At 43.9% G+C, this 57,671-nt stretch carries 48 protein-coding genes (2 of these 48 cut by a window edge); 40 read left to right on the top strand and 8 right to left on the bottom strand.

Features of this window, described 5'->3' with window-relative positions; genetic code table 11:
- The 15 genes from GTH32_RS08810 to rmf all read left to right on the top strand — a co-directional run.
- A protein-coding gene (locus GTH32_RS08810; RefSeq protein ID WP_163084865.1) for a sodium-dependent transporter crosses the window boundary here: on the top strand, positions 1 to 214 show its end. It extends 1,121 nt beyond the left edge of the window; 214 of the gene's 1,335 nt are visible here — the last part of the coding sequence; its start codon lies beyond the left edge, outside the window; the stop codon is at positions 212 to 214.
- A gap of 21 nt (positions 215 to 235) precedes the next feature.
- A complete protein-coding gene (nhaC, locus tag GTH32_RS08805; protein ID WP_163084864.1) occupies positions 236 to 1,711 on the top strand; it encodes a Na+/H+ antiporter NhaC in 1,476 nt (491 codons plus the stop codon).
- Positions 1,712 to 1,744: 33 nt separating this feature from the next.
- The gene (gene pepN, locus GTH32_RS08800) at positions 1,745 to 4,339 is read left to right on the top strand and encodes an aminopeptidase N (protein ID WP_163084863.1); all 2,595 of its coding nucleotides are present in this window, start codon (positions 1,745 to 1,747) and stop codon (positions 4,337 to 4,339) included.
- A complete protein-coding gene (locus GTH32_RS08795; RefSeq protein WP_163084862.1) occupies positions 4,320 to 4,565 on the top strand; it encodes a DUF2835 family protein in 246 nt (81 codons plus the stop codon). Before pepN ends, GTH32_RS08795 begins: the two co-directional genes overlap by 20 nt.
- A gap of 289 nt (positions 4,566 to 4,854) precedes the next feature.
- The gene (locus GTH32_RS08790) at positions 4,855 to 6,930 is read left to right on the top strand and encodes a DUF1302 domain-containing protein (RefSeq protein ID WP_163084861.1); all 2,076 of its coding nucleotides are present in this window, start codon (positions 4,855 to 4,857) and stop codon (positions 6,928 to 6,930) included.
- Positions 6,931 to 6,942: 12 nt separating this feature from the next.
- Complete coding sequence (locus tag GTH32_RS08785; RefSeq protein ID WP_163084860.1) at positions 6,943 to 8,310, top strand: DUF1329 domain-containing protein; 1,368 nt, start codon at positions 6,943 to 6,945, stop codon at positions 8,308 to 8,310.
- Between the two features lie 75 nt (positions 8,311 to 8,385).
- Positions 8,386 to 9,432, top strand: a complete 1,047-nt coding sequence (locus tag GTH32_RS08780) for a WD40/YVTN/BNR-like repeat-containing protein (protein WP_163084859.1) — start codon at positions 8,386 to 8,388, stop codon at positions 9,430 to 9,432.
- A gap of 15 nt (positions 9,433 to 9,447) precedes the next feature.
- A complete protein-coding gene (locus GTH32_RS08775; RefSeq protein ID WP_163084858.1) occupies positions 9,448 to 11,766 on the top strand; it encodes an efflux RND transporter permease subunit in 2,319 nt (772 codons plus the stop codon).
- 174 nt (positions 11,767 to 11,940) lie between these two features.
- Positions 11,941 to 16,779: an NAD-glutamate dehydrogenase gene (locus GTH32_RS08770; RefSeq protein WP_163084857.1), complete on the top strand. Its 4,839-nt coding sequence runs from the start codon at positions 11,941 to 11,943 to the stop codon at positions 16,777 to 16,779.
- A 75-nt stretch (positions 16,780 to 16,854) separates the two neighbouring features.
- Entirely contained in the window at positions 16,855 to 17,862 is a 1,008-nt protein-coding gene (pyrD, locus tag GTH32_RS08765) for a quinone-dependent dihydroorotate dehydrogenase (protein ID WP_163084856.1), read from the top strand.
- 69 nt (positions 17,863 to 17,931) lie between these two features.
- Positions 17,932 to 20,028 (top strand): bifunctional 23S rRNA (guanine(2069)-N(7))-methyltransferase RlmK/23S rRNA (guanine(2445)-N(2))-methyltransferase RlmL, encoded by a 2,097-nt coding sequence (gene rlmKL / locus GTH32_RS08760; RefSeq protein ID WP_163084855.1) that lies wholly within the window; start codon positions 17,932 to 17,934, stop codon positions 20,026 to 20,028.
- A complete protein-coding gene (locus GTH32_RS08755; protein WP_163084854.1) occupies positions 20,025 to 20,258 on the top strand; it encodes a glutaredoxin family protein in 234 nt (77 codons plus the stop codon). Before rlmKL ends, GTH32_RS08755 begins: the two co-directional genes overlap by 4 nt.
- Complete coding sequence (gene uup, locus GTH32_RS08750) at positions 20,255 to 22,195, top strand: ATP-binding cassette ATPase Uup (RefSeq protein WP_163084853.1); 1,941 nt, start codon at positions 20,255 to 20,257, stop codon at positions 22,193 to 22,195. Before GTH32_RS08755 ends, uup begins: the two co-directional genes overlap by 4 nt.
- A gap of 12 nt (positions 22,196 to 22,207) precedes the next feature.
- Positions 22,208 to 23,962, top strand: a complete 1,755-nt coding sequence (locus GTH32_RS08745; protein ID WP_163084852.1) for a DUF3466 family protein — start codon at positions 22,208 to 22,210, stop codon at positions 23,960 to 23,962.
- Positions 23,963 to 24,275: 313 nt separating this feature from the next.
- The gene (gene rmf, locus GTH32_RS08740) at positions 24,276 to 24,452 is read left to right on the top strand and encodes a ribosome modulation factor (protein WP_163084851.1); all 177 of its coding nucleotides are present in this window, start codon (positions 24,276 to 24,278) and stop codon (positions 24,450 to 24,452) included.
- A 108-nt stretch (positions 24,453 to 24,560) separates the two neighbouring features.
- On the opposite strand, the gene fabA is transcribed toward rmf, so the two are convergent.
- Positions 24,561 to 25,079 (bottom strand): bifunctional 3-hydroxydecanoyl-ACP dehydratase/trans-2-decenoyl-ACP isomerase, encoded by a 519-nt coding sequence (fabA, locus tag GTH32_RS08735; RefSeq protein ID WP_163084850.1) that lies wholly within the window; start codon positions 25,077 to 25,079, stop codon positions 24,561 to 24,563.
- 131 nt (positions 25,080 to 25,210) lie between these two features.
- Here fabA and GTH32_RS08730 point away from each other — a divergent pair, with 131 nt between their 5' ends.
- The 3 genes from GTH32_RS08730 to GTH32_RS08720 all read left to right on the top strand — a co-directional run bounded on the left by GTH32_RS08730 (position 25,211) and on the right by GTH32_RS08720 (position 29,200).
- Complete coding sequence (locus tag GTH32_RS08730) at positions 25,211 to 25,486, top strand: hypothetical protein (protein ID WP_163084849.1); 276 nt, start codon at positions 25,211 to 25,213, stop codon at positions 25,484 to 25,486.
- A 358-nt stretch (positions 25,487 to 25,844) separates the two neighbouring features.
- Positions 25,845 to 27,773 (top strand): DNA topoisomerase III, encoded by a 1,929-nt coding sequence (locus GTH32_RS08725; RefSeq protein ID WP_163084848.1) that lies wholly within the window; start codon positions 25,845 to 25,847, stop codon positions 27,771 to 27,773.
- Positions 27,774 to 27,973: 200 nt separating this feature from the next.
- On the top strand, positions 27,974 to 29,200 hold the full coding sequence (locus tag GTH32_RS08720) for an amidohydrolase (protein ID WP_246223200.1): 1,227 nt from the start codon (positions 27,974 to 27,976) through the stop codon (positions 29,198 to 29,200).
- Positions 29,201 to 29,296: 96 nt separating this feature from the next.
- Here the strand turns inward: GTH32_RS08720 and GTH32_RS08715 are convergent, their stop codons facing one another.
- Both GTH32_RS08715 and GTH32_RS08710 read right to left on the bottom strand, forming a co-directional pair.
- Complete coding sequence (locus GTH32_RS08715; RefSeq protein WP_246223199.1) at positions 29,297 to 29,947, bottom strand: deoxyribodipyrimidine photo-lyase; 651 nt, start codon at positions 29,945 to 29,947, stop codon at positions 29,297 to 29,299.
- Entirely contained in the window at positions 29,935 to 31,248 is a 1,314-nt protein-coding gene (locus GTH32_RS08710; RefSeq protein WP_163084845.1) for a DASH family cryptochrome, read from the bottom strand. Before GTH32_RS08710 ends, GTH32_RS08715 begins: the two co-directional genes overlap by 13 nt.
- 107 nt (positions 31,249 to 31,355) lie before the next feature.
- Between GTH32_RS08710 and GTH32_RS08705 the strand changes: the two genes are divergently transcribed.
- The 6 genes from GTH32_RS08705 (at position 31,356) to GTH32_RS08680 (ending at position 39,213) form a co-directional block, all read left to right on the top strand.
- Positions 31,356 to 32,798 carry an FAD-binding domain-containing protein gene (locus tag GTH32_RS08705; protein ID WP_163084844.1) on the top strand — a complete coding sequence of 481 codons (1,443 nt, stop codon included), beginning with the start codon at positions 31,356 to 31,358 and terminating at the stop codon, positions 32,796 to 32,798.
- A gap of 3 nt (positions 32,799 to 32,801) precedes the next feature.
- Positions 32,802 to 34,340, top strand: coding sequence for a cryptochrome/photolyase family protein (locus GTH32_RS08700; RefSeq protein ID WP_163084843.1), 1,539 nt, complete (start codon positions 32,802 to 32,804; stop codon positions 34,338 to 34,340).
- The gene (locus GTH32_RS08695; protein ID WP_163084842.1) at positions 34,327 to 34,455 is read left to right on the top strand and encodes a DUF2256 domain-containing protein; all 129 of its coding nucleotides are present in this window, start codon (positions 34,327 to 34,329) and stop codon (positions 34,453 to 34,455) included. The genes GTH32_RS08700 and GTH32_RS08695 overlap by 14 nt, the downstream gene beginning before the upstream one ends.
- Before the next feature lie 113 nt (positions 34,456 to 34,568).
- The gene (locus tag GTH32_RS08690) at positions 34,569 to 35,885 is read left to right on the top strand and encodes a DUF2254 domain-containing protein (protein ID WP_163084841.1); all 1,317 of its coding nucleotides are present in this window, start codon (positions 34,569 to 34,571) and stop codon (positions 35,883 to 35,885) included.
- A gap of 1,769 nt (positions 35,886 to 37,654) precedes the next feature.
- The gene (locus GTH32_RS08685) at positions 37,655 to 38,743 is read left to right on the top strand and encodes a tyrosine-type recombinase/integrase (RefSeq protein WP_163084840.1); all 1,089 of its coding nucleotides are present in this window, start codon (positions 37,655 to 37,657) and stop codon (positions 38,741 to 38,743) included.
- A 107-nt stretch (positions 38,744 to 38,850) separates the two neighbouring features.
- Positions 38,851 to 39,213 (top strand): hypothetical protein, encoded by a 363-nt coding sequence (locus GTH32_RS08680; RefSeq protein WP_163084839.1) that lies wholly within the window; start codon positions 38,851 to 38,853, stop codon positions 39,211 to 39,213.
- A gap of 55 nt (positions 39,214 to 39,268) precedes the next feature.
- Here the strand turns inward: GTH32_RS08680 and GTH32_RS08675 are convergent, their stop codons facing one another.
- Both GTH32_RS08675 and GTH32_RS08670 read right to left on the bottom strand, forming a co-directional pair.
- Positions 39,269 to 39,625: a diacylglycerol kinase gene (locus GTH32_RS08675; RefSeq protein ID WP_163084838.1), complete on the bottom strand. Its 357-nt coding sequence runs from the start codon at positions 39,623 to 39,625 to the stop codon at positions 39,269 to 39,271.
- Between the two features lie 84 nt (positions 39,626 to 39,709).
- Positions 39,710 to 40,135: a universal stress protein gene (locus GTH32_RS08670; protein WP_163084837.1), complete on the bottom strand. Its 426-nt coding sequence runs from the start codon at positions 40,133 to 40,135 to the stop codon at positions 39,710 to 39,712.
- A gap of 139 nt (positions 40,136 to 40,274) precedes the next feature.
- Between GTH32_RS08670 and GTH32_RS08665 the strand changes: the two genes are divergently transcribed.
- Entirely contained in the window at positions 40,275 to 40,757 is a 483-nt protein-coding gene (locus GTH32_RS08665) for a c-type cytochrome (RefSeq protein ID WP_163084836.1), read from the top strand.
- An 85-nt stretch (positions 40,758 to 40,842) separates the two neighbouring features.
- On the opposite strand, the gene GTH32_RS08660 is transcribed toward GTH32_RS08665, so the two are convergent.
- Positions 40,843 to 42,477 (bottom strand): FMN-binding glutamate synthase family protein, encoded by a 1,635-nt coding sequence (locus GTH32_RS08660; protein ID WP_163084835.1) that lies wholly within the window; start codon positions 42,475 to 42,477, stop codon positions 40,843 to 40,845.
- Between the two features lie 261 nt (positions 42,478 to 42,738).
- Here GTH32_RS08660 and GTH32_RS08655 point away from each other — a divergent pair, with 261 nt between their 5' ends.
- The 3 genes from GTH32_RS08655 to bfr (GTH32_RS08645) all read left to right on the top strand — a co-directional run bounded on the left by GTH32_RS08655 (position 42,739) and on the right by bfr (GTH32_RS08645) (position 45,392).
- Positions 42,739 to 44,316 (top strand): cation:proton antiporter family protein, encoded by a 1,578-nt coding sequence (locus GTH32_RS08655; protein WP_163084834.1) that lies wholly within the window; start codon positions 42,739 to 42,741, stop codon positions 44,314 to 44,316.
- A 132-nt stretch (positions 44,317 to 44,448) separates the two neighbouring features.
- Entirely contained in the window at positions 44,449 to 44,925 is a 477-nt protein-coding gene (bfr, locus tag GTH32_RS08650) for a bacterioferritin (RefSeq protein ID WP_163084833.1), read from the top strand.
- Entirely contained in the window at positions 44,925 to 45,392 is a 468-nt protein-coding gene (bfr, locus tag GTH32_RS08645) for a bacterioferritin (protein ID WP_163084832.1), read from the top strand. Before bfr (GTH32_RS08650) ends, bfr (GTH32_RS08645) begins: the two co-directional genes overlap by 1 nt.
- Positions 45,393 to 45,395: 3 nt before the next feature.
- Here the strand turns inward: bfr (GTH32_RS08645) and GTH32_RS08640 are convergent, their stop codons facing one another.
- Entirely contained in the window at positions 45,396 to 45,872 is a 477-nt protein-coding gene (locus tag GTH32_RS08640; RefSeq protein WP_163084831.1) for a hypothetical protein, read from the bottom strand.
- Positions 45,873 to 46,101: 229 nt separating this feature from the next.
- Between GTH32_RS08640 and ccoN the strand changes: the two genes are divergently transcribed.
- The 12 genes from ccoN to GTH32_RS08580 all read left to right on the top strand — a co-directional run bounded on the left by ccoN (position 46,102) and on the right by GTH32_RS08580 (position 57,081).
- The gene (gene ccoN, locus GTH32_RS08635; protein WP_163084830.1) at positions 46,102 to 47,535 is read left to right on the top strand and encodes a cytochrome-c oxidase, cbb3-type subunit I; all 1,434 of its coding nucleotides are present in this window, start codon (positions 46,102 to 46,104) and stop codon (positions 47,533 to 47,535) included.
- A 15-nt stretch (positions 47,536 to 47,550) separates the two neighbouring features.
- Entirely contained in the window at positions 47,551 to 48,156 is a 606-nt protein-coding gene (gene ccoO, locus GTH32_RS08630) for a cytochrome-c oxidase, cbb3-type subunit II (RefSeq protein WP_163084829.1), read from the top strand.
- A gap of 1 nt (position 48,157) precedes the next feature.
- Positions 48,158 to 48,319: a cbb3-type cytochrome oxidase subunit 3 gene (locus tag GTH32_RS08625; protein ID WP_163084828.1), complete on the top strand. Its 162-nt coding sequence runs from the start codon at positions 48,158 to 48,160 to the stop codon at positions 48,317 to 48,319.
- Positions 48,320 to 48,335: 16 nt separating this feature from the next.
- Positions 48,336 to 49,292: a cytochrome-c oxidase, cbb3-type subunit III gene (ccoP, locus tag GTH32_RS08620; RefSeq protein WP_163084827.1), complete on the top strand. Its 957-nt coding sequence runs from the start codon at positions 48,336 to 48,338 to the stop codon at positions 49,290 to 49,292.
- 102 nt (positions 49,293 to 49,394) lie between these two features.
- Entirely contained in the window at positions 49,395 to 49,874 is a 480-nt protein-coding gene (locus tag GTH32_RS08615; RefSeq protein WP_163084826.1) for a FixH family protein, read from the top strand.
- A complete protein-coding gene (locus GTH32_RS08610) occupies positions 49,874 to 52,267 on the top strand; it encodes a heavy metal translocating P-type ATPase (RefSeq protein WP_163084825.1) in 2,394 nt (797 codons plus the stop codon). The genes GTH32_RS08615 and GTH32_RS08610 overlap by 1 nt, the downstream gene beginning before the upstream one ends.
- 1 nt (position 52,268) lies before the next feature.
- Positions 52,269 to 52,484 (top strand): cbb3-type cytochrome oxidase assembly protein CcoS, encoded by a 216-nt coding sequence (gene ccoS / locus GTH32_RS08605; protein WP_163084824.1) that lies wholly within the window; start codon positions 52,269 to 52,271, stop codon positions 52,482 to 52,484.
- The gene (locus GTH32_RS08600) at positions 52,471 to 53,127 is read left to right on the top strand and encodes a sulfite exporter TauE/SafE family protein (protein WP_163084823.1); all 657 of its coding nucleotides are present in this window, start codon (positions 52,471 to 52,473) and stop codon (positions 53,125 to 53,127) included. Before ccoS ends, GTH32_RS08600 begins: the two co-directional genes overlap by 14 nt.
- Before the next feature lie 48 nt (positions 53,128 to 53,175).
- Entirely contained in the window at positions 53,176 to 53,916 is a 741-nt protein-coding gene (fnr, locus tag GTH32_RS08595) for a fumarate/nitrate reduction transcriptional regulator Fnr (RefSeq protein WP_163084822.1), read from the top strand.
- 103 nt (positions 53,917 to 54,019) lie between these two features.
- The gene (gene uspE, locus GTH32_RS08590) at positions 54,020 to 54,946 is read left to right on the top strand and encodes a universal stress protein UspE (protein ID WP_163084821.1); all 927 of its coding nucleotides are present in this window, start codon (positions 54,020 to 54,022) and stop codon (positions 54,944 to 54,946) included.
- Positions 54,947 to 55,104: 158 nt separating this feature from the next.
- Positions 55,105 to 56,046 carry a tRNA 2-thiocytidine(32) synthetase TtcA gene (gene ttcA, locus GTH32_RS08585; protein ID WP_163084820.1) on the top strand — a complete coding sequence of 314 codons (942 nt, stop codon included), beginning with the start codon at positions 55,105 to 55,107 and terminating at the stop codon, positions 56,044 to 56,046.
- Entirely contained in the window at positions 56,047 to 57,081 is a 1,035-nt protein-coding gene (locus GTH32_RS08580; protein ID WP_163084819.1) for a patatin-like phospholipase family protein, read from the top strand.
- On the opposite strand, the gene GTH32_RS08575 is transcribed toward GTH32_RS08580, so the two are convergent.
- Positions 57,073 to 57,671: the 3' portion of a DUF2987 domain-containing protein gene (locus tag GTH32_RS08575; RefSeq protein WP_163084818.1), read on the bottom strand. The gene runs 37 nt beyond the window's last position; 599 of the gene's 636 nt are visible here — the last part of the coding sequence; the start codon falls outside the window, past its right edge — the gene reads right to left on this strand; the stop codon is at positions 57,073 to 57,075. The two genes, GTH32_RS08580 and GTH32_RS08575, sit on opposite strands and share 9 nt — an antisense overlap.

The raw sequence follows: 57,671 nt of genomic DNA, 5'->3' as shown, positions 1-57,671 counted from the left end.
TATTGCCCTAACTACCGAATATAGCCAACCTCTATTAGGTTTAACATTGTGTATTTTCGCTGGTTGGGTATGGCGTAGAGATGCCATCTTAGCTGAGCTCAAAGAGGGCGATGCCCACGCTGACCAAACGCTTTTCTGGAAAATTTGGCCTTGGTATGTGCGCTTTGTTTGTCCAGTTATTATCGCGTTAATGTTTTATCGCTCAGTTTTTTAATGTAGGTAGTAAGAAATAATAATGTCAAAACAATTAAAATCACCTTCACTACTGGACGCCCTCATCCCCCTTATCGCTTTGATATTGATGATGGGTGGGGCTGTTTACTTATTTCAAGACGACTCGTCATACGGGCCTAACCAAATTGCCTTGCTACTCGCCATGGGAATGGCCGCGGTAATTGGTATGAAAAATGGTTACAGCTGGAAAACCATTGAAAAAGGCATTGTAGACGGGATTTCAATGTCGTTGGGCGCCTGCCTTATTTTGCTTGCGGTGGGCTCTCTTATTGGCACATGGATGCTTGCCGGTACCGTTCCCACGCTTATCTATTTTGGTTTAGAACTACTTAACCCTTCTTTCTTTTATGCAGCAACGTGCCTCATTTGTGCTGTAGTAGCCATGAGTATTGGCAGTTCGTGGACCACCGCCGCTACGGTAGGTGTTGCCCTTATGGGCGTCGCTGCGGGTATGGAAATGTCAGCGGCCATTACTGCTGGGGCGGTGATATCAGGCGCTTACTTTGGGGATAAGATTTCTCCGTTATCAGAAACCACCAACTTAGCTCCCGCTGTGGCAGGCACCGATTTGTTCGAACACATCAAATACATGATGTGGACCACTATTCCTAGTTTTATTATTGCCTTGGTATTATTTGTGATACTGGGCTTTAGTGAAGTAGGGGATGCAAAAGCTGAGCGTATTGAACAAATGCAAACATTGCTTAACGCGTCCTTTAATTTAAGTTGGTATCTGCTCGTGCCTCTTGTGGTATTGCTAACTCTAGCTGTTAAGAAAGTACCAGCCTTTCCAGCCGTGTCCATTGGGGCGTTACTGGGCGGCATTTGGGCCGTGCTTTTTCAATGGGATGTTGTGTCGTCTATGGCGAGCAGTGACGACTCAGCGGGAATTGGTGCATTAAAGGTAGTGTGGACGGCATTATTTGATGGCGTTAGTTTTTCAACACCAGATGAAAACTTAAACAGTTTATTATCACGTGGTGGTATGTCATCAATGCTAAATACAATTTGGCTTATTATTTGCGCAATGTCATTTGGCGCAGTACTAGAACGAGTAGGGCTATTAAAGCGTGCTGTTTCTACGATACTGTTAGGGGCAAAGTCTGCAGGCGATATGGTCAGTCGAACCATACTCACTTGTTTTGGCACAAACTTGGTGACTGCCGATCAGTATATGTCTATTGTCATGCCAGGACGTATGTACAAAGAAGAGTTTAAAAAGCGCGGCCTCAATCAGTTAAATCTGTCCCGCAGCCTTGAAGATGGCGGCACGTTAACGTCTCCGCTGATTCCGTGGAATACATGTGGTGCTTATATGCATAGCGTATTGCTGGTGAATCCGTTCGACTATGTGTTTTATGCGTTTTTCAATGTGATCAATCCAATACTGGCCATCATATATGCTTACTTAGGAATTAAAATCCTTCGCCTTACACCACCTAACGTAGAGCGAACTGAAGCAGAAGCCAATCAGTAACCTTGTCGCTTAGACGTTCTTTAAAGAGGTTCTATGTCACTACAAGCTAAAAAAAGGGCGGATTACCAACCGCCCGCTTTTCTTATTTCTACCGTAAAGCTTACGGTTAAACTTCATCCTACTGCCACGCGTGTAGTCAGCATTCTAAGCATCACGCGTCAAGGTGAGCACAGTGCACCTTTAGTGCTAGATGGAAACAAATTAACCCTTATTGCGCTTAAACTTAATGGTGAAGCGCATACTGATTATGAAGAGAGTGAAAACACCTTAACGGTGAATACACAACGCGACAGTTTCGAGTTGTATATTGAGACGGAAATTGACCCACAAAACAATAAAGCGTTAGAAGGGCTTTATTTATCAGGCGGCGCTTATTGTACTCAATGTGAAGCTGAAGGCTTTCGCCGTATTACCTACTTCTTAGATAGACCTGATGTGCTTTCGGTGTATACCGTAACGGTAATTGGGGACTCTCGCTTTCCCATGCTGTTGTCCAATGGAAACCCTATCGATAAAGGGGAGAATGCTGACGGCACGCATTATGTAACATGGCACGATCCGCATCCTAAACCTTGCTACCTGTTTGCCTTGGTGGCGGGAGATTTCGATTTACTTTGTGATACCTTTATTACTGCTAGTGGTAAACAAGTGGCTTTAGAGCTCTATGTGGATAAGGGTAAAAAAGACCAAGGTCATTTCGCACTGGCGTCACTAAAACGCGCAATGAAGTGGGATGAAGAAGTATTTGGCCTCGAATACGATTTAGACATTTACATGATTGTGGCTGTCGACTTTTTCAACATGGGCGCCATGGAGAACAAAGGGCTAAATATATTTAACAGCAAATTTGTATTGGCTGAACAAGCATCGGCCACAGACGAAGATTTCTTTAATGTTGAAGCTGTTATTGCCCATGAATATTTTCACAATTGGACAGGTAATCGCGTCACCTGTCGTGACTGGTTCCAATTAAGCTTAAAAGAAGGCCTCACGGTATTTAGAGATCAACAGTTTAGTGCTGATATGACCTCTGCCCTAAGCAACAGAATTAAACATGTTAGGGTTATGCGAGAACATCAGTTTGCGGAAGATGCCAGCGCAATGAGTCATCCTATACGCCCTGAAGAAGTTATTGAAATGAATAACTTTTATACGGTAACCGTATACGATAAAGGCGCTGAAGTTATTCGCATGTTTCATACTTTGCTTGGGCCTGAGAAATTTAGGCAAGGAATGGATGAATATTTCCGCCGCCATGACGGCCAAGCCGTTACCTGTGACGACTTTATTGCTGCTATGCAGTCGGCAACCGAAACTGACCTTAGCCATTTCGCGCGCTGGTATAGTCAGTCTGGTACGCCGCAAATACGTCTTGCCCATAATTTTGATAAAGAACAAGGCGTACATAACTTTACGTTATCGCAGTACACAAAGCCCACCGCGGATCAGAAAGAAAAGACAGCACTGTATATTCCTGTGGCCATAGAAATAATTGACCATACTGGTAAGCAGTATCAAGACGAGCAAGGATTAATTAAAGATGGACTGCTTATCTTAGATAAACCTGAGATAACATTCACTGTATCTAGCCACACTGAACAATTAACTCCTGTGTTGTTAGGCAATTTTTCTGCGCCATCGAAGGTAGAAAATCCGCTCGACATTAAGGGGCTTTTAACCATATTTACCCATGCCCATGATGCTTTTAACCGGTGGGATGCAATGCAGTCGCTATATGACCGTTGTATCGAGACACTTTATCAAGACACAACTGCTGAGATATCGCCTGCTATCTGGTCGTCCCTTAGTCAAGCGATTGAAAGTGAAAAGAATAATCTTGAGCTTCTCGGCGAGTGTCTTGTTATTCCATCCTTTGAAACACTCTGTCAAAGTAGGGAAAATATTGAGGTTGCGAGGCTAATCAATGCGCGTAACCAATTTTGTGATGCATTTGCGGCTAATCTAAATAGTGTATTACTTAATATTTTTAAGGGCATAGACGGGGGTACATATGTGTACAATCAAGACGCAGTTATTAGTCGGCGCTGTAAAAATGTGATCTTGGCGCTCCTAGCGCGCAGTGCTGAAAACGTAAGCTTGGTTGAGACCCAGTTTAAGCATGCCGATAATATGACCGATTCACTTGGTGCGCTACGTGCGTCTCAACACACCTGTGTGTTTGAACAACTGATGGCGAAATTCGAACAACAGTGGGCCCACGATCCTCTTGTACTAGACAAATGGTTCGCACTACACGCCACGCAACCCAACGATAATATTCTCGCTACCATTACAATGTTAAGCGAGCATCCACAATTTAGTATGGGTAATCCAAACAGAGTTCGCTCCCTTATAGGTAGCTTCGCATTTTACAATAGTGAGAAGTTTCATGCGCTTGATGGCAGTGGTTATAAGTTTGTCACTGACTATCTTCTTAAACTCGATGCCATCAACCCGCAAGTGGCGGCCCGTATCGTTACCCCGTTAACACAATGGCAACGCTTTAGTGAAACACACCAGTCTGCAATGAAACAGCAACTGGCGCGTTTACTAAATCATTCTGGGTTAAGTAAAGACTTATTTGAAAAAGTGAGTAAAAGTCTCGCCTATGACAGTGCCTCGTCGTAATAGTACGCAGTATTACTATTTCTCTATAAACGCGTCTTACATTGAATGTGAGACGCTTTATTCTCCTCATCACAGCGACGTTGTGATGACGGCTGAAAACGGATTAAAAATCCAAGTGCCCGCCGTTAGGCTTCGTCCATTCGTAACCCCCGAAGGTCTCAGCGGGCGTTTCCGTATGACAGTAGATCAAAACAACAAAATCTTAGCCTTCGAACGTCTGCGCTAGCCCCTTTCAAACAGGCGTTTAGCAACAAAAAACTACGACAACTATCATCAGCGCTAATTATACAAACGTAACACAATTAAGATTTGTGTTTATTTTTTAATCGCCCCAATAAGCGCCTTTTATACTCCCCACAAAACAATAACTATTTGATACCACTAATGTTGTAAATTTTGTTAACTGGTACGATTACTTCTTGCGGTTCTGGTAAAATGATGTAATCATTTTGTTAATCGGTATGGTTGATCACGATGTCACGCAACCTTCAGCGTCGACTTGGGAGTATAAAAATATGATAAACAGGCCTAGCGCTTTTAAAATGTCACCAGTTGCAGTAGGCGTACTCACGCTTCTAGGGGTAGCAACGCTTCCTGCTAATGCGGCAAATTGGCAAGTGGGTGATGCAAACATTTCTTTGGACTCTACTTTTACGTTAGCAACAAGCATTCGTACTGAAAGTAGAGATTACAGCTTAATTGGTAACAGCAACCATGCGCAGTTCGATTGGTCTGGTTATCACGCCGCATTCAATCCTATCTACACCAGCAATGATGTTTGGTCGCAAGCAAATGGTGCTTATTCCACCAACGGTGACTTAGGTAACCTTAATCATGATCCAGGTGATGCATTTGCCACCCAAGTATCAGGGACCCACGAGTTAGATATTAACTTTGGCGATTATGGCTTCTTTGCCCGGGGCTTTTGGTTTTACGATTTCGAACAAATGGATGGCGACCGTCCATATTCTAATTCAATCACCGGCAACCAATACGATCTTTGCCAAGACCCTGAAGCAGAAGATTTACTATGTACCGATATTCGTTTATACGATGCCTTTTTCTATGGCGATTGGTGGATAGGCGACAAACCCTTTACGCTGCGTGTGGGACGTCAGGTTATCAGCTGGGGTGAAAGTACCTTTATTCAACACGGTATCAATACCACCAATCCGGTGGATGTTACCCGGGCCCGCGCTCCCGGCGCAGAACTTAAAGAAGTATTTTTACCTGTAGGCATGGTATATGCCTCGCTCGGTTTAACTAATAATGTCAGTATCTCTGGTTACTACCAGTACGAGTGGGAGCGCAGCTGGCTTCCCGTTTCTGGCAGCTATTTTGCCGGTAATGACTTTGCTGGCGAGGGTGGTCAACGCCAAAATGTTCAGCTTGGTTTTAGTGGTAACCCAGATATTGATTTAGACCATTTATTGACAGTGCTAAACCAGTACGGCGATATGCTGAACGGCGGTGCTAGCGAAACAGATTTGCTCGGCGCGTATGCGTTATATGGTACAAAGGTTGCAATACGTGGCTATTCTGATGCCGCACATCACGATGCTGACGATCAGGGACAATACGGTTTACGTTTAACGTGGTTTGCTGAAAACTTAAATGAAACGGAGTTCAGTTTCTACCATATTAACTATCACAGTCAGCGCCCACTTATATCAGGTAAAACCTCAGACTTTAGCGCTGAAGGTATTTTCTCAGACTTAGCTTATTTGAAAGAAAATACGATCACCAAAGATAACATCACCGATTTAGGCGTATTTACCCAATCGGAGTTCTACTATCCTGAAGACATCAAGCTTTACGGTATGAGCTTTAACACGAATATTGGCACTACTGCGTTTGCGGGTGAATTTGCCTATCGTGTAGACGAACCGCTACAAATTGATGATGTAGAGCTGCTGTACATGGGTATGCCTGAACAGCTTGCTAATTCTGATATTGCTGCGCTAAGACGCGACGATTTAGCGGGTATTTCACAGCTCAACAATATTGGTCGTTCTGTAGGCCCTGGCGAAACCGCTGAAGGCTATTTAATGTCAGATACATGGCAAATGCAGTTCACCGCCTCGCATGTTTTTGGGCCTAAATTTGGTACCGATAACTTTGTATTATTAGGGGAACTAGGCTATGTCAATATTGTTGATATGCCCGACCCTGATGTTATTCGCTTGAATGCACCTGGCACCTCGCGTACACCATCGTTAGAACCAACAGCAGATGGCAACAGCCGAGACGGCCTCCTTGTAGGCTTGTCTGATGGGCCTGAAACCAACCCATTTGCCACGGATGATGCATGGGGTTATCGCCTACTTGCAGTAGCCGACTGGAATGACGTTATGGCGGGTATTAATTTACGCGCTCGTGCAACGTTTTCTCACGACGTAGATGGAACCACACCGGATCCTCTATACCTTTTCACCGAAGATGTTAAGTCAGCGGCCGTATCTTTGACGTTTGATTACTTAAGCAAATGGTCAGCAACCGCTTCTTATAGTGCGTTTTGGGGCGGCATTGGCACAACGAATGCGCTTTCAGATCGTGACTTCATATCGTTTAACATCAAGTACGCAATTTAAAGAGTGGTATTTATGATTAGAAAATTAGGCATTATCGCAACAGCAATGACGTTAGCGCTTAGCGGCACTCACGCATTAGCCAAGATATCAGACGAGCAAGCCAACAAACTGGGCAATGAACTTACCCCGTTAGGTGCTGAAAAAGCCGCTAACGCTGATGGAAGCATTCCTGCGTGGACGGGAGGTATTACTAAAGCGCCAGAAGGGTATTCTGTGGGCGACCATCACCCAGATCCTTACCCAGAAGATAAGGTGTTGTTTGAAATAACCGCACAAAACTATAAAGAATATGCTGACTACCTGTCAGAAGGGCAGATCAAGCTGTTTGAAGCGTACCCAGAAACTTTCCGTATGCCGGTTTACCCAACCCGTCGTTCTGCTTCAAACCCTGAAGAAATTTACGAAGCGACAAGGGTTAATGCCACCCGCGCTGAACTGCTCGATGGGGGCAATGGTATTAAAGGTGCTGTGCTAGGTATTCCATTTCCTATTCCACAAAACGGCCTAGAAGCTATTTGGAACCATATCCTTCGCTATCGCGGTGAAGCCGTAGAACGTAACGGTGGCCAAGCTGCGGTGACGACATCGGGCGACTACAATGTTATCGGCTTCGATGAACAGCTTATGATTAAGTATGCTGAAGAGGGTATGACGCCGGAACAACTTAGCGAAGACAATGTTTTGTTTATGTTCAAACAGAAGGTTACCAAGCCGGCGCGATTGGCAGGTACCGCACTGCTAGTACATGAAACAGTCGATCAGGTAAAGGAACCTCGTAAAGCGTGGACATACAACACAGGTCAACGCCGGGTACGTCTTGCGCCAAACATTGCTTATGACACGCCAGGAACAGCAGCCGATGGTCTTCGTACTACCGATGATTTCGATATGTTTAACGGTTCACCAAACCGTTATAACTGGAAGTTGTTAGGTAAAAAAGAAATGTACGTGGCTTATAACAACTATCAACTACACTCAGACAATGTAAGCTATGAAGATATACTTACACCAAATCATGTAAACCCTGATTTGACGCGCTGGGAAAAACACCGCGTATGGGTAGTAGAAGCCACGCTGAAAGAAGGCTTCCGCCACATATATCAAAAACGCGTATTCTTTATTGACGAAGATAGCTGGCAAATTCAGGTTGCTGATATGTATGATAATCGTGGTGAGCTTTACCGTGTAGGCGTTGCTTATGGCGTTAACTACTACGAAGTTCCTACCCAATGGTCTACATTGGATGCGTATCATGATTTGAATTCTCGTCGTTACCTGGCCATTGGCTTGGATAATGAAGAGTCGATGTATGATTTCTCTGTACGTCCAAGAGACGTTGAATTTACACCTCAAGCGCTACGACGAGAGGGTATGCGTTAATCATCGTACACAATGAACGGTTGGCGATGCCAACCGTTTTTGTTTACACACACTCATAACTTAGGATGGTTAAGAATGAAAAAAACCATTGCAGCGTGCATCACAGCAGCATTCGCCGCGAATTATTCAGCTGTGGTAGCAGCAGAAGAGGTATTCATCGCGCCGCTCGTTGAGCAGTCAGTTTTGCTGGACATAGACGCTGATGAATTTGTAGTTATTGTGGGAGAGAGAGGGCACGTTCTAATTTCACAAGATGGCCAGTCATTCAAACAGCTCAAGGTGCCTTCACAGTCAACCCTTACCGCCGCCACCATCAAAGGTGATCATATTTGGGCCGTAGGTCATGATGCAGTTATCTTACATTCGCCTGATAGGGGTGAGACGTGGGAAGTACAAAATTTTCAGCCCGAATTACAACGTCCGTTTTTAGATGTATTATTCTTTGATACTCAGCATGGTATTGCACTTGGTGCCTATGGCTTGTTTTACCGCACTCTCGATGGCGGGAAATCGTGGCAAGCAGAGCGCCATGCTAGTTTGTTAGACCCTTATGATCGCGAATACCTAGAAAGTGTGCGAGAAGAAGACGAAGCCTTTTATCAGCAAGAACTTGAGTCGATATTACCCCATTTAAACCGCGTTACTGCCCACGGCAACACCCTATATATTGCTGGGGAAGCAGGCTTATTAGCTCGTAGTACCGATAGGGGCGAAAGCTGGCAGCGTTTTACCGTGGATTATACGGGTTCATTTTTTGATATTAAGCCACTAGATAGCGACACCGTATTAGCGGTAGGGTTAAGAGGAAATATTTTTGTCACTCGCGATAGTGAAAATTGGGAATATATAAGTACCTGCTCAACCAGCACACTTAATTCAATTTATCTAACCGAGTCAAACAAGATTTATGCTTTAGGAAATAACGGTATGCTTGTGTCGGCAAGCCGTCCGCTACAAACCAGCCAGCATAACCCTTATGCAAATCCCTCGTCATGTACGCCAGCAACGGGCGTAGAAACACGCCAAGTAGAAGATAAAGCGGCATTACTCAATGCAGTATCTTTTAATGGCCAGACCATAGCGGTTTCAGCTAATGGCATTAAAACGCTTAATTTAGAGTAGGGTAGCCACAGTATTATGACCCATTTCATTGAACACTTAGTTTTTGCCAACCGAAAACTGCTTGTGGCAATTTTTGCACTTGCCACACTTTTCCTAGGTTTCCAGGCCTCTCAAATGCGCTTAGACGCAGGTTTTGAGAAAAACATTCCGCTTAATCACGAGTACATGCAAACCTACATTGAGCACCGTAAGGATTTTGGTGGTGCTAATAATATTCTGGTTTCTGTGTGTGATAAAAATGGCAATATTTTTAACACCAACTTCTTTGATACGTTGAAGAATGTTCACGACCAGTTGTTTTTTATCAACGGAGTAAATCGCTCTTTAGTTGTTTCATTATTTTCTCCTTCCACCCGTTTTACAGAAATTGTAGAAGGTGGTTTTGCCGGCGGCCCGGTGATACCCGCAGACTTTAACTCACAAAGTCAAGATGCGTTAGATTTGGTTGCCGCAAATATTGAAAAGGCCAATATTGTTGGTCGCCAAGTAGCAAGCGATTACAGCTGTGCCATGGTAACCGCACAATTGCTTGATATTGACCCACAAACAGGCGAACCCTTAGATACCCTTGCGCTTGCCGGTGAGCTTGAAAAGCAGTTACGCGGTGAGTTTGAAAACGACAATATTTCTATACATGTCATTGGATTCGCCAAAATGATTGGCGACGTTGCTGATGGCGCTAAAGATGTATTGTTATTTTTTGCCATTGCTATCGCAATTACGGCGGTCATGGTGTATTTCTTCTCGCGAAGCATCATGCTCACAGTACTGCCGCTATTGTGCTCGGTTATCGCAGTAGTTTGGCAGCTAGGCCTGCTTACGCTGTTAGGCTTTGGCATGGACCCGATGTCGATACTGGTCCCTTTCTTAGTCTTCGCCATTGGTGTAAGTCACGGCGTACAGATGATCAACGCTGTCGAAAAGCAAGCCGTATCTGGTATAGGTGCAAAACGTGCGGCAATGTCGGCGTTTAGAAGCTTATTAATTCCCGGGGGCGTGGCCTTACTGTCTGATACCGTAGGCTTCATGACATTATTGGTTATCGATATCGGTATTATTCGCGAATTAGCGATTACCGCAAGTATGGGTGTGGCAGTTATCATACTGACTAACCTAGTACTTTTACCGGTACTAATGAGCTTTTTGAAGCTTGATAAGAATTATGTCGATAAATTTGCAGGAAAAGAAGGTTCACATAGCCGGTTTTGGACAGTGATTGCAGCGTGTTCTCGTAAGAAGCCTGCCATCGTTATTTTATTGGTTACAGCGGCGCTGTTTGTGTTTGGACACTTTCAAGCACAAAACATGAAAATAGGGGATCTCCATGCTGGCGCTCCTGCACTACATGAAACTTCTCGCTACAACCAAGATACCTTCCTTATCACTGATAAGTACGAAGTGACGGTAGATTACATTTCTATTTTGGTAGAAACCACACCTGAAGCGTGTACTTCTCACAGCGTGATGAAAGCGATGGATGATTTCCAATGGAAAATGGAAAACGTACCTGGGGTGCAATCGGCAGTGTCATTGGCATCGGTAGCAAAAATTGTGAATGCCGGTTACAACGAAGGTAACGTTAAGTGGCAAGTATTACCACGTAACCAACAAACCCTTGTACAGGCAATCTCTCGCGTACCTACCTCATCAGGTTTGCTTAATGGCGATTGCTCAGTGATGCCGATTATTCTATTTATGGAAGATCACAAAGCTGAAACCATTTCACGGGTGGTAGATGCGGTTAAAGTGTATCGTGACGAGTATGAAACCGACGATATGAAGTTTAGCTTAGCCTCAGGTCCCGTGGGTGTAATGGCAGCCACGAACGAAGCGGTAAAAGCAGCCCAAGATCCTATGATGCTATATGTATTTGGGGCGGTGATTGCACTGTGCTTAATTAGTTTCCGTTCAATTCGCGCTACCTTAGTCGTTGTTATTCCGCTGTATGTAGTATCGGTACTAGCACAAGCGCTGATGACGTACCTACAAATAGGATTGACCGTATCTACTCTACCTGTTATCGCACTGGGTGTGGGTATTGGTGTCGACTATGGTATCTATATTCTTTCTACTAAGAATTCGATGCTAAAACAGGGCGCCACCGTGCAAGAGGCCTATTTAGCCGCCTTGAAAGAGCGGGGAAGTGCGGTGTTATTTACCGGCATTACCTTGGCGATTGGGGTAAGCACGTGGGTATTCTCATCGCTTAAATTCCAGATGGATATGGGAATTCTGCTTACCTTTATGTTCGTTGTGAACATGCTAGGCGCAATAATTGTGCTTCCTGCATTAGCACGGGTACTTTGGTGGAACCGAAACGACCCAGGTGCATAATTATTTTTGCATAGCTAATCACTAAAAAGGGCCGTAAGGCCCTTTTTTATAGGTGTTTTCTGCATACTTATCTATGCTGTTAATAAGACGTTAAAAAGGGGCTTTTATTACCTCTCAGTTTTAGCGAAAATAGCAATGTAACTCAGCACTTACGACACTTATTAAGGTTTATAAATGACAGTCACCACACAGCGACACTCAGTACTGCTAGACAATGTTTTTTCACTTATCGATAAAAAAGTGGATGCGCAGCAGAAGTCACTTGTGCAGCAATTCGGCCGCCTGTTGTATAAAAATATCTCCAGCGATGACCTAGCAAACCGTAACGACAGCGATCTGTACGGTGCCACACTTAGCTTGTGGAATGGTTTGGCCAAATTTGATAACTCCGCACCCTACATCCGCGTATTCGACCCTGAAATTGAAAAACATGGTTGGCACTCTAGCCATACCATTGTAGAAATTATTGTTAGCGATATGCCATTCCTCGTAGACTCAGTACGAATGTCGCTAAATAGGCTGAATATTACTACCCATTTATTTTTGCATAGCCCTATAAACATTAAGCGTAATGATAAAAACCAGGTTGAGAAGTTTGCCGAAGCCGGCGAAACACTAGAGGGCGCGCGTAAAGAAACGGTTATCTTCATCGAGGTGGATCATCAAACATCGAAAAGTGATATCGACACCTTGACGAAAGAATTGCATTCTGTGGTAGATGAAGTTTTGCTAGCCGTTCAAGACTGGCAAGATATGACGGGCAAGTTACATAGTGTAGTAAAGGACGTAAATAAGCTAAATTGGCATCTGTCTAGTGAAGAGAAAAAACAAACAAAAACCTACTTAGAATGGTTAGGCGATCATAACTTTACCATGATGGGGTACAGGTATTACGAAGTGAAGGCTATTGAAGGGGATCATCGTTGGATACCCGATAATGACAGTAGCCTAGGCCTATTGAAAAATTCGGTTCACAACCGTGAACGCTTATTATCTCGATTACCCCCGTCGGCGCGGGAAGAAGCATTAAGCCAAAACCCGCTTATGTTAACGAAAACGAACACCCGTTCACGGGTGCACCGCCCAGCATACATGGACTATGTGGGGGTGAAACAATTCAACAAGGAAGGCCAAGTTATTGGAGAGCACCGTTTCTTAGGCCTTTATTCTGCATCGTTTTACAATATGAGCGTAACCCAGTTGCCTATATTGCGTGAAAAAATTCAGCGCATTTGTGACTTATCAGGGTTTGAGCCTGGCACCCATGCCCATAAGGCCTTTGTGAATATTGTTGAAACCTACCCACGAGATGAATTACTGCAAACCCCAGTAGAAGAACTTGCTCAAATCGTAATGGGCATCTTCCAAATGCAAGAGCGGGGAATATCACGTCTGTTTATCCGTAAAGATGTTTACGGTCGTTTCTTTTCTTGCATGGTATTTGTACCGCGTGAGCGATATAACACCCAGTTACGTAAAGAAACCCAGGCGTTACTACGGGCCTCACTAGGGGCAACCGAAGAAGTGGAATTTACAACCTTCTTTTCAGAATCTGTCTATGCTCGTACCCATTACATTGCACGAGTCGACGACAACAACGCGGAATATGACGTGAAGGAAATTGAGAATAACATTATCGAGCTAACCAAGACATGGAATGACAGGTTAGCTTCGGCTATATGTGCTGCGCATGGTGAAGCGTCGGGTAAAGCATTAGAGCGTAAATATAACAACGCCTTCTCACGCAGTTATATGGAACATAACCTTCCAAGCGCTGCGTTGGTAGATATCGGTAAACTAGAGCAACTTAACGACCAACGTACCTTAGATATGTTGTTCTATCGTCCGCAGGAAGAGCAAGCCGATAGCCAAGTAGTAAAATTAAAACTATTCCACCGCGCTGAACCTATTCATTTATCTGATGTGTTGCCTATGTTGGAAAACTTTGGGTTACGCGTAATCGATGAAAGCCCTTATAAAATCACCTGTGCAGAGGGTGAGAAGAATTGGGTTATGGACTTTACGATGTTGCACAAAAGCGGGCAGCATTTCGATATGGAAAACGCCCAACGTCTGTTTCAAGATGGCTTTGCAAAGGTTTGGTACAACCTGCTTGAAGACGATGCGTTTAACCGTCTTATCTTAGGGGCAAACCTCACCGGGAGAAAGGTAACAATTTTGCGCGCTTACGCAAAATATATGCGCCAAACCGGCAGTTCATTTAGCCATGATTATATTGCTAATACCCTGGCTAATTACCCCGATATTGCACGCTTATTAGTTAGCTATTTCGATGTTCGATTTAACCCGACTAAAAAACGCAGCACGAAGAAAGAAGACGGGCTTTTAGACAATATAAAAGCACAACTTGATAATGTAAGTAACCTTGATGATGACCGAATTATTCGTCGTTATCTAGACATGATGTCTGCTACCTTGCGTACCAACTTTTATCAAGCCGATGAACACGGCAATGAAAAGTCCTATGTGTCGTTTAAAATGGCGCCAGAACTTATTCCCGACATGCCCCTGCCGTTGCCTAAATTCGAGGTGTTCGTGTACAGCCCACGCGTTGAAGGTGTGCATCTACGGGGCGGGAAAGTAGCCCGTGGTGGTTTACGCTGGTCTGCTAGACAAGAAGATTTCCGCACCGAAATCCTCGGTTTGGTAAAAGCACAACAGGTTAAAAACACCGTAATAGTGCCTGTTGGTGCAAAAGGCGGGTTTGTTTGTAAGCGCCTGCCGGTTGGCGAGGGGCGTCAAGCTATCCAAGCCGAAGGGCAAGCATGTTACCGTATCTTTATTACAAGCTTATTGGATATTACCGATAACATCGTTAACGGCGAAATCGTGCCGCCAAAAGATGTGGTGCGTCTTGATGAAGATGATCCATACTTAGTCGTGGCGGCAGACAAAGGTACAGCAACCTTTTCTGATATTGCCAATGGCATTGCCGAAGAATTCGGTTTTTGGTTGGGCGACGCGTTTGCCTCTGGGGGCAGTATTGGTTATGACCACAAGAAAATGGGCATTACTGCACGCGGCGGATGGGAATCAGTAAAACGCCATTTCCGCGAAATTGGCGTCAATTGCCAAAACACCGACTTCACCTGTGTAGGTATTGGTGATATGGCAGGTGATGTGTTCGGTAACGGCATGCTGTTATCGCAGCATACACGGCTTATATGTGCATTTAACCACATGCACATCTTCTTTGATCCTAACCCAGATGCAGCCACAAGTTATGCTGAGCGTAAACGGTTATTCGAGAACCCCCAGCTTACCTGGGAAGACTACGATACATCACTGATTTCTAAAGGTGGTGGTGTGTTTAGCCGTTCAGCGAAATCGATTAAGCTTACACCCGAAATGAAAAAATGGTTGGGCACGCGTCAAATGAGCATGACGCCGAATGAGCTCATTCATAATGTACTTAAAATGCCCGTGGACCTGTTATGGAATGGTGGTATTGGTACGTATATAAAAAGTACCAAAGAATCCCATTCAGATGTAGGGGATCGCGCCAACGACGATTTACGGGTAAACGGTAAAGACGTTCAAGCTAAAATTGTAGGTGAAGGGGGCAACCTAGGCCTTACCCAACTCGGCCGAATTGAATATGCGGCTAGTGGAGGAAGAGTCAACACCGACTTTATTGATAACGTAGGCGGTGTAGATTGCTCAGATAACGAAGTTAATATCAAAATCTTGCTCAATAGCGTCGTTAACGATGGCGAATTAACTATTAAACAGCGCAATAAACTGCTCTACGAGATGACCGACGATGTATCTCGCATTGTGCTAAAAGACTGTTATCGCCAAACCCAGTCTATCTCAATTACCGAGCTAGCTGGCGTAAAGCAGCTAAAAGAACAGTTACGATTTATTCATGGGTTAGAGCGTGAAGGACAATTAAATCGCGAGCTTGAATTTATTCCAAGTGATGATGAAATTTCAGATAGAGTGGCCTCAAACCAAGGGTTAACACGCCCAGAACTTAGCGTGCTGATTGCCTATGGCAAAATGGTACTCAAAGATGCACTAAACATTCCTGAAATTACTGACAACCCGTATCATGGGCGGTTGTTGATAAGCGCCTTCCCAGAAGTACTACGTCAAAAATTTCAAGACCAGATGCAGCAACATCCACTGCGCAGCGAAATTATTGCCACTAAGTTAACGAATAACATGGTTAACGACATGGGGTTAAATTTTGTATTTAGGTTGCAAGAAGAAACAGGCGCAAGCGTTCAGGAAATTGCGGATGCGTACTCAATTGTGCACGGCATTTTCAATATGGAAGATTTATGGTCGAAGATAGAGCAGTTAGACAATACGATTTCGGCGCAATTACAGCTAACTATGCTCGATGAAGCCCGCAGAATAATGCGTCGTTCTGCACGCTGGTATATTCGCCACGGGAACAAAGCCCTATCTATTGAAGAGGCTATTGCAAGTTACAGAGAAACCTTTGAAACTTTGTCTAAAAACTTGCAGGACTATTTAGTCGAATCTGAATATGCACAATTAGAAACACTCACTCGCGAGTATGCAGATCAAAATGTACCGCAGGATATTGCGTATAAAGTAGCAAGCTTCTCGAATATGTTCTCAAGCTTTGACCTTGCCCACGTGGTGGCTGATGACAGTCATGAAACCGATGTTATCGCCCGATTGTACTTCCAACTAGGTTCGCGACTAGAACTTCATTGGTTCTTAGATCAGATTAACAATCAGACCGTAAGTAACCATTGGCAAGCACTCGCACGGGCCTCGTACCGCGAAGAACTCGACTGGCAGCAGCGTTCTATTGCCGCTAACTTATTGCAAGCGAACCCAGATTTGAACGATGCAGATCAAATTCTTAGCGAATGGATAGAGAGCAATCAGGTGCTATTAAAGCGCTGGTATCACATGATGTCAGAGTTTAAAACCAGCGCCACCCACGAATTTGCGAAGTTTTCTGTCGCTTTACGTGAATTGATGCTTTTAAGCGTGAAGTCTAACCATTAGAATACACGCATTCAGCGAGGACCAAGCCCTGTTTATCAGGGCTTTTTTATACCAATTAAGTGATATAAGACGCCCATGCAATCTTTAGTGCAAAAACTTCTGCTTCAATGCGAGCCCGAAAAAAGCCATGATTTCACCATTAACTGGTTGAATAAAACCCAGCATACGCCGCTAAAGTGGATGTATAGCACCAATACGATTTCAAAACCGGTGACGGTAGCGGGGATCACCTTTGCTAACCCTGTAGGTTTGGCCGCGGGGTTAGATAAAAATGGCGACTGTATTGACGCGTTCGCGAATATGGGGTTCGGTTTTGTAGAGATAGGCACAGTGACACCAAAGCCCCAACCTGGTAACCCTAAGCCGCGCTTATTCCGTCTGCCTGAGAAGCAGGCCATCATCAACCGTATGGGCTTTAATAACAAAGGCGTAGACCATCTTGTTGAGCAGGTGAAACAAGCTAAATTTAAAGGCCCAATAGGAATAAATATTGGAAAAAATAAGGATACCGAAGAAGCGAAGGCGTTAGATGACTATCTAATTTGCTTAAACAAGGTGTATCCTTACGCAAGCTACATCACCATCAATATTTCTTCTCCAAATACGCCTGGGCTAAGAAACTTGCAATACGGCGACGCGCTTGATGCCTTGTTGTCAGGATTAAAATCAGCCCAAGAAAAACTAACCCAAACGCACAGTAAGTACGTTCCCTTGTTCATCAAAATAGCCCCCGATTTAAGCGATGAGGAAATTACCAGCATTGCGGCGTCGTTATTGAAAACAAAAATGGACGGTGTCATTGCGACTAACACCACCTTATCACGCGAGTCGGTTGTAGGACTTGAACACGCTGATGAGATGGGCGGCCTAAGCGGGGCTGTACTTACCGATATGAGTTTAAATGTAACGAAAAAATTGGCACAGGCGCTTGATCGCGCCATTCCCATCATAGGGGTAGGTGGCATTGATTCCCCAGAATCAGCGCAGGCACGGCTAAATGCCGGGGCCTCTTTGGTGCAGGTTTATTCTTCGTTTATTTATCAGGGGCCAGACCTCGTTAAACGTATTGTAAAAGCGTTATAATAGCCACTAGCAAACACTATTTTTTGACAAAAACGCGTGTTGGTACAACACGCACTATCAGGTAATTGAATGAATACTATTCTGGTCACAACCAGCCGCGGCTTAGACGAACTTCTAAAGCAAGAAATTTTAACCTTATGCCCTGAGGCGCAAATAAAACAAGCGCCTGGCATGATGCAGTTTGAAGGAACTAAAGCAGACGCTTATCGTCTTTGTCTTTGGTCACGCTTGGCTAACCGTGTGGTCTGGGTACTAGGAACCGGAAAAGCAAACAATGCCGAAGCCCTTTATGAAACCGCTATGGGCATTGATTGGCAACAACATATGGCGTCGCGTCATACGCTATCTGTGCAGTTTATAGGCACGAATTTCGCGCTTAAAAATACCCAGTTTGGGGCGGTAAAAATTAAAGATGCCATTGTTGATCAATTCGTGGAACAGGGGCTGGCACGCCCATCAGTTGAGCGCAAAATGCCAGATTTCCCGGTGTATGCAAGACTTCAACGCGACCATGTAATTATAGGGCTTGATATGGCAGGTGCGAGCTTGCACCAAAGGGCCTATAGGCAGCAAACGGGCGAGGCGCCATTAAAGGAACACATTGCTTGCGCCATGTTAATGCGTAGCGGTTGGACCGAAAATACTCACGCCCCTCTTACCGATATTATGTGTGGCTCGGGTACCATTGCTATTGAAGCTGCCTATATTGCGCGTAATATTGCGCCTGGTATCAAGCGCCAATTTTGGGGCTTTAATAAGTGGCTAGGTCATGAAAGTAGCCTATGGGAGTCTATTGTAGAAGACGCCTTAGGGGCACAAAAAACAGAAACTGGCGCTATATTTGCGGCCGATGCAAGCCGTAAAATGATAAGCATTGCCAAAGAAAATGCAGACTTCGCTGGTGTGTTTAACGACATAAAGTTTAGTGTTCAAGATGCCACTAAATCGTCTCCCCCTGTTGCAACGCCAGGATATGTAGTATCAAACCCGCCTTATGGAGAACGGTTGGGTGAGTTAACCTCCCTTATTCCCTTGTTTAACGACTGGGGCAAGCGCTTTAAAGAAGCATGGAAAGGATGGCATGTTACGTTACTAAGCAGTAACCGCGATCTTCTGCGGGTACTCAAACTTCGCGCTTCAAAAGACTACGCGATGAATAATGGAAAACTTGAATGTCGATTGGTTAATTATTCTTTAGACGATGACAATACGGTTCAATTTAGTGACGACGCCGCTAACCATGAGTTTGCCAACCGCCTTAAGAAAAATTTAAAACGCTTAAAGGGCTGGATTAAGAACGCAGATACGAATTGTTATCGCATCTATGATGCTGATTTGCCTGACTATAATGTGGCCATCGATCGCTATGACGATTGGCTCGTAGTACAAGAATACGCCCCACCTAAAACAGTTTCTGAAGACAAGGCCCGCAAACGCTTGCAAGAAGTATTGCTCTACCTACCCATGGTAACAGGCGCATCGCCAAAACAAATTGCGCTTAAAGTAAGAAGCCAACAAAAAGGCACCAAGCAATACGAAAAATTTAACCAGTCTGGCGATATGATGCAGGTGTATGAGAACGGCGCTCAGTTTTTAGTAAACCTTACTGATTACTTAGATACTGGGTTGTTCCTTGATCACCGCAATACCCGTCAAAAGGTAATGCAAATGGCAAAAGGCAAAGACGTACTTAACCTGTTTGCTTATACCGGCAGCGTGTCGGTATTTGCCGCGAAAGGTGGCGCTAAGTCCGTCACCACTGTTGATATGTCAAATACCTATCTGGATTGGGCGAAAAAGAACGTAGCGCTCAATAAGCTAAGCAACCCCCATGCGTTCATCCAAGCAGACTGTACTACCTGGTTGGCAGACCACAAAGGTAAATACGATTTAATTTTCATTGATCCACCATCGTTTTCAAATTCCAAGCGTATGCAGGGCACATGGGATGTACAACGGGATCATGTGGCTATGCTGACTAACGCACATCGCTGCTTAAATGAAAAGGGTACGGTTATTTTCTCTAATAATAAGCGTGGCTTTAAGTTAGATACCAATGCACTTACCGCGTTAGGCTTTTCCATTGAAAATATCACCAAACAGACTATTCCTGAAGATTTTGCCCGCAAAGGCAATATTCATCAATGCTGGGTATTAACGCTATGAAGTTATACTTTTACACAGGACCACAATGCAGTTTGTGTGACCTCGCTGACGTTGAATTAGCAAAAACGTCCATGTACTCATCACTTGAAATCGAAAAAATTAATATTCGTACTGATGCCGAACTTTATCATCTTTATGGCGCGCGTATTCCCGTGCTCAAACGCGCTGATAATCAATCTGAAATTGGTTGGCCCTTTGACAGCAGTACTTTGGAGGCATTTTTACAGTGAGCATTTTGCAGTTAAAGAACATCACTGTTATATACGGCAATCCCCCTTTACTTGATGGTATTGAGTTGGTTGTTCAACCCAAAGAACGTGTATGTTTGGTTGGCAGAAACGGTAGCGGTAAATCTACATTAATGAAGGTTATTGCCGGGGATATTATTGCCGATGACGGCCAGCGTATTATCGAAAACAATACGGTAATAGCCAGGTTAGAGCAAGATCCGCCGCAAACCACCGACGTTAGTTTATTCGACTATGTGGCAGAAGGGTTAGCGGATATTGGCGAAACGCTAAAGGCATATTTCCACCAAACCCGTTTGGTGGCAGAAGACCCGAGTGAGATAAACTTAAATAAACTTCAAACTTTACAAGAGACGCTGGAAGCCCGTGACGCATGGCAATTTGAACAGCAAATAGAGCAAACGCTTACCATGTTAAAGCTGGAGCCAGAAATATCACTGTCTACTTTATCAGGCGGCTGGCGCCGAAAAGCGGCCTTAGCCCGTGCACTTGTACGACAACCCGATTTGTTGTTGCTTGATGAGCCTACTAACCACTTGGATATCGAAATGATTCGTTGGTTAGAGTCGAGCCTATCTAATTACAATGGCGCCATTGTATTTGTAAGCCACGATAGGGCATTTATTCGCAGTATGGCTACCCGTATTGTAGACCTAGATCGCGGCAGTATTACCAGCTATCCCGGTAATTACGACACTTATCTTGCTAAAAAACAACAGGATTTAGAGGTTGAAGCCGCCCACAATGCGGAATTCGATAAAAAATTAGCGCAAGAAGAAGTTTGGATAAGGCAAGGGATTAAAGCGCGAAGAACACGAAATGAGGGGCGTGTTCGGGCGCTGAAAAAACTACGTGACGAAAGACGTGCTCGCCGAGCTGTACAAGGCAACGCTGTGGTAAGCCAGCACCAAGGCACACGGTCGGGCAAAATGGTATTTGAAGTGAAAGATTTACACTTCGATATTGGGGGTAAAACCATAGTTAAGGATTTATCGCTCAATGTTTTACGTGGCGATAAACTCGCTCTTATAGGGCCTAATGGTAGCGGCAAAAGTACGCTCATTAAGCTGTTGCTAGGTACGTTAAGTCCAGACAAGGGAACGACGAAGCAGGGGACAAACTTAGAAGTCGCCTACTTTGACCAGCACCGCCATGGACTAGACTTAGAACAAACAGTTATTGACGCGGTTGGAGATGGTAAACGGGATTTAGTGGTTAATGGCCACCCGCGCCATGTTATTAGCTACTTACAAGACTATTTATTTTCGCCTGAACGGGTAAATGCCCCCGTGAAATCGTTATCAGGCGGTGAAAAAAACCGCTTGATGCTAGCAAAGTTAATGTTAAAACCTAGTAATGTGTTAGTGCTTGATGAGCCAACTAACGACCTTGATGTCGAAACCTTGGAAATGTTGGAAACCTTGCTAAATGAATATCAGGGTACGGTATTACTGGTAAGCCACGATAGGGAATTTGTTGATAATGTAGCAAACAGCTGCGTGGTATTTGAGGGTGAAGGCAGATTGCGTGAGTTCATTGGTGGTTTCACTGATGTAGAAAACTGGTATAAAGAACAAGACGCACAACGCGAGCGGGTAATTAAAGAAGAAAAAGCTAAGGTAAAGAATGAAACTAATTCTAATGGCAATAGTCCTAGCCATAAGTCTTCTCCCCGTAAGACGAAAAAGTTATCATATAAAGATCAACGAGAACTAGAAACCCTGCCAGCGGATATTGAACAGCTCGAAAGTGATGTTGAAGCGCTGCAGTTGCAGGTGAATGATCCTGAGTTTTTCAAACAGGATAATGAGAGTACTGCAGCAACCTTATCGCTGTTAGCAGATAAAGAAAACGCCCTAGCTCAAAAATACACGCGCTGGGATGAACTAGAAAGTATGCTGGAAGATAATCAGCAGTAAATAGGATTTTAGATGAAACGAACTCAGCTTGCCGCCGCCGTTCTGTTGGCAACAGGAAGTGTTTCGGCTGTAGCCGCAACCTATTCAGTGACGCCTCTTCCGTTGCAGGAAATAAGTAGAAATAATTTTGCCGGTTCTATAGATAATTCGGGCAGAATGCTCGCCACGGTTGAAACCGAATACAATCCACCGATAGACGTAGAGCAACTTGAAGAAGATACCACTTTTTTTACCCTTTATGGCTCGTCTCTTGAAAACGAAGATGATGCACGGGCAGGAGTATTTACCGACGCCGACTACACCTTTATTGTAAGTTACTTACTTAGTAACCAATCAGCATCGGTAGGACAGAAATTAGCGACATACCGCACCTATTTTACCGACACCACTGATTATTCTTTAGTACCTGGGCTTGATGAAATAACAGATAAATTTGATGATTACACCCAATCAGTAGAAGCCATTGGTCACGACAGTGTGAATGGTAACTATGTGGTAGGTGACTCTTCAGGTCTAGTGGTCCTCGATGAATACGAAGATGAAAATGGCGATACCACTAACTACACGTATGCAGAGTCAACACAGCAAGCGTTTATTCAATCATCAAACACAACAAGCATTCTTACGCCTGTCGATGACACCCTTGGTGGTTTCGCATCTGCCAGAGCAGTTAACGCAAACCTCCAAGTTGCGGGTTTTAGCACAGTTAGCTTCCTAGATTCTGTTGATGAGGCGATTGAGCTTTGTGATGATGATGAAACACGGGGCGATATGTCGGTAGAGCGTTGTTACTACAACATCTACAATGGTGGCTTTTCAGTACCGCGTATCTCTAGTTACTTTGTTACCAACAGCACCAACTACATGTCAGGTTTTATTCTTGCATCAGAAGTAAATGCTACGATTTGGCAAGTAGACGTTAATGGTGATGTTATCAGTACCGATACGTTCCCATTGTTGTTTACCCCCGAGGAAGATGATACTTCGCACTATTTCACGTATGCCTACGATATAAACGATCAAGGTATTGCGGTAGGTGAAGGGCTGACCGGAGATACGGTAGTTATCACGCGTCCTAACCAATCGGGTTTAACGGAAAGTGAGCGGGTTGCAACGGTATTTAGAGACGGCGAAACTGAGGAGTTATTACCTCGTGAAGAAAATCTGCTTAGTCAGGCTATTGCAATAAACGACAACAATTGGGTAGCTGGGAGCGTACTTCGCGCCTCAAACGATATTGCCCGCGCCCGTTTATTTGCCTATAACCTAGATACCACAGAACAGGTTTACCCAGATGGTTTCTTTACTACGTCCAGTGTAACGGCAAATGCAATTAACAATAATAATATTATTGTAGGTAAAGCCGATGTAGACGCCACCTCGGATACTATCCGTCAGACCCATGGGTTCATGTATAACATTGATACAGATGAATTTATCGATCTTAATGACCTAACAGCATGTGATAGCGATTACGAAATTCTTGAAGCCATAGATATCAACGACGATGATGAAATTATTGCCAACGCGCGGATCAAGAAGGCGTCTACCTATATCACAGGTGTAGAAGTGATCAACGATGAAGGTGAAACCACCGAAGTTGATTCTATTGTAGCCGTGAAATTAAGCCCAGCAACGGGTGTGGTTGAAAGCTGCGAAGTTGAAGAAGAAGACGAACCTTACGAGCGTTCTGGCGCCTCGAATAGTTACTTCGGCCTGTTACTTTTGGCAGGTGTGGCATTTATACGTCGCAGGTTTAAAAAATAAACCTTAGGTATATTCCGAATACCTAAAGATTAGAAAACAATAAATAGGCCACTTTTTATGTGGCCTTTTTTATTACTAATAGTGGGCAAAAATGAAATATTTATGCATTAAAAGTGTAATATTAAATTTTCTTCTCTCTCATTGACTTATCGCTTGTCAATGCCAATTTATTATTATTTTTCTTGAACCATTTAGTCAATTGCACTATCACAGTAGTGTGCACTTAAATATTTTCCGGCACTATCGACAATATTGATGTAGAGCGCCTGAGAAATTATTTGCTGCACGTCCAACAAAGACAAGAGGCTAATCAATGAAAAGACAAAAAAGAGATAAACTGACACGCGCCCATGCAAAAGGGTATCAGGCAGGAATTAGTGGTCGTTCAAAGGACATATGTCCTTTCCAGCAGAATGACGCGCGATCTCAATGGCTAGGAGGCTGGCGCGAGGCAGTAGAAGACAGGCATATCGGGCTCAGCGTTAAATAACGCATTCTCTTTTAAACGTGATTAAGCAGTAAAAAAAAGCCCCATTTATAAGTGGGGCTTTTCTGAATAAATACCTAAATCACGAGCGTCGTACACGCTTAGAACAAGTTAGAACTTAGACGTGTCTTGAAACAAGCCTACCTTCAAATCTTTCGCAGAGTAAATTTCTCTTCCATCCACCTCAACGATCCCATCAGCCATGCCCATGTATAACTTACGTTTGATAACACGCTTCATGGTGATTTTATAGGTAACCTTTTTAGCGGTAGGTAGTATTTGACCGGTAAATTTAACTTCACCCACACCGAGTGCACGCCCTTTGCCCGGGCCACCGCACCATCCAAGGTAGTAGCCAACAAGCTGCCACATGGCATCAAGGCCTAAACAGCCGGGCATTACAGGGTCGCCTGGAAAGTGACAATCGAAGAACCATAAGTCTGGAGTAATATCTAGCTCAGCAATAATTTCGCCTTTACCGTGTTCGCCTCCATCTTCGGTGATCGATACCACTCTGTCCATCATTAACATGTTAGGCGCAGGTAACTGACTATTGCCTGGCCCAAACATTTCGCCTCGGCTACATGCTAAAAGGTCATCTCTATTAAAACTATTTTTCTTCTCAGACATTCCCAACTCATTATTTTTAAAAATTACCCGTCTAATTTAGCGAACACTTGTACGCTAAACAACTCTGAACAGTTATTTTTCTTATTAAAAGGGCGTGTTAAACTCAAATTTCTAACTTTCGCGTGAAAACTATGACAGAAAAAGCAGCTAAGACTTCAATTAAAGACAAAGCAAAAGCGAACGCAGATAAGCAGCGTAGGTTTCGTGAGCGCCAACGTGAAGCAGGCAAAAAGTTGGTAAGAGGGTATGTATCTCCAGAAGCTAAACTTTGCTACGACGAAATCCGGGAAAAAACTGGATGGAGCGACAGCGAAGCAGTGTCGAATTCTGTGCGATTAATGTACGCCGCCTATAAGTGTGGGCAAATAAAGTTGTTGAATGAATGGCTACGCAAAAACAATCGTTAGAGGTGGCCTAGCAATTAATTTTCTTTTGTCGTTTATACCTATTAGGCGAGCGCGGGGAGTCACTTACGGTTAGCTATAGGGCGCTTGCTTGCTAAAAAGCGCTGATCTAAAACCTTAAATAGTGATAAACGCAGAGCATACCTACAGCAAAAGTACGGCTTAATTATCTGCCAATACACGTCTCGTAATGCGCGTATTAAGTTCTCACCCCAATAAACAAAACATCAGAATGGCTGTTCAACTTGCGCAGTAAGTAGGCAAAAACAGAGATGCGAAACCTACTTAGTTCACGAATAGCTGGATATATTAACAGTGGTTATTTATCATATACACATTGTACAAATACCACCGCTAATTAATGAAGCTATATATTGCAGAAAAGCCTAGTTTGGGTAGGGCCATTGCAGAGGCCTTACCTAAGCCCCATAAAAAACATCAAGGCTATATTGAAACAGGTAATGGCGATGTAGTGACATGGTGCATTGGGCATATTCTTGAACAAGCGGAGCCCGATAACTACAACGAAAAGTACAAAAAATGGCAACTCGATCATTTACCCATCATTCCTGAGCGTTGGCAGCTTAAGCCCAAGACGAAAACCAAAAGCCAACTCACGGTGATTCGAAAGCTGTTAAAACAATGCCACCAAATAGTGCATGCAGGTGACCCGGACAGAGAAGGGCAATTGCTTGTTGATGAAGTGATAAACTTTTTAAATGTTTCCACGCATAAGCGTGAAAACATGCAACGCTTGCTTATCAGCGATTTAAACTTACCTGCGGTTAAACGTTCGCTAACGCAAATACAACCCAACAAACGCTTTGTTCCTCTGTCCGTGTCAGCACTAGCTCGTAGCCGCGCCGACTGGCTATACGGTATTAATTTAACCCGCGCTTACACTATTCAAGGGGGGAAGGTTGGTTATAAGGGCGTACTATCCGTAGGGCGTGTTCAAACCCCTGTATTGGGCTTGGTGGTAAATCGAGATAACGAAATTACGCAATTTTCGGCTAAACCCTTTTACGATGTACTAGCGCATATTGACGCCCCGCAACAACAAACGTTCTGTGCAAAATGGCAACCCAGCGAAGCATGTAAGCCGTACCTAGATGAAGAAGGCCGCGTGCTGTCTAAAAAATTAGCCGAAAATGTGGTAGCTCGAATTACTCAGCAACCAGCCATCATAGATGACATTAAAAAACAGCAGAAAAAGCAAAATGCGCCCTTGCCCTACAACCTGTCATCGCTACAAATTGATGCGGCGAAACAATACGGGATGAACGCTAAGTTAGTGTTAGATGTATGTCAGTCACTGTATGAAAAGCACAAACTTATTACCTACCCGCGTTCTGATTGTCAGTATCTGCCTAACGCGCAATTTAGTATGGCAAAATCCGTGGTAGGTATGTTGGCTAGTGCTCCCATCGCTTATAGCGATGCGGCAAAAAAAGCCGATACGTCGCTTAAGTCAAAGGCATGGAACGATGCTAAAGTTGGTGCACACCACGCCATTATTCCCACACAAAAGTCGCCAGCCAATACCACGTTAAGCCCTGTAGAAAAAAACGTGTATCAGTTAATTGTACGTCAGTACCTTGCGCAATTTTTTCCTGCTTTTATTTATCAACACACCCAAGTTAGCCTAACCATTGCTGGCGGAGCTTTTAAGGCGAGCGCAAACGTAACGGAACAGTTGGGGTGGAAGCAACTATTTGCAAACAATAAAGGGGATAAACAAAAGCCAGAACAGACACAGACGTTGCCCGTGCTTAACAAAACAGACACTTTGTATTGTACTCACGGAGAGTTGCTAGAAAAGCAGACACAACCGCCTAAGCATTTTACCGATGCAACACTACTTGCGGCAATGACAGGGATTAATCGCTTTGTGAAAGACGCTACGCTTAAATCTATTTTAAAAGACACCGATGGCTTAGGCACCGAAGCAACACGAGCAGGTATTATTGAATTGTTATTTAAACGTGGCTTTTTACAGCGGCAAGGAAAGTTAATTATGGCAACACCTGCGGGAAAAGGCTTGATTGAGGCCCTCCCAGATGTGTGCACAACACCGGACATGACAGCTAAGTGGGAAGCAACGTTAAATAACATTGCAGAACAACAAGCAAATTATACTAGCTTTATGCAGCCGCTAGAAAAAACACTCATTGCACTGATTGAGAAAGCCTCAAGCCATGTGCCTGCCTCGCTAAAGGGTATTAAGGCAACAGTAAAGCCTGCCTATAAACAGCGAAAACGAAGAAAAAAGACCGTTGCAAAAAGTTAGCGCCCTTTTTTTTTGCGCCGTGGTGGTTGTCTAAACAGTGCAAGCGATGGTTGCGGTTGTTGCCAACTGACGAGTCATATTGTTCTCGTGTGGCGATATAGGCATACTGGTTACTCAAAATAATATAACGAGGAACGCCCATGAGAGCCGCTACCACCGCTTTTTCTCTGCTAGCAACACTGGCATTAAGCCCTGCCACTATGGCGCAAGAACCCGTGACTATTTCTGCCGAACTCGAACAAAAAGTTATAGAGTGGCGACGGGATTTTCATCAACACCCTGAACTAAGTAATCGTGAGTTTCGCACCTCAAAGGTACTGGCTAAGCACTTAAATGCACTAGGCATGGAGGTTGAAACTGGGGTTGCGCACACCGGCGTTATCGGTGTTTTAGAGGGAGGCCAGCCTGGCCCGGTAATCGCCATGCGAGCAGATATGGATGCGTTACCGGTAGTAGAAAAAGCAGATGTGCCGTTTAAATCTACTGCGGTGTCTGAATACCGCGGCGAAGAAGTAGGCGTGATGCATGCCTGTGGTCATGACTTGCATATGTCTATGTTAATGGGGGCTGCAGAAAAGCTTGCGAGCATGAAAGATCAGCTGAAAGGGACCGTTGTATTTATCTTTCAGCCAGCGGAAGAAGGCGCACCGAAAGGCGAAGATGGTGGCGCTGAGCTAATGCTAGAAGAAGGCTTATTTGCGCGCTATCAACCTGAGGCCGTATTTGGGATCCATGTGTGGTCAGCAGGTACCGCCGGTCATATAGGTTATCGAGAGGGCCCGTTAATGGCATCCTCCGACCGTTTTGAAATAACGGTTAAAGGACAGCAAACCCACGGTTCTAGACCATGGGGTGGCGTCGATCCCATCGTAGCGGCAGGCCAAATTATCAGTAATACACAAGCCATTGTCAGTCGGCGGGTAGATATAACCAAAGCACCAGCGGTGGTAAGCTTTGGTATTGTAGAGGGTGGCATTCGCAACAATATTATTCCTGATGAAGTCTATCTCGAGGGCACTATCCGTAACTTCGATATGGATAACCGTGCGCAAATTTTTGAAAATTTAACCACCACGGCGCAGATGACAGCGAAAGCCACCGGCGCAGAAGCCCATGTACACATTGATGAGGGGTATCCGGTAACCATCAACGATGTAGCACTTACTCGCCAGATGTTGCCCACTATAGAGAAGGTAGCCGGCAAAGATAAGGTGCATGTGAATGAGCTGGTGACAGGCGCAGAAGACTTTTCCTTTTTTGCCTTAGAGGTGCCTGGTTTGTTCGTATTTTTAGGTGTAACGCCTGAAGGACAAGATGCGAAGACGGCGCCTAGCAATCATTCTCCCTATTTTTACGCCGATGAGTCGTCGCTGAAAGTGGGTACCGAGCTGTATGTCAATTGGGCGCTAGACTATAGCCCTCAATAGTCGCCGCGCGCTTTACGTAAAGCGGCTATTTTTGTTTTGTGAGTAAGCGAATAACCGAGAACAAGACGAAAGCCACTGATACGCCGCGAGGGTAGGTTAACTTTTTTGTTTCACCCAACGGCGACTAGGGCTATTGCTTAGGGTATGGCGATTAACAATGCGTTTTGCCTCAGCAAGCACGTCGTCGCGCTCTTTGTAGTCCCAAAGGCGCTTGGCTGTGTCACGTCCATGCCCGGCTATATCTGTAATTGGCGCGACATATACAACAAAAGGGCGGGTAGAAAATGCCTTTTCCCAATTTTTTTGCCATTGTTTACGATGAGGAAGCCCGCGGATGACGCCTCCATAGGAGGCTTCATCAAAACCCACATTATTCACTAAAGCCCAGTGTTTTACTGCCTTGTCACGGTTATGCGTAACCTCAAGGCCAATTTCTTGGTGGCTGCGGATACGCGTAACCCGGTATTTTTCACTAACCAACGCTAGCGCATCCAGTACCTCCATATTTAGCTGCAGCACTCGCACCGAATTGGGTAATTGTTCGTCGATAGCGGTAAGGCTTTGCGACACAAACCCCCAATGGCGACTATCCATATTGGGGTGCTGCAATAAACTGGGCTCCCAACAGTAGAGAAGAATAACTCGCTCGTTTTGTTGAGCGGCCTGATACAAGGGAGCATGATCCCGTAACCGTAAATCACGCTTCAGCCATATTAGGGTTACCGCTTCCTTTGCTAGCTCAACCATCGGCGACAAAACTCACCATCAGGATCATAGGTTTGGGTTTGCTTGGCTAAATTAAACTGGCGATGCCCACGGGGATCGCTACCCACACCGGCAAGATAAAGCCAATTGCCCCAGTTACTCGCTACATCATAGTCGATTAACTGATGCTCAAACCAGGCAGCCCCATAACGCCAGTCTTGCCCTAATTCATGTACCAAGCAACTGGCTACCAGCTGCCGGCCCCGGTTAGACATATAACCCGCTGCGGCGAGCTGACGCATGCACGCATCCACAATAGGGTAGCCGGTTTCACCGTCACACCACTTTTTAAAAGTTTCGCTATTATGCGCCGTATTAGGAGCCTTCCCTTGTATACCGGTAAATTGAAACCATTGACGGCCATATTTTTGCTGTAGCCAAAAGAAGAACTCACGCCACAACAACTCAAAATATATCCAGTAGGTAGAGTCATTTTTCACATGGGTAGCTTCAAACAAAGTAACTTGGCGCATCACTTCTTTCGGCGAAATTGCACCTAATGCCAGCCACGGCGACAGTTTTGTACTATCCCGCCAGTTATCCAATGCGTTTCGGGTTTCTTTATAGGTGGCAGCGCTTTGCCATTCAAATAAATAGCGATGCAAGTGGCTAAGTGCAGCGGTTTCTCCCCCCGTGAAGTCACCTTCACCCTGCGTAGCGCTTACACTCGGCGGGATGTCATAGGTCATAACTTTATCAACTGTTGGCACTAGCGCAGCGGGCAACACAAAGTGGGTAGCGCAGGGGGCACGAGGCGTTAACGCTTTTTCCACTATTCGGCGAAAGGGAGAAAACACATCTGGCATGTCGTCAAGACTAAAGGGCAATTCCGCTTCATCAAATAACGAACAAGACTCATCCCGCACAAAGGTTAGCGATGGATGTAGGCCCTTTAATTCTGTTAGCTGCTTTATTTCGTTGAAGCCACCGTGATGTGTCACACCAAGGTAGCTATAGTGTTCTTCAGTAAGTAGGGTTGAAATTTGCTTTACAGGGTCGCCTTTAAGGATAATAAGTTCATGGCCTCGCTCATGTAAGCTAGTGCGTAGGTCATTAAGGCATTCGTGTAAAAACTGAAGTCGATGTTTTCCTAGCGGTACAAGGCCTAACTGGTTTGGGGTAAGCCAGGTTTCGTCAAGTACATACACCATAGTGATCGCATCAACCTTGTCACACAGGGCGTTCAGCGCGCGTTGGTCATGAAGGCGTAAATCGTGACGAAACCAGAATAAACCTTTCGTTTTGGCTTTTTTCGCATCTAATTCTATTGTGCTAGCGTTCATGGGCTACTCGTATTTATTTTTATTTTGTGCGGATCCGCAACATTGATTTTTGCGTAATATATCCTTTACGTAGACCAATAAAATAAAGACTATTAAAAGGAAGCAATGTGGCCGTTCCAGTAAGCATCATGTGGTTTAGGCAGGATTTACGCGTAAAAGATAACCCTGCACTAAATGCTGCTTGTGATGCAGGTAAAATTGTACCTGTATACATTTACGATACCGATTCACCCCAATCTCGCGAACCTGGCGGTGCGAGCAAATGGTGGTTACATCATTCTCTTCATGCACTTAACGCACGGCTAAACGGCCACCTTCAGGTGTTTAAAGGTAACCCCAAAGAAATTATTCCACGCCTTCTGCAAAGGTTTAAAGCGAACGAAATATACTGGAACCGTTGCTATGAACCTTGGCAAATTAACCGCGACAAAGCGCTTAAAAAAACGCTCCTAGAGGCCAACATTAAACCCTATAGCTATAATGGTTCGCTACTATGGGAGCCTATGCAGATACTGAAAAAGGACGATACACCTTATCGGGTATTTACACCTTATCGGGTATTTACCCCTTATTATCGAAATGGGTGTTTAAATGCGTCCGAGCCTCGCTACCCAAAAGCGCCGCCAGCACGTATTACCTATGGCGATGTAGCTAATGAGGGGATGAAAATAGACGACTTAGCATTGTTACCAGAGCTTTCTTGGGCCAGTGGGTTCAGTGAACAATTTCACCCGGGTGAGGAAGGCGCGGCTGACAAACTCGCCGACTTTATAGATAGCCGAGCTCGCCAGTATAAGTCTAATCGTGATATACCCTCGCTAGAAGGCACGTCTAGACTGTCACCTCATCTGCATTTTGGCGAAATATCGCCAAATCAAATTTGGTACGCGATAAAAGAAAGGTTTGGCGATAGTGAAGATAAAAGCATAGAAACCTATTTAAGCGAACTGGGTTGGCGGGAATTTAGCTATTACCTACTTTTTCATTTTCCTACTTTGCCCAAAAAGAACTTTAATCCTAAGTTTGACAAATTTCCGTGGCGCAAAGATACCGCAGCATTACACGCGTGGCAAAAAGGCCAAACGGGCATTCCTATTGTTGATGCTGGGATGCGTGAACTCTGGCAAACCGGGTACATGCATAACCGCGTCCGTATGATTGTGGGGTCATTTTTAGTTAAAAATTTACTGCTTAGTTGGCATGAAGGAGAGCGCTGGTTTTGGGATTGTTTACTCGATGCAGACCTTGCCAGCAACAGCGCTAGTTGGCAGTGGATCGCGGGAACCGGTGCGGATGCTGCGCCTTACTTTCGTATATTCAACCCCGTACTACAGGGTGAAAAGTTCGACAAACAAGGAAAGTATGTACGCCAATATTGCCCTGAACTCAATGCACTCCCTGATAAATATATTCATAAGCCATGGGAGACGCCTCCAGTTATAGCCAAGGATGCTGGCTTTGTACCTGGCGAAACATACCCCAACCCTGTGGTTGATTTAAAAGCTTCTCGAGCCCGCGCCCTTGACGCCTTTCAACAAACAAAGGAATAGGGGATGGCTGCACTTATTCTCATTTTAGGCGATCAGTTAACTGATACGCTTTCAGTACTCACCAATGCGGATAAGAAAAATGATTGTGTATTAATGGCGGAGGTACGTGAAGAAGCCACCTATGTTAAACATCATAAAAAGAAGATAGCCTTTCTGTTTAGCGCAATGCGCCATTTTTCGCAGGCGCTTAGCGATAACGGCTATCAGGTCGAGTACATCACTTACGACGACAAAGCTAATCAAGGCAGCCTGCTTCAGCAACTTAAACACCGCCTTGCTGGAGGGGAGTTTGATTGCGTAAAAGTGACAATGCCTGGTGAATACCGCTTATATAAAAGTATGCAGCAGTGGGAACACCAGTTAGGAGTTAAAGTAGATATCCACTCAGATGATCGCTTTTTAGCTACGCCTGAATTTTTTTCGTCTTGGGCCAAGGGCCGAAAACAATACCGTATGGAGTTTTTCTATCGAGAAATGCGTAAAAAACACGGCATATTGATGGAAGGGCAAACCCCAATAGGCGGAAAATGGAATTATGATGCACAGAATCGAGACCCCATGCCCGCGACCGAAAATGTACCTAAGCGTACTACCTTTGCACCAGATGACATCACAAAAGCGGTATTGGAACTCGTTAATAGAGAATTTTCTGAGCACTTTGGCGACGTAACACCGTTTCATTTTGCGGTAACACGACAACAAGCGCGGCAAGTATTGCATCACTTTATTGAAGATCGCCTACCTAAGTTTGGGCAATACCAAGACGCCATGGTTGAAGGTAAACCTTGGCTGTATCACTCCCACATTGCATTTTATTTAAATTGTGGTTTGCTCACCCCTAAAGAATGTATTGTAGCGGCTGAGCAAGCGTATCACGCAGGCAGTGCTCCACTTAATTCGGTTGAAGGGTTTATACGTCAAATTCTAGGTTGGCGGGAGTTTGTTCGCGGCTTTTATTGGTATTTTATGCCCGCTCTAAAAACCGACAATTATTTTAATCACAGTCGGTCGCTTCCCGCGTTTTTCTGGGATGGCCAGACCAATATGAACTGCATGCGACAGTGTATTAAAGAAACAAAAGCCAATGCCTACGCGCATCATATTCAGCGACTTATGGTATTAGGTAATTTTAGTTTACTTACGGGGCTAAGCCCAGAAGAAGTACAAACCTGGTATTTGTTAGTCTATGCCGATGCGTACGAATGGGTGGAGTTACCTAATGTCGCTGGCATGATTTTATATAGCGATGGCGGCAACCTCGCGAGCAAACCCTATGTGGCCAGCGGCAGCTATATTAATAAAATGTCAGACTATTGCAAAAACTGTGGCTACCAGGTAAGCAAAAAAACCGGCGAAAAGGCGTGCCCCTTTAATTATCTTTATTGGAATTTTATAGATTCAAACGCAGAAAAACTGAGCAACAACCCCCGTATGGCAATGATCTATAAAACCTATGCACGGTTGAAACGTGAAAATATTGAAGCTATGACCGCCAGCGCTCAAGCTTTTCTCAGCAAACTAGACAATAATGAAGAAGTGTAATTTACCCATCAAAGTCTGCCCGGTATGCGACAGGCCTTTTACATGGCGTAAAAAATGGGAGAAAAACTGGCCCCAGGTAAAATACTGCTCTAGACGATGCGCAGGACAGCGATGAAAGGTCATGCATTTTTATTAGATGTATAAACTCTATTCTGGCGCATTAATAGACTAGACGCCTATTTTTATGTGGTCGCCAAGCATTAAAAACCAAATAAAGGATGGCAATTCATGGAAGCACCCGTTTCAGCAGATAAACTGCGTTTCTTAATTTACCGCTTTAAAGAACGCCTGTGGGTAAAGCCACTTACATTTTGCTTACTCTCGATTGCCGCTGTATTTTTCGCAAAAATAATAGACGGCACTCCGTTAGCAGAGCACCTGCCAATAATAGAGCAATCATCGGTAGAAACCTTGTTGTCTATCATGGCATCGAGCATGTTAGTTATTGCCACATTTTCTACCGGCACTATGGTTAATGCCTATACATCTGCCAGTAATTCATCAACGCCGCGTTCAGTGAGTTTAATTATCGCCGATGACGTATCGCAAAACGCGCTATCCACTTTTGTTGGGGCCTTTATTTTTAGCGTTGTTGCCATTACCTCGTTAAAAAATGCGTTTTATGGCGATGCCGGCGTATTCATGTTGTTCGTATTAACCTGCACCGTATTTGCCATTGTTATACTTACCTTCATCCGCTGGGTAGACAGCATTGCCCGTTTAGGAAGAGTAGGGTCGACGATTCAGAAAGTGGAAGACGCTGCTATGAAAGCCATCGACCACAGATTAAACAACCCTAGGTTAGGAGGGTTTGTTCAACCGAATTTAACTGCATTGAAAGAGCAGGGCGCAGAACCAGTCTATTGTGAGCAAACTGGCTATGTGCAGCTCGTGGATATGACTAAGGCCCAAAACTGGTGCGAACACCATAATGCTTGCCTACATATCTTGGTATTGCCTGGCGACTTTGTTTCACCCAACAACCCTGTTGCCTTAATTGAACGCACAGCAACAAACCCCACAAGCAATAAAGCGTCGTTTGAGAGTACCGAAGCGGCCGCATGTGAAGCGAATGACATAATAAAGGTGGGCCATGAGCGCTCATTTGAGGGAGATCCTCGATTTGGTTTAATCGTGTTAGGCGAAATTGCAGCCCGAGCGTTATCGCCCTCAGTAAATGATCCTGGCACCGCCATCAGTATTATTGGTAGTTATGTCAGGCTATTCCTTTGTTGGGCAAAAAAAGACGAAATTCGTGACAAACCAACCGACGAAATTGTGCAATTCACCCGTGTTTCAGCACCAGAGCTTAATACTAAAGATATGTTTAACGATGCCTTTTCGCCTATAGCACGAGATGGAGCAAATATAATAGAGGTTGCCATACGAATGCAAAAAGCGTTACAGGTAATAGCGAAATGCGAAAATAAAGATATACAGAAATACGCCCAAGAACAAGCAAGTATTGCGTATAAAAAAAGCATGAATACATTTCAGTTTGAAGAAGATAAAGGCAGATTAGATGAGACAAAGTGGTCGGACTAAACTTTTACGAAATGTTTAATAACGCCCATATAAACAGCTTAATTTATCCACTTAATACGGCGCAACGTTTTAGTAATCAATACGGTATTCACATAGCCAACATGCTAATAGATAACGCAAGGATAAACTTAACCAAATTAAAAACTTCGCTGACAATATTTCAGAGCCAATCAATATACTCCTCATAGCCTAAAAATATGACAAACCCTAGTGATTGAAAGCGTTCATGATTAACAGGTTAATAGCGAACTATTTTGAACAAGGTCAACGAACGTAATTTACACTTATAAACAAGGTAGCAATAGTGTAACCGTAAATATAGCCAGTAGACGCTTATACGGATGATATATTAGAAGTTGTTTCTACGAAAAAAGTAGCACCGTAAACCACCAAAGCGGCCTCAGATTTTAATCTCGCGCACGTTATAAAAACCCATCACAAAACCACGCAATAACTGCACACTAAAAAGTGTGTAAGCCATCACGCACGACAAACCAACTAATAAGGCTGGCATCAACGCCCTTAAACCTTCATATACTCAATTGCGCATAATGTATATTATGTTAAATAGAAGATGGAAGTATGCTTAGTTAGGTCGCGAAGTAACCACGTTAGAGTGTGTAAGGCGTTAAACTATTCCCCACTACGGGAAATAGAGTTTTAAACAACATGTGAGGCTTAATGCGTTAAATATGACGGATATGATAAATAACATGAAATATTAAATTGGCGGTTAGAGTATTTCGTAGCTTCTCATTTGTTGCTACTTACGATGGTGTTTGTAAATTAGTTATCCGTATTCTTTGCCGTTTAGACTTATAACGTTTTCGGTATATATAAAGCTATCTATAATTAACTCGTTTATTATTGGCCTGTATATTTATAGATAGTTATTAGCTTCATAAGCATCGAGTGTCTACTCGCTAGATGATGCTTATTTATTTAATAGAAGATAAGTTAATAAATGAGGATTTAATAGAAAACGCTTTAGGGTTGCGCTAAATCACTATGAGATATCCGAAACGATTTAGACCAGTACCAAAGGCAGTTTGGAAATCTAAGATTAAGTGCATCATGGTTACAGCAATACAATAATACGTTTATGCATTAATTAAATGCTTAGGCTAAATGCTAAAGTGCATAAGCGAATTACGAAAGCTTTCGAATAATATTCTGTGTAACTGCAGTTAAGTGTCCCATTCATTTTTTATCAACGTGCGATATATAAAGAGCGCTGTGGTTCTCACCTTTTTTAATGCCATTCATTATTTAGTTAAAACAATACACATCGAATCAACGATACTATTCAAGCGGCGCAATAAGGTGTATACGCTTTTTTTTGTGCGCTTTTTTCTGTTGTTTCGAGACGAGCTAAGAATACAAACGAACTAAATACCGTTTAGGTTATCGCGGGAGCATGTCTTCATCATATATATTTAGGATACGAAAAGTGCAGATACTTACCGCTAATTAATGGGTGTCTATGTGAGCACTTTTACTGGTCATTATTCGGGCAGCGCTACGCGAAATCTGAGAGAGTTTGTTAGGTAAGAGTGGCTAGATTTTACGTACACACGCTCAAATAATAAGCTAAAAATAGCCATACGGCCGGTATAAATCGGTTCTATGGTTTTATTTGGGGAAGACTGTATATATAACCAGTAAAGTGATAGCATTCGACTATTATTAAAGAAACCCAGTATTTTCACGCATGATAACTGTAATTATCATGCGTGAAAATACAATAGAATCAAAGGGATAGCTTATTTATGCCTAAGTTTCCTGCGAATATGACCCATGTTAAAAGTCAACGTTTGCAGACTATTCATTCAGATGAAGCGCATAGTAATAGTGTGAATGCTTACCTTAACGACATTTTCACTAAGCTGCCACGCAATACGCAACGCGCATATATTAGCGATTTTAATGAGTTCAGTATTTTCTGTAAACAACGTGGTTTGCAGGGTTTCACGAACGATTTTGAGCATAACGAAGCCTGTGTGAAAGCCTATGTCGACACGCTGTGTACGTCTCCCCTTGCCTACCGCACCATTAAGCGTAGACTTTCTGCGCTAAGTAAGTTTTTAGGTATAGCCAAGTTACCTAACCCTATTATTCATTCGGTTTATCTACGCGACTTTATTAGGCTTTCGTTGGTTGAAAATCAAAAGTATCAGTTCTCAACTAACCAAGCAGTCCCACTAACAATTGAGTTATTGGATGAGATTAATAACGCCATCATGCCAGATAGTTTACTGGAGATGCGCGACCTGGCCTTAGTTAACTTAATGTTTGATGCATTACTTAGAGCTGATGAAGTAGTCAGGGTTCAGCTCGAGCATATCAACCGGCGGAGTAATGCACTGTTGGTACTTACATCAAAGACCGACCAATCAGGTAAAGGCCACTTTCGGTATATTTCTAATAGCACAATAAATATGATTGACGAATATGTTAGTGAAGCCAACCATTTACCCAACACCGAGATAGCCACCGAACGAGATGTTAACGATCCCCGAAGAATTAACGGTGGAATTTTGTTTCGCCGGCTAACAAATCGCGGCCACGCATTGCTGCCTTATGACGAAAACAAACATGCACCTTCTCATTTACTGGACTATTCTTCGGTATATAGAATTTGGAAGCGTATAGCCAAACGCGCTAACATTTCTGAAAATATTACTCCCCACAGTGGACGCGTTGGTGGTGCAGTATCATTAGCAGAAGATGGTGCAACATTACCAGAATTGCAACTCGCCGGGGGCTGGCAGTCTCCTGAGATGCCAGGTCACTATACTCAACAAGCTAACGTGAAACGTGGGGGTATGGCAAAACTTTCTACGCGTCACAAACGTTAGGTTATTTTTTTGTTCCCTGCCCCATGTTCAACGTCAATGTAATGCAATCCATTTTGTCCTTCACGTCGTAGCTATATAGGGTAAGCATAAATCAACAAGGAGTTATTATGTCGAACGGCGTTAAAGAAATTCATGCGAAGTTATTGGGTGAACTTGTGGTTCCATCTAACAGTTGGTCATTACACCCTGAAAAGAAACCCGCGTTCAAAAGTAAGGAACAAGTTATTGATTTTGCTTCGGTGAATAACGAACCTTTGTATATTCACGTGCCTATTAGTGGTGGCGATGAAGATGAGTACGTAAGGGTTATCGTTAACTCTCAAGACGAGGACGTAGTATTTAAAATTACCGATCGCGACAATGGTGGCGTATCCAAAGTACATGGTTCACATATTAAAAATCTCAACAGCACGGTAACCGAGCTTGTTAACGAAAGCTTAAAAGAAGGTCGCCAAGCAAAAACCCTGTAATTTTCATGTTTAATTGCGCCTGCTAACGCGCGGCACCAGTGTTATCTTTTTGAGTTTAAATAAGAATGACTCCCCACGTTAGCATGGCGAGCAATATGCTCACAAATACGGCAGCTGAACCGATATCTTTTGCTTTACCAATTAAAAGGTGAATATCTGTAGTAACATGATCGGCCAGTTTTTCTATTGCGGTATTGAGTAATTCCGTAATTAATATGAGAACAAGCGAGAAGATCAGCCAAAGTTTTTCCGTATTTTCTACCTCAAGGTATAAAGCTAAAGGTATAAGAATACTTAGCGCCGCAACTTCTTGACGCACCGCAGGCTCACTGAAGAACGCCGCCTTTAGCCCTCGTAACGAATAATTAGTAGCGTAGAATATCCGTGCAAATCCCGTTTGTTTTTTATGCATAGGAACTGTCCTTTCTGGTTATTTATCCGAAGGATACCTATACAAGATGTCGGTTATGTTACTGTATTATGTTACCAGCGATAACTAGCCTACTTTTACGGCTAATACATCTCTTTTTACCCCATGTAACACTGCATTGGCGGTAGATCCTAGTAGCAATTTCAGCCCGCTTTGGCCATGAGTACCGATAACAATAAGGTCAGCTTCGAGCTTCTCAGCTTGATAATGAATTTCATCAGCGGGTGAACCTATTTCCACTTTTGTATTACTCACCGGTATGGCAAATTTGTTGGCAATCTCGGTAAGTGCACTTTTTGCTTGTTCTCGGACTTCCTCAGAATAATCTCGTTCTAAAAATAAGCCATAAGGTTCAACGTTTGTTTGCGGATAAGCCACGTAAAGTAAATAAATGTCATCGGCGCTTTGCGCTATGTTAACCGCGCGTTCTACCACTTTTTCATAATCGCTGTATACATCAATGGGCACTAACACTTTCTTATAATTTTGCATATGTCACCTGATACCTGAGATTGTATACACTTATATTAGTACAAATTTTCGTAATATGTGTTGATTGAAATCAAGCCAATTTCACGTTTATCTACCATACTTTAATAGTGTATTTATCCACATAGAATGAGGCGTGACCATGGTTAAACATCTCCTACTAATAACGTTACTTTGCCTAAGTGTGACGGCATGCGATTTAGGCCCAGACTCACCCCGAGGGTTTAGCTTACCAAAGGGCAATGTTGATGCAGGTAAAGCCGTGTTTTTAAAATATGGCTGTATTGATTGTCACACGATTGAAGGCGTTAAGGTGCCAGATAATCATACGTACCATATTCCCAAAGCCGTACCTTTGGGGGGCTCTAGCGGTAGCATAACAACCTATGGAGAACTTGTGACGAGTATCATAAACCCTTCTCATAAACTTACGCGGCGCCAACCGGTAAGCTTTACTTCCGAAGATGGCACCTCGCTCATGCGCGATGTTAATGATGAACTAACAGTAAGCGAATTGATAGATTTGGTAGCCTATTTACAGCCAAAATACAAAGTAGTGCCCTATCGCACCTCAGAATATCGTCTTTACCAATTAAGAATGCCAGATAAAAATGAAGGAAACTAATAGATGCGTAAACAAGAAGTATAAGTAAAGAAACCTACAACTACCCGAGTTCCCTTGAGCATGCTGGGAACCCGGGTATCACCACTTATTCTGAAACGTCTTTTGTTTCCTCTTCTATTTCTGCCAGTAAGCTTCTAGGCATAAAACTACTTGAGCTTGCTTCTTTCACATGCAGTTTAAAACGTTCTGGAATATCATCACCCAATAAGCTGCCTCTTTTCACCAGTGGAAATATCTCGTCGTAGCGGGCTATACTCGATTGATTGACGCGCCTAAAAATATGCGTTCTATTTAATTCATTAGGGCTAACATGGCCAGTTGAAGACAAAATATCCATTAGCGCGTGCAGTGTTTTTCTATGAAACCGATATACGCGTTCGTATTTATCTTCTACATTTAGTCCTCTGGCCAGCTTAGGATCTTGTGTAGCAACCCCCGTAGGGCACCGGTTTGTATTGCACGATAGCGACTGCACACAGCCAAGCGCCAACATCATGCCCCTTGCGCTATTACATAAGTCCGCCCCTAGGCTTAAGTTTTTTGCTACTTGGAAGGCTGAAATAATTTTGCCAGAGGCTATAATCTTAACCTTTTTCCTTAAATCAAACCCCATTAAGCAATCGTCCACAAAGGCTAAGCCTTCACGTAATGGGAAACCGATAGAATTAGTATATTCTAACGGCGCGGCCCCCGTTCCGCCTTCGCCGCCATCTATGGTAACAAAATCTGGGGTTATGCCCGTCTCTACCATTGCTTTACACATAGCAGCAAATTCACTTTTTCTACCTAAAGCGAGTTTAATACCTACCGGTTTGCCGCCACTTAAGGTTCGTAACTTACGAATAAAGTGCACCATTTCTATCGGCGTAGAAAACGCACTGTGGCGAGGGGGGGAGTCGACTTGGGTGCCAGGCTGCACCCCACGAATTTTCGCAATTTCTGGCGTATTTTTACCCGCAGGTAAAATACCGCCATGGCCAGGTTTCGCACCTTGACTAAGCTTAATCTCAATCATTTTAACCTGCTCTAGGCTGGCGTTTTTTGCAAATGCTTTTTCATCGAAATTGCCTTCAGGCGTGCGACAGCCAAAGTAACCCGTACCAATTTGCCAAACGATATCACCGCCAGGTTCTAGGTGATAAGGTGACAAGCCCCCTTCCCCGGTATTGTGATAAAAGCCCCCTTTCGCCGCCCCTCTATTGAGCGCTAAAATTGCGTTTCGAGACAAACTTCCGTAACTCATCGCGCTAATATTTAATATGCTTGCTTCATAAGGTTTTGTGCAATCTGGCCCACCAATACGTACACGCGGATCTTCATTCATTTCCTCCACCTCTCTGGCAGAGAGTGAGTGACCAATCCATTCGTAACCGTTTTCGTAAGTATCTAATTGGGTGCCAAAGGGAATAGTCTCGCGATTGTTTTTGGCTCTTTGATAAACAATGCTACGAAACATTCGAGAGATAGGCGCGCCACCTGTGTCACTTTCAATTACGTATTGTTGCAGATAAGGACGCAATGCTTCCACACCCCACCTAACATGACCAACAACAGGGAAATTTCGCAAGATGGTATGCTGAGTTTGATTGATATCGTGCAGCATTAGAAAAAACAAAGGCCCTGTGATAAGTAAAAACCACCACGCGGGCTGATAAAAAACAGCAAGGGTTACATTAAGTACAACAAGTAAAACGATAATTGATATTATCCAATTGCGCATAGTCGTCCTTCTAATCTCAATGGGGAGGCGGTATATGGTAACCCGTTATGAATCACTACTTTGATTTATAAATCATATGCTTAATTTAGATCAATGTGTAGATAAAAAATGGTTACGCATAACCACTTTTCGCTAATATTCTAATTCGCTACCGCGCGAATACATGATAGTCTAAATTTCAGCTATTTGTGGCCTAAACTAATGCTTTACCCTCTGCGGTACAGCGTAAATAACATTAATTGAAATGATGAAAGGGTCTTCATGGAGTATGCATTTCTTCTCTTTGCTTTTGTATGCGGCTTAACGGTTAAGCTTGTAGGAATTCCCCCCCTCGTCGGGTATCTAGCCGCTGGATTTTTGCTTAATTTTGCTGGCTATACACTCACCGACGAATTAACTACCCTTGCGAATCTTGGCATTACTATCATGCTGTTTACTATTGGGCTTAAGCTTAATGTACGTGATTTAAGTAAGCGTGAAGTATGGGCCGCAAGCATGATACACACCCTAACGTGGGTGATCGTTTTGTCAACCTGCGTGTATGGCATAGCCTTTGTGGCCAGCGAGATAATAGGTAACCTTTCTATACAAAGTGCCATGTTAATCGCTTTTGCCTTAAGCTTTTCTAGTACCGTTTGTGTGGTTAAAGTTTTAGAGGAAAGCGGTGAAAGTAAAACCCGCCACGGACGTTTAGCTATCGGCATTTTGGTCATGCAAGACGTTTTCGCTGTGGTCTTTTTAGTAGTAGCCACGGGTAAATTGCCCTCAATATGGGCGCTGGGATTATTAGCGCTAATTCCGGCTCTGCCCCTAATCCATCGAGTAATAAACCGTTCGGGTCACGGTGAGTTATTGCCTTTAACAGGCTTTATCTTAGCGCTAGGTGGCTATCACCTATTTGAATTAGTGAATATAAAAGGCGATTTAGGCGCGCTAATATTTGGCATTATGTTAGCCCAGCACGAAAAATCTACCGAACTTGCAAAGTCGTTACTCAGCTTTAAGGATTTATTACTTATCGGCTTCTTCCTTTCCATAGGGCTAACGGCGCTACCTGATTTAAACATGGTAGTTTTAGCGTTTATTTTCCTGCTGTTTATCCCTCTAAAAGCAGCGCTATTCTTCGGGCTTTTCACAGCACTAAGACTGCGCGGGAGAACTGCCTACCTAAGTAGCCTAGTGCTATCGAATTACAGTGAGTTTGGATTAATTGTTGGCGCACTCGCAGTAAGTATAGGATTGCTAAGTAAAAGTATGTTGGTGGTTATCGCGCTTGCGGTTTCACTTTCATTTGTGTTTACCAGTATCGTCTATCGAGGCTCACACTCTCAATACCATAAATATAAGCACGTTATTAAACGCTTTGAAAAAAACCAGCGACTAAAAGAAGACATTTATCCAGAACTTCATAAAGCGGAATTTTTAGTGCTAGGCATGGGCCGTGTTGGAAAAGGCGCATTCAACGCACTATCAAAGCTAGGCGATGTAAATGTATGGGGTATGGACGCAGATCGTGTAAAAGTAAAACGAATGGCCAGTGAAGGACACAACGTTATAGTGGGAGACGGTGAAGATGTGGATTTATGGGACAACCTCGATTTAACTCACGTAAAATTGGTTTTGCTTGCCCTTCCTTCAATTCAAGATGCTATGAATATAACACGCCAGTTAAACAATGCAGGTTACACGGGTAAGGTAGCGGCGATCGCTCGCTATGAAGATGAAGTACAAGAATTGTTAGATCACGGCATCGATAAGGTGTTTAACTTCTTTACAGAGGCTGGGTTAGGCTTTGCAGAAGAAAGTTTAGCCTATGTAAATGCACCACGTGCAGAGTAGCACAAGTCAAATGCAAACAAAGGATGAAGTGATAACCATTTCTATTTGTATGCTGTTGTTTTATAAAGTTTTTTTGATTTTTTTACAAAAATAGCCTACACTTCATTCATAATTTTGTAAGAGGTTTACACTATGCAAGGTGATAGACAAGTCATTGCCACGTTAAATGACATATTAACCAGTGAGTTAACGTCAATTAACCAATATTTTCTGCATGCCCGAATGTTTAAAAACTGGGGCCTAAACGAACTAAACGAAAAGAACTATAAAAAATCAATTAAAGATATGAAGCAAGCAGATGCTTTAATTGAACGTATTCTTTTCCTTGAAGGTCTTCCTAACCTTCAAGCACTTGGTAAGTTGTATATTGGTGAAGACACCCAAGAAATGCTGTCTTGTGACGCGCGTTTTCAAAAAGAACAACTGCCACAGCTGCGTGATGCCATCGCATTGTGTGAGCAAAAACAAGACTACGTATCTCGGGATATGTTAGAAGATATTCTTGAATACGAAGAAGAGCACCTAGATTGGATTGAAACACAAGAATACCAAATTGATGCAATGGGTATTGAAAACTATCTACAAGCACAAGTAATAGGAGATGACTAATGAAAGGTAATCAAACCATTATCGATGGCCTCAATGAGCTGCTTTCCTATGAACTTGCAGCGATGGACCAGTATTTTATCCATTCTCAAATGTATTTAGACTGGGGGCTTAACAAGCTTTACGAACGTATAGACCACGAGTTTGATGATGAGCGCGGTCACGCGACGAAACTTATCGAGCGCATGCTGTTTTTAGAAGGCACGCCAGATATGACCAAACGCACCGGCTTCAAAGTAGGTAAAGACGTACCTGAAATGCTTGCAAGCGATCTGCGCGTCGAGTATGAAGTTGACGCTAAACTACGCGAAGTTATTGCGTTATGTGAAACTGAAAAAGATTACGTAACCCGCGATATGCTTATTGTTCTATTGGATGATACCGAAATGGATCACGCCCATTGGCTGGAGCAGCAATTAAACCTTATTAAATTACTCGGGCTTTCAAACTACTTACAATCGCAAATGTAAGCGTTAGTGTGTAGTAAAGTACATATAGATGGGGGCCCTGTCCCCCGCTATATTCAACCTAACTTGCCAGTTCATAGTGGGTTCGCTGCAACTTCCTAACATAAACCACCCTGTCCACGTATTGTCTTCTTGCTTTTCTAACAGTACAGGTACTTTTCCCATATACATATTTACCCCTTCAACCCAGGCACTTTCAATGACTGTACCTTCAGGCATATGCAGAGTTAGAGTCACCGACTCCTCGGGTTGGGGATGTTCAGAAAACTCTGCCGTAGCGTGTTTTTGATTAAGCGAAAAAGTGCAGCTATCGTTATTAAAGCGACAACTATTGCCTAACTTACCCGTGGGAAAACTATTTTGTTGGGTTGACGTTTGGTAGTCATGAGCGATAAATACCGCTATGCCAACGAGCAAAATAGCAATCGGTATGCGCCAAGCTTGTAAATATTCTGATCTATTTTTGTTAGTGTTTTTTATCATAACTTAAATTTTATGCATTTCTTCATTGATAGAGATCAAGCTCAGCGACTTTATGGTATCTTTTTGTAATTAAAAACCTTATCATCCGCGTACCAACTGGCTTGGAGACAATAATTATTACTCTTTCCGAGCTCGGTGTGAAGCGTTATTCCGTAGCTGATACACGTCTCGACCGCACTATTGGGGCAGTTGGAAACCATAGTTCATTTGAAGTGGAAGATTCATTAAAATGAGTGAAACAAGCCAAGCACAACCTGACTACAATTATAAAGTAGTTAGGCAATTTACCATTATGACCATAGTCTGGGGTATCATTGGTATGGGCCTAGGGGTATTTATTGCCGCGCAATTATTTGCACCTATGCTTAACTTTGACACACCATGGCTAACATTCTCACGTTTACGTCCATTGCACACCAATGCCGTTATATTTGCCTTCGGCGGCTGTGCGTTGTTCGCCACGTCGTACTACATTGTTCAGCGTACCTCTCAGGTTCGACTATTCAGTGACAAATTAGCCGCATTTACCTTTTGGGGTTGGCAAGCCGTCATTGTCTTAGCAATCGTTTCGCTACCTCTTGGGCTTACCAGTACTAAAGAGTATGCTGAACTAGAATGGCCAATCGATATTTTGATTGCGCTGGTCTGGATTGCGTACATTATTAACTTTTTCGGAACCCTCGTTATCCGTAAAGTTTCGCACATTTATGTGGCGAACTGGTTCTTAGGTGCGTTTATGCTTACCGTTGCTGTACTGCATATTGGTAATAGCATGGCGATTCCGGTGTCTTTCACTAAATCGTATTCATTGTATGCGGGCGCTGTAGACGCCATGATGCAGTGGTGGTACGGCCACAACGCAGTGGGCTTCTTCCTAACTGCGGGCTTCTTGGGCATGATGTATTATTTTGTTCCTAAGCAGGCAGGTCGCCCGGTTTACTCTTACAGACTGTCTATCGTTCACTTTTGGGCGTTAATTTCTCTGTATATCTGGGCCGGTCCTCACCACCTTCATTACACTGCCCTACCCGACTGGACTCAGTCACTGGGTATGGTGATGTCAATTATCCTATTCGTTCCATCTTGGGGTGGTATGATTAACGGTATTATGACGCTTTCAGGCGCGTGGCATAAACTACGTACCGACCCCGTATTGCGTTTTCTTATCGTTTCATTGTCTTTCTATGGTATGTCTACCTTTGAAGGCCCGATGATGGCGATAAAAACGGTTAATGCCCTGTCTCACTATACTGACTGGACAATTGGCCATGTACACTCTGGCGCATTAGGTTGGGTTGCTATGGTATCAATTGGTTCTATTTACCATCTGATCCCGGTGTTATTCAATCAGCGTGCCATGTACAGCACTAAACTTGTAAACGTACACTTCTGGTTAGCGACTATCGGCGTAGTGTTATACATCGTAGCTATGTGGATGTCTGGTGTACTTCAAGGTCTAATGTGGCGTGCAGTAAATGCTGACGGTACATTAACCTACAGCTTTGTTGAGTCACTAGAAGCCTCTAAGCCTTTCTATGTGGTTCGTTTCATTGGTGGTTGTTTCGTGGTTACAGGCATGCTTGTTATGGCCTACAACACATGGAAAACCGTTCGTGCCCCTAAAGGCAGTATCGCTGCAGACCCAGCGACGCAGCCGGCGTAGTAAAGGAGACGAATAATGAAAAATCCACATGAGTTAATTGAAAAAAATGTAGGCCTGTTAACGGTATTAATTCTTATCGCTATCAGCTTTGGTGCCATGGTTCAAATTACGCCGTTGATGTTTCAACAGCAAACCATGGAGCCAGTGACAGGCCTTCGTCCTTATACAGCACTTGAGCTTGAAGGTCGTGACATCTACATCCGTGAAGGGTGTGTGGGTTGTCACAGCCAGATGATCCGTCCATTCCGCGCTGAAACAGAGCGTTATGGTCACTACAGCGTTGCTGGCGAATCGGTATGGGAGCATCCTTTCCTTTGGGGCTCTAAGCGTACTGGTCCAGACCTAGCGCGCGTCGGTGGTCGTTACAGCGATGAGTGGCATCGTGTTCACCTGCTAAATCCTCGCAACGTAGTTCCTGAGTCGAATATGCCAGGGTTTCCTTGGCTTGCGGAAAATACGCTTGATGGCGCATTAACCGCTGAAAAAATGGAAATATTCCGTGGTTTCGGCGTTCCGTATACCGACGAAGATATTGCGGGTGCGAAAGCAGCAGTACAGGGTAAAACAGAAATGCAGGCCCTTATTGCTTATCTACAATCTCTTGGCACACATTTGAAATAGTATGGATCAGGGAATCGTAGGCAGCATTTTTACTGTCATCGTCTTTGTTTGCTTCATCGGCATCGTTTGGTGGGCCTTTAGCGGGCGCAACAAAAAGAAGTTCGATGAAGCCGCAAACCTGCCGTTTGCAGACGAAGAAAAAGAAAAATCAAAAGAAGATTAGCAGGAGTCTTGAACTCATGAGTATGTTTTGGACAATTTGGATTTCAGTGATAACCCTAGGGTTAATCATTGGTTGCTATTTCCTTCTGCGCTGGTGTTTATCCAACCAGACAGGCGTGCCAGAAGGTGAATCGATGGGCCATGAGTTTGATGGCATTGAGGAGTTGAATAATCAACTCCCTCGCTGGTGGACAATTATGTTCTACATGACCATCGTTTGGGGCTTTATTTATCTTGCGTTGTATCCAGGTCTTGGGGCGTACGAAGGTATTTTGGGATGGAAAAGTTCGAACCAAAATATTCAATCACTAGAGGAATCAGTTCAGGCGCGTATTGACGCCAAAGAACAAGGTAAACTCGTTGAATATGACCGTGAACTAGATTTTGCCGCTGAGAAATTCGACCCTATTTTTGCTGCGTATGCAAAAGTGCCGGTTGAAGAGCTAGCTCAAGATCCTGAAGCGAATAAAGTGGGACAACGTTTATTCCTTCAAAACTGTTCGCAGTGTCACGGTTCTGATGCACGTGGTCAAAACGGAGGCTTCCCTAACCTAACCGATAACGATTGGTTATACGGTGGCTCTGGTGCCAAAATTGTTGAAACCTTAACACTAGGTCGTCAGGCTGCTATGCCAGCATGGATTGATACGTTAGGCGAACAAGGTATCGAAGAAGTGGTTAACTATGTACTTAGCCTAAGTGGCCGTGACGTAGACCCACAACTAGCCGATGCGGGTAAAGCGCGTTTTGCAGTATGTGCTGCATGTCACGGTGTTGATGGTAAAGGTAATCAAGCGCTTGGTGCGCCAAACCTTACCGATAATATCTGGCTATACGGTGGCAGCCATAAAGCAGTGACCGAAACGTTAACGTATGGTCGTAACGGTGTCATGCCTTCGTTCAAAAATACCTTGGGTGAAGACAAAATACATGTTGTTGCAGCTTACGTTTACAGCCTTTCTAATGATAAATAAATTTAATCATTAATAGACTCAAAAGCCTCGTTATCACGGGGCTTTTTTTATGAGAAAATAAGGTTCAATTACAAACGCCTTTTGGGTAAATAGAAGTAGCAAATGAATACACCTTGGTATAAACAGTTTTGGCCGTGGTTTCTAATTGCCGTACCGGTAATAACCCTTGTGATGGGTGGCGTATTGCTAAAGTTAGCAATATCGACCGAAGATAGCTTAGTCGTTGACGATTACTATAAAGAAGGTAAAGCAATTAACGCGACCTTAGATAAAGAATTAGTTGCACGTAAATTAAATATCACCACCGACCTCACCGTCAATGATGGCAGCATTTCGGTTAAGTTTCATTCTGGCATTCCGCAAGAAGGCAGTGCACTTAAGCTTAACTTTTACCATGTTACCTTGGAAGAGCGCGATACCAGTTTGCTGCTTTCTCGGGATGCCAATGGCATATATCGGGGGTCAGTTGACACGCCATTAACGGGTAAATGGCGGGTTTCTCTTACTCCTATTGATGAGAGTTGGAAAATACAGAATATCGTACTGCTTCCTCAGTCTGGCGCAATTAAGTTCAATCCGTAATGTCCCAAGCTCAATGTTATCATTGCGGGTTGCCTAACGACCGCAATCATAAATATGAAACCAAAATTTTAGGTGAAGTTCGCCAGCTATGCTGCCCCGGTTGCTTAGCGGTGTCAGAGGCCATAGTGGCAAATGGGCTGGAAGACTACTACCAGTTTCGTACCGAGCCTGCGCAAAAGTCTGATGACAGTATTCTTGAAACCCTTGATACGTTAAACGTTTACGATGAACCTGCCCTACAAGAAGAATTTGTTTTTAATGAAGGTAAAGACAAGCAAATACAGCTGACGTTAGAAGGCATAACCTGCGCTGCATGCGGTTGGTTAATTGAAAAGCAGTTGAGCAAAGTAGAGGGGATCAAACAAGTTGCAGTAAATGTACAAGAGCGTCGCGGATTAGTTACTTGGTCATCTAATACGATAAAACTTAGCCAAATTTTAGCAGTGTTAAAACGTATTGGTTATTCCGCATCGCCTTTTCACCCCGATGAACATGAAGCAAGTTATAAAAGAGAGCAAAAGTCCTTCCTTAAAAAGCTAGGGCTCGCCGGTATTATGACCATGCAAGTTATGATGCTAATGGCCGGGCTTTATTTTGATTGGTTTGGGGCTATTGAGCAGCAAACGAGACAATATTTTTACTGGGTAGCCTTAACGCTAACCACCCCTGTGGTTCTTTATTCTGGAAGTACTTTTTATCTAGGCGCGATAAAAGCGTTAAGTGCAAGAACCGTGAACATGGATGTACCGGTAACCCTTGCCGTTTTTGGTACTTATATAGCAGGTTTGCGCTCAACCTTACTCGAAGAAGGTGAGGTGTTCTTCGAATCTATTTGCATGTTCATTTTCCTGCTATTGTTAAGTCGGTTCTTAGAACATAGAAGTAGACACAAAGCGGCACAAATTTCTGCCAACATGATGCAATACATTCCGGTTTCCGCCACAAAAATTGATGCCCATGGAAGATTGACGCAGTGCTTAGCCAAACAGCTAGTGCAAGGTGACACCGTACTTGTAAAAGCCGGTGAAACCATACCTGTTGATGGGGTTGTTATTGACGGCAGTGCAACGGTTGATGAATCTATGCTTACCGGTGAGTTTAACCCTGTATTAAAACAGCAAACCGATGGGGTTTATGGTGGCACTGTAGCGCAAGACGGCTCCTTGTCAGTGCGGGTAACGCAAAGCCTTAAACACGCACTAGTTAACCAAATTGTGCGTTTACAGGCCAGTGCAATGGCAGCGAAACCCAAAGCCGCGCAACTGGCTGACACCTTTTCACGCTATTTCGTTATGGCGGTACTCCTAATTTCCGGCCTTACTTATGGCTTTTGGTCGTGGCAAAATAATGACAACGCGTTTTGGATAACCATAGCAGTATTGGTCGCAACCTGCCCTTGCGCTCTTGGCTTAGCCACGCCCTCGGCGCTTACTTGCGCCATGGCCAAACTGAATCGCCAAGGTATTTTGTTAAAGCGTGCCGATGCACTAGAGCAACTTACCGGCATAGACACCATTGCCCTTGATAAAACCGGCACCCTTACCCAAGGCGTTTTCTCACTTAAAGAACGCTGGTTTGCGAAAGGGGTTAACCCACAGCTTACTATGGCTATTGCCATTACCTTAGAAGCACGCTCTGAGCACCCTATTAGTCGTGCTTTTTCTGGCGACCCTACTCATACTATCGAGCACTTTAATGTTACACCCGGCGGCGGTATATACGGCGATATTAAAGGTACCCGTTTCTACCTTGGTTCAGCCTCTTTTTGTAATGTTAGTGATCAATCGATGATTCCGTTTGCCGCCAATGTATTTCTATGTGCAAAAAGCGCGAGCGCGGAAAACACCCTTATCGCGGCGTTTTTGGTTAGCGACAGTTTACGCAACGATGCCATAGAAACCCTTAATAGCTTAACAGCTCATCAGCTTATTGTGTTAAGCGGTGATACTCAACAAAACGTTGACAACTTGGTGTCTCAACTTCCTATTGAGTATGCAAAAGGCGGACTGTCCCCTGAACAGAAATATAATCAGGTACAGCAGCTTCAGCAAAACGGTAAGCATGTGCTAATGATGGGAGACGGTATTAATGATGCGCCAGTATTGGCCAGTGCTGATGTCGCGGTAGCCGTTGGAAATGCCACTGATGTTGCAAAAACCGCTGCTGATGTCATATTGTTAGGCGACAGCTTACAGTCGGTTCCCACACTGATGCAGGTGGCCCGTCAGGCCAAGCGCACAATAAGGCAAAATATCGCATGGGCAATAGGGTACAACATTCTTATACTTCCATTTGCCGTTTCAGGCTTGCTGCAACCTTGGATGGCCGTTGTTGGCATGTCGCTAAGCAGTATTATTGTGGTTACCAACTCCACTCGATTGTTGAGCAAATAATATGAGTATTATCTATGTGCTTATTCCCATCGCTATTATTATTGTAGCCGTGGCCGTTGTTATCTTTTTTTGGGCAGTAAGGTCGAATCAGTTTGAAGATTTAGATCGCCAAGGCTACAGCATATTGTTTGATGATGACCTTTCTCCAGAGGAGAAGGCCCTCGCTGAAGAGCGCAAACGGGTGCAACAACAAAAAGAACATCATGACGGAGATTAATTTTTTCTCTGCCTTTATTATTGGCATTGCGGGTGGCGTACATTGCGTCGGCATGTGTGGCGGGATAGTTGCTGCACTGAGAACCGTTACCCCCAAAGATGATGCCGCCTTTCCTTACACCCTCGCTTATAATAGCGGGCGCGTAATTAGCTATACGTTGGCCGGTGCATTAACCGGCGCCGTTGGTCAAATGGCTACTCATTTTGTGCCTATCGCCGCTCCGGCGTTATCACTTATAAGCGCCCTTATGTTGCTACTGTTAGCCTGCTACTTAGGTCAGTGGTGGACCGGGTTAACCCATATTGAATCGCTCGGCCGCGGTTTATTCAAAGCAATTCAGCCTATTTCAAAACGCTTTTTGCCTTTTAAATCGCCATGGCACGCCTTGCCCTACGGGTTTATTTGGGGCTGGCTACCCTGTGGGTTGGTGTATTCAACCCTTACATGGGCCCTCGCTTCCGGCAGTGCTTTAGAAGGCGCTGGCATCATGTTAGCGTTTGGGTTAGGTACTTTACCTACGCTTTTTGCCGCGAGTGCGGGAAGTGCATATATTATTCAAGGCTTTCGTCATCCTACAGTAAGACAAATTTGCGCAAGCCTTATGGCGCTATATTCATTATTTTTAATTTTTCGCGCATTTTAGTTTTCAGCGTAGTACCATTCATTACATGGTAACCAAGATTAACGCGTTATGAGCAGAGCAAGCGAATTTTCAATTCATTGTCAAAATTGCAGTTTTAGTCATTTGTGCCTCCCCGTGGCATTAAATAAAACTGAAATCGAATCGTTAGACGATATTATCGAACGTAAGAAGCCCTTTCATCGTGGTGATACATTAGTGAAAAGCGGCGACACCTTTCATTCGTTATTCGCAGTACGCACTGGCTCGTTCAAATCCTTTGTTACCAACCCCGATGGCGAAGAACAAATTACCGGCTTTCACTTTCCGGGGGATATCATCGGCTTCGACGCACTAAGGGAAAGTAAGCATCAAAGTTATACTCAAGCCCTTGAAACCGCGATGGTTTGCGAATTGCCATATGAAACCTTAGATGAGATGTCTGTTCAGTTTCCTAAGTTACGACATCAAATTATGAGTTTTATGAGCGCAGAGATTAAACAAGATCACGATATGATCATGTTGCTAAATAAACGCTCTGCCGAGGAGCGCTTGCTTTATTTTCTTGCCCACCTATCAAATAGATTTGAAGAGCGGGGTTTCTCACATCGAGAATTCCACCTTACTATGACCCGTAACGAAATTGGCAATTACCTAGGGCTAACCATAGAAACGATTAGTCGTTTGCTAAGCCGTTTCCAAAAAGAAAAGATTATTAAGGTAGATGGAAAACTCATTACCATTATTGATTTCACCGCCCTTAGTCAAAAATTATCTCATGTGCCCATAATAGGTAAGGTATGTAATAGTTAATACTAATTGCTGATCGACTTCCCATGTAATTTCCTATCGCTTTGAAAAAAACCTATTACACTTAATAAGTGACAAGGTAAACGCAATAAAGGTCAGCGGAATTATGATTAACTACCACCATATTCTAGCGGTTGTTGAAGCAGACAGGGAAACCCAACCTGCGTTAAGTAGAGCCAAGGAAATCGCAACAAAGACGGGGGCGAAAGTCACTGCTATTTCCGTGGTCTACGATCTCTCCTATAACATGACGACTATGCTTAGTCCTGAAGAGCGCGATGCTATGAAGGACGCGGTAACCTATGAACATGCCAGCGGGTTGTCAGACAGTTTAAATGAGATGGGTTTTAGCGATATCGACATTGTGGTTCAATGGAATAAGCGCTCCTATGAAACCATTATTCGCTACGCTATAGAGAACGATATCGACTTAGTAGTAAAAGCCACTAAGCGCCACGATGACCTTGCCTCGGTTATTTTTACACCTACCGATTGGCATTTGCTTCGAAAATGTCCAAGCCCTATCCTGCTGGTCAAAGAACATGATTGGCCCGAAGGCGGGGAAATTATAGCTGCAGTAAACGTGGGCAGCGAAGACCCCGACCACGCTAAACTTAATGATAAACTTACCGTTATTGCAAACGATTACGCCGCATTGCTAAGCGGTAATGTAAATTTGGTTAATAGCTACCCCTCCACCCCGTTAAATATTGCTATTGAAGTGCCTGAGTTCGATCCAGACAGCTATAACAATGCAGTAAAACACCATCACAACGAGGAAATGGCTGCCCACGCAAGCAAGTTTGATATTGCTCGCGACCGCTGTTTTGTTAAAGAAGGGTTACCTGAACACGTTATCCCAATGGTTGCCAAAGACATCGACGCTGAACTTGTGGTTATTGGCACCGTAGGTCGAATAGGTTTATCTGCGGCGCTTATCGGCAATACCGCTGAGCACGTAATAGATGAGTTAAATTGCGATGTGTTAGCAATTAAGCCTGAAGGGTTTGTTTCGCCCTTGGCTAACAAATAGCGTTGGTTGTCCCCTGGCGGTAACATTGGCAAGCTCTATAGGCCCGCATATTGTCACAGTAGTAAAAACTGAGTTGAAAAACCGTATTTGCACCATGGTTACGCCCCGTAAGATTAATGTATAATAGTGGCTTTCGCAGTAACTAAGCCAGAAATATTATGAGCGCAAGCACGAACAGTGCAGACGTGGCACCGCTGACCCCGTCGCAAACAAAACAAAAATACAGTTTTAATAAATTACAAAAGCGTCTTCGCCGTAATGTTGGTAAAGCTATCGCTGACTTCGGCATGATTGAAAATAACGATAAAGTTATGGTGTGCCTGTCAGGGGGAAAGGATAGCTACACCATGCTCGATATTCTCATGTTTTTAAAGAAGATCGCACCTATTCATTTTGACATCGTGGCGGTTAACTTAGATCAAAAGCAGCCAGATTTTCCAGAGCATATCTTGCCAGAATATTTAGACGAGCTTGGGGTTGAGTATAAAATTGTAGAAGAAGACACCTACTCTATTGTAAAAGATAAGATCCCAGAAGGTAAAACTACCTGTTCGCTATGTTCGCGATTACGCCGCGGCATCTTATACCGCACAGCAAAAGAGCTCGGCGCCACGAAAATAGCCCTAGGTCACCATAGAGATGACATGCTAGAAACGTTTTTTCTTAACATGTTTCATGGTGGTAAGCTTAAATCAATGCCCCCTAAACTGGTAAGCGATAATGGCGAGCATATCGTCATTCGGCCCTTAGCTTATTGCAATGAAAAAGACATTGTTAAGTATTCCCAAGCGGTCCAGTTTCCCATCATTCCATGTAATTTATGTGGTTCACAAGAGAACCTTCAACGTCAAAACGTAAAAGCAATGCTGCAAGACTGGGACCGTCGATTTCCAGGCAGAATTGAGTCTATGTTTACTGCTTTACAAAATGTCGCACCCTCCCACTTAGCAGATAAAGATCTCTATGATTTTAAGGGGATTAAAACCCAGGATAGCCCGGTGGACGACGGTGATATTGGTTTCGATCCACCCAGTTTTAACAATAGCACTGCTACAGTAAATAACGACGTACACATTGTGAATATTATGGAACCTAAGTAAATGAAAATTGGCATAGCATTAGGCGCAGGCGCTGCCCGCGGTTGGACCCATATAGGTATAATACAAGCGCTTGAAAAATTAGGGATAAAAATAGACGTAGTGGCGGGTTGTTCTATCGGTGCTTACGTTGGTGCTGCCTATGCCAGTGGAAAATTAGATGGCCTAAAAGAATGGTCATGTTCGTTAAGCGATTGGCAAGTATTGGCCCTTATGGGTGTGGGTTTACGCCGCGGCGGCTTAGCAAGCGGGCAAAAGGTATTTGATAAACTTGCATCAGAATTCTGCGCAGCGACCTATGAAGAAATGGAAAAGCCATTTGCGTCTGTGGCTACCGATTTATATACCGGTCGTGAAGTGGTGTTTAGCGCAGGGGCCGTGGGCGACTCTATTCAGGCATCGTGTGCTATACCCGCTTTGTTTGCACCTGTTCAGCATCAAGATCGCTGGTTAGTTGACGGTGCCGTGGTAAACCCCGTGCCGGTTAACCTTTGCAGGCAATTAGGCGCCGATTTTGTTATCGCGGTAAATTTAAATGCAGATTTCAGACCCCTTCGTTTAGAAAAACTTCGCCAAGATCACGAAGACAATCAACGCAAAACAGAAGACTTTTTCACAAAAAGCCAAAATGTCTTACGTCAGTGGTTTTCATCTGACAGCAAACAAGAAGACATTGAGCAAGCTCAAGCTCAAGCTGAAGAAGGCAAAGTAGTTGCAAACGCAAAAGTAACTGAGGAACAAGCGCAGTTAGAAGTAGCACTTGAAGAGGCACAGGAAAAAGCGCTTAAACCGGTGATACCGCCTATTAAAAAACGAAACCCGCCAGGTATTATGAGTGTTATGAGCAGTTCCCTTGAAATTATGCAAGCCCGGGTAACACGATCTCGATTAGCTGGCGATCCGCCCGACATACTTATCGAACCTCAACTTACTGATGTGGGCATTATGGAGTTTCACCGCGCTGAAGAATTGTGCGCCAAGGGTGAGGAAACCATCAACCGCTTGGCGGAACAAATACGCTTTCAGCTATTAACTTGATGCTATAGCGGTGATACGAAGGGGCGGCTGGGGCAAGCTAACCCCTTTCTCTTGTTCAAGCCACTCTTTATTCAGCTGCAATACCCCATTATTTATACTTACGCCTTGCGGGGTAATATAGTCGAGGTTTTTATCGCTAAATTGCAGCATAAGACCATTTACAGAGGGCATCATAAAAGATAAAAAGCTCCCCATCTCATTGAAGAATGCCTCATATTGCTGGTATAAAAACGCTAACTCGTCGTGGCTATATTCTGTTTTGAGATAATCTGGGCGGGTTTCCAGTTGAACCGACATATCGCAGTGATTAGCAGCCTCAGCTAAATCAATACGGATAACCGCGTTAGCGAGCTTTAGTGCCTTTTCTGTGGGCACAGTAAAGCGGTTTTCTTCACTCACTGGTAAGGCCATGGTTTTTTTATCAGTTACAATATCCGCCTGATTAATTTCGCACAGACGTCCTTCACCTACCCGTAAAAAACCAAAAGCAAATTGCAGTGCCTGAGTATCCTCGTTATCAAGCTTTTTAACGTGGCTATAAAATCGACTGTATTCCACATCAATGGTTTCTGCCTTCACCATAGGCGCTA

The sequence above is a fragment of the Alteromonas profundi genome (assembly GCF_010500865.1).
Lineage (GTDB): Bacteria > Pseudomonadota > Gammaproteobacteria > Enterobacterales > Alteromonadaceae > Alteromonas > Alteromonas profundi.
This window is presented reverse-complemented; position numbering and strand designations above follow the sequence as displayed.

What these genes read in the sequence shown, in the direction of transcription:
- GTH32_RS08725 (WP_163084848.1), top strand. Translation starts at nt 25,845, where the DNA reads ATGAAGCTATATATTGCAGAAAAGCCTAGTTTGGGTAGGGCCATTGCA.
- bfr (WP_163084832.1), top strand. Translation starts at nt 44,925, where the DNA reads ATGAAAGGTAATCAAACCATTATCGATGGCCTCAATGAGCTGCTTTCC.
- GTH32_RS08780 (WP_163084859.1), top strand. Translation starts at nt 8,386, where the DNA reads ATGAAAAAAACCATTGCAGCGTGCATCACAGCAGCATTCGCCGCGAAT.
- ccoN (WP_163084830.1), top strand. Translation starts at nt 46,102, where the DNA reads ATGAGTGAAACAAGCCAAGCACAACCTGACTACAATTATAAAGTAGTT.
- fabA (WP_163084850.1), bottom strand. Translation starts at nt 25,079, where the DNA reads ATGTCTGAGAAGAAAAATAGTTTTAATAGAGATGACCTTTTAGCATGT.
- GTH32_RS08785 (WP_163084860.1), top strand. Translation starts at nt 6,943, where the DNA reads ATGATTAGAAAATTAGGCATTATCGCAACAGCAATGACGTTAGCGCTT.
- GTH32_RS08665 (WP_163084836.1), top strand. Translation starts at nt 40,275, where the DNA reads ATGGTTAAACATCTCCTACTAATAACGTTACTTTGCCTAAGTGTGACG.
- GTH32_RS08715 (WP_246223199.1), bottom strand. Translation starts at nt 29,947, where the DNA reads ATGGTTGAGCTAGCAAAGGAAGCGGTAACCCTAATATGGCTGAAGCGT.
- rlmKL (WP_163084855.1), top strand. Translation starts at nt 17,932, where the DNA reads ATGAATACTATTCTGGTCACAACCAGCCGCGGCTTAGACGAACTTCTA.
- ttcA (WP_163084820.1), top strand. Translation starts at nt 55,105, where the DNA reads ATGAGCGCAAGCACGAACAGTGCAGACGTGGCACCGCTGACCCCGTCG.
- GTH32_RS08700 (WP_163084843.1), top strand. Translation starts at nt 32,802, where the DNA reads ATGGCTGCACTTATTCTCATTTTAGGCGATCAGTTAACTGATACGCTT.
- rmf (WP_163084851.1), top strand. Translation starts at nt 24,276, where the DNA reads ATGAAAAGACAAAAAAGAGATAAACTGACACGCGCCCATGCAAAAGGG.
- GTH32_RS08710 (WP_163084845.1), bottom strand. Translation starts at nt 31,248, where the DNA reads ATGAACGCTAGCACAATAGAATTAGATGCGAAAAAAGCCAAAACGAAA.
- pyrD (WP_163084856.1), top strand. Translation starts at nt 16,855, where the DNA reads ATGCAATCTTTAGTGCAAAAACTTCTGCTTCAATGCGAGCCCGAAAAA.
- GTH32_RS08790 (WP_163084861.1), top strand. Translation starts at nt 4,855, where the DNA reads ATGATAAACAGGCCTAGCGCTTTTAAAATGTCACCAGTTGCAGTAGGC.
- GTH32_RS08730 (WP_163084849.1), top strand. Translation starts at nt 25,211, where the DNA reads ATGACAGAAAAAGCAGCTAAGACTTCAATTAAAGACAAAGCAAAAGCG.
- GTH32_RS08625 (WP_163084828.1), top strand. Translation starts at nt 48,158, where the DNA reads ATGGATCAGGGAATCGTAGGCAGCATTTTTACTGTCATCGTCTTTGTT.
- GTH32_RS08670 (WP_163084837.1), bottom strand. Translation starts at nt 40,135, where the DNA reads ATGCAAAATTATAAGAAAGTGTTAGTGCCCATTGATGTATACAGCGAT.
- GTH32_RS08675 (WP_163084838.1), bottom strand. Translation starts at nt 39,625, where the DNA reads ATGCATAAAAAACAAACGGGATTTGCACGGATATTCTACGCTACTAAT.
- GTH32_RS08600 (WP_163084823.1), top strand. Translation starts at nt 52,471, where the DNA reads ATGACGGAGATTAATTTTTTCTCTGCCTTTATTATTGGCATTGCGGGT.
- ccoS (WP_163084824.1), top strand. Translation starts at nt 52,269, where the DNA reads ATGAGTATTATCTATGTGCTTATTCCCATCGCTATTATTATTGTAGCC.
- fnr (WP_163084822.1), top strand. Translation starts at nt 53,176, where the DNA reads ATGAGCAGAGCAAGCGAATTTTCAATTCATTGTCAAAATTGCAGTTTT.
- GTH32_RS08755 (WP_163084854.1), top strand. Translation starts at nt 20,025, where the DNA reads ATGAAGTTATACTTTTACACAGGACCACAATGCAGTTTGTGTGACCTC.
- GTH32_RS08695 (WP_163084842.1), top strand. Translation starts at nt 34,327, where the DNA reads ATGAAGAAGTGTAATTTACCCATCAAAGTCTGCCCGGTATGCGACAGG.
- GTH32_RS08690 (WP_163084841.1), top strand. Translation starts at nt 34,569, where the DNA reads ATGGAAGCACCCGTTTCAGCAGATAAACTGCGTTTCTTAATTTACCGC.
- pepN (WP_163084863.1), top strand. Translation starts at nt 1,745, where the DNA reads ATGTCACTACAAGCTAAAAAAAGGGCGGATTACCAACCGCCCGCTTTT.
- GTH32_RS08775 (WP_163084858.1), top strand. Translation starts at nt 9,448, where the DNA reads ATGACCCATTTCATTGAACACTTAGTTTTTGCCAACCGAAAACTGCTT.
- GTH32_RS08615 (WP_163084826.1), top strand. Translation starts at nt 49,395, where the DNA reads ATGAATACACCTTGGTATAAACAGTTTTGGCCGTGGTTTCTAATTGCC.
- GTH32_RS08580 (WP_163084819.1), top strand. Translation starts at nt 56,047, where the DNA reads ATGAAAATTGGCATAGCATTAGGCGCAGGCGCTGCCCGCGGTTGGACC.
- ccoP (WP_163084827.1), top strand. Translation starts at nt 48,336, where the DNA reads ATGAGTATGTTTTGGACAATTTGGATTTCAGTGATAACCCTAGGGTTA.
- GTH32_RS08795 (WP_163084862.1), top strand. Translation starts at nt 4,320, where the DNA reads ATGACAGTGCCTCGTCGTAATAGTACGCAGTATTACTATTTCTCTATA.
- GTH32_RS08660 (WP_163084835.1), bottom strand. Translation starts at nt 42,477, where the DNA reads ATGCGCAATTGGATAATATCAATTATCGTTTTACTTGTTGTACTTAAT.
- uspE (WP_163084821.1), top strand. Translation starts at nt 54,020, where the DNA reads ATGATTAACTACCACCATATTCTAGCGGTTGTTGAAGCAGACAGGGAA.
- GTH32_RS08680 (WP_163084839.1), top strand. Translation starts at nt 38,851, where the DNA reads ATGTCGAACGGCGTTAAAGAAATTCATGCGAAGTTATTGGGTGAACTT.
- nhaC (WP_163084864.1), top strand. Translation starts at nt 236, where the DNA reads ATGTCAAAACAATTAAAATCACCTTCACTACTGGACGCCCTCATCCCC.
- bfr (WP_163084833.1), top strand. Translation starts at nt 44,449, where the DNA reads ATGCAAGGTGATAGACAAGTCATTGCCACGTTAAATGACATATTAACC.
- GTH32_RS08640 (WP_163084831.1), bottom strand. Translation starts at nt 45,872, where the DNA reads ATGATAAAAAACACTAACAAAAATAGATCAGAATATTTACAAGCTTGG.
- GTH32_RS08610 (WP_163084825.1), top strand. Translation starts at nt 49,874, where the DNA reads ATGTCCCAAGCTCAATGTTATCATTGCGGGTTGCCTAACGACCGCAAT.
- GTH32_RS08720 (WP_246223200.1), top strand. Translation starts at nt 27,974, where the DNA reads ATGGCGCAAGAACCCGTGACTATTTCTGCCGAACTCGAACAAAAAGTT.
- GTH32_RS08655 (WP_163084834.1), top strand. Translation starts at nt 42,739, where the DNA reads ATGGAGTATGCATTTCTTCTCTTTGCTTTTGTATGCGGCTTAACGGTT.
- GTH32_RS08770 (WP_163084857.1), top strand. Translation starts at nt 11,941, where the DNA reads ATGACAGTCACCACACAGCGACACTCAGTACTGCTAGACAATGTTTTT.
- GTH32_RS08685 (WP_163084840.1), top strand. Translation starts at nt 37,655, where the DNA reads ATGCCTAAGTTTCCTGCGAATATGACCCATGTTAAAAGTCAACGTTTG.
- ccoO (WP_163084829.1), top strand. Translation starts at nt 47,551, where the DNA reads ATGAAAAATCCACATGAGTTAATTGAAAAAAATGTAGGCCTGTTAACG.
- GTH32_RS08745 (WP_163084852.1), top strand. Translation starts at nt 22,208, where the DNA reads ATGAAACGAACTCAGCTTGCCGCCGCCGTTCTGTTGGCAACAGGAAGT.